Raw genomic sequence first — 57671 nt, forward strand, 5'->3', positions numbered from 1 at the left:
TACGGATGTGATAAAGTTATAATGGCTACAGAGGTTATAAGACTGTAATATAGTTAGATAACTATTAAAGTCATAATAATTATAAGACCCATAACTCTTATAAACTTATAACTCATGATTCTTAACTTTTGACTACTTTTATAGTATGATTACACTAAGATATGCTACAGAAGAGGACTTACCTGTTCTTTTAGAATTTGAACAGGGAGTCGTAACGGCTGAAAGACCATATAATCCTACTTTAATAGAAGGAGAAATTCATTATTATGACCTGAATTCATTATTAACTTCAGAAAATGCAGCGCTTATTGTTGCAGAAACTAATAATGAAGTTATAGCCTCGGGTTATACTCTTATCAAAGATGCCGAAAAAAAATATTATGATTTTTCCAGATATGCCTATTTAGGATTTATGTATGTAAAGCCTGAGTACAGAGGAAAAGGAATTAATAAACTTATTTTGGAAGAACTTATAAACTGGTCAAAAGACAGAGGTATTTCGGAAATCCGATTAGAAGTTTATTATGATAATGAACCAGCAGTAAAAGCTTATGAAAAGGCAGGTTTTGAATCCCATATTCTATTAATGAGAAAGAAGATATAAATTGTTTTGATCTTCCTGAAAATAAACTAATCCATATCTTTGCGGTATGTATTTCCCTTTTCCGCTTCGTAAGATTATTCATGTAGATATGGATGCATTTTATGCTTCCGTGGAGCAGCATGATAACCCTGAATTAAAAGGAAAACCTATTGCTGTAGGTGGAATTCATAGGGGAGTAGTTGCTGCTGCAAGTTATGAAGCCCGACAATATGGTGTACGCTCCGCTATGCCTAGTAAGACTGCACAACAAAAATGTCCCAACTTAATTTTTGTACGACCAAGATTTCCCAGATATAAGGAAATTTCCCAGCAAATCCGTGAGATATTTTACGAATATACAGATCTGGTGGAACCTTTGTCGCTGGATGAAGCATATCTGGATGTTACTGAAAATAAGAAAAGTATTGAGTCTGCAAATCAGATTGCACTGGAAATTCGTAAGAAGATATTTGAGAAAACGGGTTTGACGGCTTCTGCAGGAATATCTGTTAATAAGTTTCTTGCAAAAGTAGCATCAGATATCAATAAGCCTAATGGACAAAAAACGATTCATCCACAGAATGTTCTCAGCTTTTTAGAAGAGCTGCCTATAGAGAAATTTTATGGTATAGGTAAGGTTACTGCTAATAAAATGAACACCCTTAGTATTTATAAGGGAAAAGATCTTAAGAATAAAAGTCTTGAAGAGTTGGTTTTGCTTTTTGGAAAATCCGGAAAACACTATTATAATGTAGTAAGAGGTATTCAATATTCAGAAGTGAAGCCTCACCGAATAGCAAAAAGTGTAGCTGTTGAAGAAACTTTTTGGGAAGACTTGCTGGATGAAGATACCGTTTTTGAAAAAATAGATGAAATTACTGATGAATTGTCACGTCGTCTTGAAAGATCGGGAATTAAAGGGAAGACGCTGACATTAAAAATAAAATACAAAGATTTTACATTATTTACCCGTAGTAAAACTGAAGGTCAGTATCTCGAGAATAAATTTTCATTATCTACACTTGCTAAACAACTTTGGCAGAGCCGGCCGTTTGATAAACCGATACGTCTTCTGGGATTATCCCTGTCCAACCTTAATACTGAAGAAAAGAAGCAGGTTTCTGTCCAGCTTAAAATTCCTTTTCCGGAATTTTTATAACTGTGTTTACATTTTAATTTTTTGTAATTGTAAGATAATCAGTTCTTTTTAATGTACTTTTATTATCCTAAAGGCGCATATTATGAATGGAACGATGCTTCAGTATTTTCACTGGTATACGGACGGAGACTCTTTTCTGTGGATAAATCTTAAAGAAACAACCGATTATTTAAAGCATATAGGGATAACAGCGGTATGGCTTCCTCCTGCATATAAATGTGCAAGTGGGGCCTATTCTGTAGGTTATGATCCATACGATTTATTCGATTTAGGAGAGTTTAATCAGAAAGGAAGTATTGCAACTAAATATGGTACTAAGGAGGATTATTTGGCCGCTATAAACAGCCTTAAAAGTAAAGGTATTCAGATTATTGCAGATATTGTACTGAACCATAAAGCTGGCGGTGACGAGCTGCAAGAATTTCAGGTTGTGGAAGTAAATACCGAAAACCGAAATGAGGTGACATCGGAACCTTTTAATATTAAGTCTTACACGAAGTTTAATTTTCCTGAGAGAAATAAGCAGTATTCGGAATTTATCTGGGATTTTACCTGTTTTTCAGGTGTTGAATATGCTGAAGGAATTGATGGTATGCATGTATATCGGGTGATCAATGATTATGGAGATGGTTGGGATGAATTGCTAAGTGATGAAAAGGGTAACTACGATTATCTGATGAATAATGATATTAATTTCCGAAATCCAAATGTTGTTGGAGAATTAGATTACTGGGGGAAGTGGTATTATGAACAGATTGGATATAATGGTGTTAGACTGGATGCTATAAAACATATTACACCGGCATTTTTTAAAGACTGGCTGTATAAACTTCGTGAAGCCACAGAAGAGAATATATTTGCTGTAGGTGAATACTGGGCTCCGAACGATTTGCCTCTCCTTGAAAAATATATAGAAGTAACGGAGGGCTGTATGAATCTTTTTGATGCTCCATTGCAGCATCAATTTTACCTAGCTTCTAACCAAGGAGCAGATTATGATCTGAGTAAAATTTTTGATGGAACACTGGTTCAGAATCAACCCGATAAAGCTGTTACCCTAGTCGATAATCACGATACCCAGCCGTTACAACAATTGGAAGCTCCGGTTGAACATTGGTTTAAACCCATAGCTTATGCATTAATCTTATTACGAGCAGAAGGATATCCCTGTATATTCTATCCGGACTTATTTGGAGCACATTATGTGGATAAAGATAAAGAAGGTAATGAATGTGAAATTTTTCTTGAGAAAGTAGAAGAGCTGGAAATTTTACTGAGTATTCGCCAGAATAATGTCTACGGTGTGCAACATGACTATTTTGATCATCCGGATTATATAGGCTGGACCTTTGAGGGAAACGAGGACTTACCAGGCTGTGCTGTTGTTATCAGTAATAATGGTCCAGGAGAGAAAATAATGGAAGTTGGTACAAAATATAGTGGAAAATTCTTTTATGATGCCCTGGGAATAGTAAATGATCATATTGAAATTGATAAAAATGGCTGCGGAAAATTTTCAGTATCGAAAAATGGTATTAGCGTATGGATTGTGCTGTAAAAAATGTTATGTACTAAATATATAGCGGGTTTGTATACTTCTGTATACACTAGTTTTTAGTATATTTTCTTCTAAAAAAAATAAATAATCTTCAAAAATTGTTAAAAATTAATCATATATATGTAATTATTATATGAAATAAATAAATACGGTTATATTTGCATCTGTATTTGGCTTTTATGAATAGGGAAATGCAAAAGGACTGGGGGATTTATCGACTAAAAGATGCTGATGACCTGGATGTTAGTATTCATCCATTGGCATACTCCATTCTGTATACTGCAACAGACCATTTAAACATAATTATTAAGGATAAAAGCATAAGCATAGACCCGGAAACTTTCTATTTCCTTCCTCCTAAAAGTTCTTTTTCCGTTATAGAGAAATATAAGAAAGCTGTACTTATCTGGTTTAAGCCGGAAGTCTTTATGGACCGGCTGAAATTTCTGTATTACATTACAAATTGTTTTTTCTTTCAGAATCCTTTAGGTGTTGCGGCTAAAAATAGTTTTATACCATACAAGTTCATTGTTAAAAACTACGCAAGACCACTTCAGACGCCTGGAGCTAATCCTTTGATTAAAAGAAATTTGCTGGCTAATTTTATAGAATTTATTCTCATAAGAGCACAACTGGACTTTGACCCGGGCTTTGAAAGAGGTACTAAAAATGTCTATGATCAGGAAATAGCGAATAAGTTTAGTAAACTTCTTGATGAGCAGGTAACTTTCAATCTTGTGGTAAGCTACTATGCCGATAAACTTAATATTACAAAACGAAGGTTAGACAAGGCAACCCAAATTATTTATGGTTGTTCTGCAAAGAGTCTTGTTACGGGAAGAGCCTTGGATAAGGCGAAAGCAATGTTAAGGTCGACTTCAATACCTGTTAAAAATATCAGCCTGGAATTAGGATTTTCACAAGAGTCAAATTTCAATAATTTCTTTAAACTTCATATCGGAATGACACCTATGCAATACAGAATAAATGCTAATGCAATTATTTTTGGAGAAAATACGGCCCTGAGCTAAGTGTTATATTTTCAGTACATACACTTTTATTAATGCCTCATAAAACTAGAAAATATACTATAACTGCCTAGTAAGTAGGGTTATAGGCAGTGTTAATAAAAATTAATTTTTGTCGTTTTACATAGTTTTTTTGTTGTTTTTCATAACTAATAGATAGGATTTCCACTCTAATTTTGCACCCGCTATCAAAGGTAGCATGAATGCGTTTGCATAAAATGCATTTTTTTTAAAAAGAAGAAGATTTTATTAAAAGTATGAGAAAATTTTATTACCTGTTAGGCCTTACTTTCGGCCTTACATCAATTAACGTGGCTGCGCAGAAAACAGGCGATGCAACGGTTAATGTTAGACTTTATCCAATCCAGACGATTGTGGTAAATGGTTCACAAAAAAATGTAAACCTTGACTACAGAACATCAGACGATTACAAGAAAGGTGTAGCTTTAGATGAAGCAGATCACCTTACGGTATACAGTACCGGTGCATTCGCTGTAAATGTACAGTCAAAAGATGCTCAGTTATCCAGTGTAAACACAAGCATCACAGAAAAAATTAACGCAGCGGATATTAAACTTACGCCGACTGCAGGTACTACTAACCCATTATCAGGTTCAAAACTTAGTACCGTAACATTATCTACAACCCCAACTGAATTAATTTCCAGTAACATTGGTGGTGTTGACAAGACCTTTAACGTAAAATACTCTGCTGCTGGTGCTGACAGCTACCTGAACAAGTATTTTAACGTGGAAAATCCTACGACTTATACGACTGTTGTAACCTACACTATTGTAGCTAAATAACATTATTTTTTTTATAACAATATTTAAGGCACTTAGGATATTAATCCTAGGTTGCCTTTTTACACGATATGAAAAGAATTCTGGCAAGTTTAAGCTTTTTGTTATTTTTCCTGACTGGTATTATTGCAAAAGGACAAGCAGGAATTACTGTAAGTCCTCCGCGCAATTATTTTACCTCTAATGCAGGAGAGAGTAGTACGAAAAAAGTTTTGGTAACCAATCCGAGCAAAACAACCACACTGGAGTTAACAGTCTCTCTGAATGACTGGACATACGACGAGAAAGGGAACAATGTTATATCGGAACCCGGAACTTTAGAAAATTCGGCTGTAAATTGGGTAAGCATAAAACCACAGTCGTACTTTAGTCTGAATCCCGGAGAAACAAAAGAACTGGAAATTACCGTTACACCTCCGGCAGTACGGAAAGATGCATTAGCGGTTCATACCTGTCTTATGTACATTACCCAAACCAATCCCGTTGATGCTATTAATGAAAAAGGAGCCTTGGTAAAAGTAAGTGTAAGAACAGGAATCAAGATCTATCATCGTTATTCTTCTCAGCGTGAACCTAATATGGACTTCACGGATTACAAATATGAAAAGGATAGTAAAAGTCTGGTTTTAGAAATTATAAACCAGGGAAATGTATGGACAGATGGTACCATTCACACAGAGATGATTAATCAGCAAAACGGAGCAAAATATAATCTGGAAGATGAGATTATTTACACACTTCCTTCAGACAAACGTATTGTAACTATCCCGTTGCCGAAAGGGCTGGAGAAAGGAAAGTATATTGTAACCTCTACATTTACTTATGGCGATGATAATGTTATTAAAATGGCGGAGTTAACCTTTATTAATGAATAGACTCTTTATCTGTATATTTTTTCTGCTCAGCTTTACGCAGGTCTCAGCTCAGAGATTGTGGATAACTCCGTTTAATACCGGATATGCTCCGGTAAGAAGCTATAACGGAGCTACAATTAGTAATCTTGTTCAGATTCAGGTTCATGCCAATGGTAGTCAGGGACTTCAGATGCAGAACTGGTCTATGAGTTACAGAGTTGTAGGCGCTATTAGTAATGGAGGTGCAAAATATTTTCCTGTAGAACGACTGAAGTTTCGCTTCAATAGTGTGTCTAGCAATGGTGTGAATGACCAGGGAACTAGTCCTAATGCCGGGAACCTGGGGGTGAATACCAATCCCATTCCTTTCCAGTATACCAACTCGTATTTTGTCAACAATTCACCTTATAACCTTCAGATTGTTAACAGGTATTTTATGATGACGCTTGGATATGATGTTATGATAGACGGGGGAGCGTATTTGGAGGAATATTCTTCATGGAACAATTATACAGTAAACATTATCATAGAGATAAGGAATAGCAAAGGAGAGATTATAGATTCGGAGCCAGTGTCTTTCCAGATGCAGGTACATCCGGACGACTCACCTCCAAAGCCTGCAGAAGAATATGCAATTTTGCTGGATCCTTCTGCTAAAAATGTTCTTTTGGAATTTAAAACTCCCGGCGATTATGCCAACGGAGTATCCAGAACATACAGCAGAGCATTGTCAGTAATCTCTACTACAGGTTATGCAGTACAGGTGAACAGTCTGAATAACGACCTTACAAGTACATCTAACCAGAATCTTCCGGTAAATGCTATAAATCTCAATGTGAAGGACAGCCAGTCGCAGACTGTAATGGGTAGTGTGAAATTATCCAGCAGTAAGCAGAATATTATTACAAGTATGATTCCTGCAAAGACAGAAAAGTATTTTGATCTCACCTATTCTACACAGGCGGGAGACATGAGATTTTTTAATCAAGCTCAGGAACAGTATTCGGGAACCCTTATTTTCAGCCTTATTCCACAGTAAAAATTTTGAACCTTTTCAAAAAATTTATATTAACCATATTTGTGGCGGGGATAACCATGTGTTATGCCCAGAAAAGTGCTGTCAGTATAGAAACGGATCAGAAACTTAGTGTCTTCAATGAAGACATGGTAAGTGTACTGCTTAAAATCAGTAATAATACAGAAATCGAAAGAAATCTGGATGTAGATATACAGACGGTAAAGGGACTAAGAGTTATTAACAATATCTCTTCCATACATTTAAAGGCTAATGAAAAAGCTTTTTTACCTGTAAAAATATTTGTAGAAAAGAACCAACCTGCTGGAACAGCAACTATAAAATATGCTATAACAGAGAGTAGTCTAACTTTAGCAACTGCCGAAACCAGTATGACAGTACAGTCTAAACGCGGATTGAAAATTGTAGCCAACGAGCCTCAGGTACTGATGTATAAAGTGGGAGATTCTATAAAGATTTCCACACAGGTATATAATAGCGGAAACAGAGAGGAAAATGTAGAAGTAATTGCCAGTTTTCCACAAGCTGACGGGCGTGACCTTAGTTTTAGCAAGAAAATAAAACTGGAACCGTTTGTTAATAAAGAAGTCAGTTTCTCTAAAATTGTGGATAAAGATCTCTTGAAAATGGAACTTTTTACTGTAAATGTAGCAGGACTGAATGCGGATAAAGAATTCTTTGGCAATGCTATTATTATCGTACAAAATGCCTTAGGGAACAGGAAATACGTAGACCCAGCTTTTATCAATTTTTACAGACCTGCATATCAGGTCAATCATATCAGTCTTAGCAGCCGGAATGCTTTTCTTAATTATGATTCCTCCTATAATCTAGATCTGCATACCGAATTTTATGCCGGTGGTATAAAAGGTATTGTTAATGTAAACGGAACCTATTGGAGTAATAACAGCACAAAGCCTTTGTTTACCAATACCTGGGTAAGATTGGAAGGGAAAGGTGTAGGTGTGCAATTGGGTAATCTTAATGCAAGCGATCTGGAAATAAACCTTGTAGGGCGTGGGGCTGAAGTTTCTGTTAATCCATTTACCAACAAAAGATCCGTGATCCGTGTTGGAACTGTTGAAAAAAGCTATAACCTGATTGATCCATTGGATCTTAATAATTCTTCGAGAGGATATTCTACTTATGCAAAATCATCCATTAGCCTCAATGAAAAAGAGTCTCTGGATAATTCGGTTATTCTGGATAATGACCCATACCAGCGAAGTTTTATCCTGATGAATGAATACCATTACAATAATAACAAACAGACATATTATGATCTGAGATTGGGATATGGTTACACATCTACAAAAGGTGAAGTGTCTCATACGGCATCTTCTGTAGCTGCGGGACTAAATCTGAATACATCATTTAATAAATATACTTTTAGTTCTAACAATTATTATAGTAGTAGTTACTATCCGGGAATTAGAAAAGGAAATACTGTTTTTGAGGAGCGTTTGTTCAGAAATTTTGATAAATTCAATATCTGGGTAGGGTATAGCCTGAATAATTATAATCCTAAAAGTATTGATCCTCAATACCAATATAATACGGTTGCTAACCGTAGCAAGGTTGAAATGGGAACCAGCTTTACGATTGCCAGAAACACAAAACTTAGTATTATTCCGCAATGGAGCACAGAACGATCCAATGTGTTTGTTAATAGTAGCTTTCAGAGCATAAATGTAGACTTTAATACCGCTTTTATCAATACAGCCCTTAACTATACCAGTCCGGATTATAAAAGCAGCATTAACCTGGTTCTTTCGAATGGCTATTCCAGATATGTTGGATTTACCTCTAATAGTTTTATTTACAGGTTACAGGCTAACTGGTATTATAAAAATTTCATGCTGAGTGCCAATTACCAGAAAGGTAACTTTATGTTATATGAAGGTAATTATAACAATAGCCTTAGCGACAATACGGAGAGGATTTCTGCTATTGCCAATTATAAAATAAGCCTGCTTAACAAACGTCTCAATGTGTTATTTGGTTCCATTTTTAACTCCGATAAATTTATTGGAAAAAGTTTTTCTTTTAATACCAACCTCGATTACCGGATTTTATCCGGAACTAAACTTTTTGCCAGCTATAATCTGAATAAATACCTGAACGGAGTATACAGATCTGCTAATAATTATTATCAGGTAGGTATTATCCAGGATTTGCCGAGTTTTGGAGAAGAAAAAAGTAGTGGTAAAACAGGAAATATAGAATTGTTTTTCTATTATGACCTTAATAATAACGGACAGTATGATCCTTCTGTAGATCTGCCGGCGCAGGATTTGAAAACTAAAATTAACAATACCCTGTTTATTACACCAAAGAACGGAAATATAAAGTACAAGAAAGTACCTTATGGAACCTACATGATAAAAGCAATGGAAGATAAATGGTATGCCGACGATATGAGGGTTACCGTGGACAGGAAAGATGTATTCCTTACAATTCCGCTGCAGAAAACAAGCATGGTAAAAGGAAAAGTGCAGTATCAGGAAACTACTAAAACACAATATGAAGTAATAGAAGTCTTATCAGGACTTCCTGTAGTATTCCAGAATAATCAGTTTAAAAATTTTGTTTTCTACACCAATGAAAGAGGAGAATATTCAGCTTATTTGCCGGTAGGACATTATAAAGTATTTATAGATGGTAATGCACTGCAGAAGAATGTATATGTAGAAGCCAATCAGACGGCAGATATCGCTGAAGGAAATACATCGGAGCTGAAACCTTTTATTCTGAAAGTTAAAGAAAGAAAGGTAGAAGTTAAGCGATTCGGAATTAAGTAATAATTTGCTTTATAGATGAACTAATTTTTGCGAGTGTTTTAGTATACTAATACTGATGTAAGAATCTTGATCATGACATATATTATTATTTTAATACTTACCAACATCAAAATATTTATAGTTGAGATCCGAGCGAGACGCTCGAACCAACGAGAGAATTTACTTTTTACAAATTTTTAGGTTTTGAAACGTATGAGCTGTCAGGCTGAGCGAAGTCGAAGCCTAATTATTCAGGCGTTGCTTCTTAATGCTGGCGCGAGGATCTTGCTCGTGCTATATATGGTAAATTATCAATACAATTATTATTACAAAAACTTGAACTCCGTTTAGTCTAATAAGATATATAAACAAAAAACCGGCTTATGCCGGTTTTGTTACTTTTTATTGAGTGTTTTTCCCAGTACTTTGATGTTTCCATCTATAGGAGCTGTAATTTTCAGGTTCAGAATCTCAGCGATAGCAGGATAGATATTTACATTTACAAATGGTCTTATCTGCTGGTGTTGTTTAAATGCAGGACCCCATGCAAAGTAAGTTGCTTTCATTTCGGGTACTTTATACGGATTATAACCGTGTTTTCCTACCGGAGGATTTTTACCCGGATCTACCATAGCTTTTGTTCCGTTAGGTACCAGTATAATATCACCGATTCTTCTGTTTTTATCATCCGATTTGCTGTAGTGTAATCTTCCCGGGAAGTTCTTTGCCAGATATATTTTATAGCCTTCGTGCTTTTCTTTTCTTAACGCTTTATAAAGAGGCAAGATATCTGCTTCATCTTTTGCAGTAATCCTTACAAAAGTATTGCTGTTCACTACTACAAATTTATTTCTGTCGATAATGGATGGAACTGTAATGTAATCTTTAGGATCTACTTTTATCATTCCATGGTCGGAAACAAATACAAAGTTGATAGGAAGGTTAAGTGGTTTTAATCCATCTACCAACTTCTGAACAGCACCATCTACATAATGTACAGCATCTTCAGTTTGTTTTGCATCGGGGCCGTAATGGTGGCCTTCATGATCTACTTCCGGGAAATATAGAGTAATGAAGTGTGGTCTTTTCTCTTCAGGAAGCTGTAACCAGTTTTTGATAATTTTTACCTTATCATCATCCGAAAATTTCTCGTGATATGGATAGTAATAAGAAGGTCTTGTTCCTCCGGCATCGCTCTCGGAACCTACCCAGAATAAACTGGCTGCGATCATTCCTTGCTTTTCGGCCAATCCCCATAATGGTAATCCTCCATACCAGCTGCCATCTGTAACTGTTTTACTGCCTATTTTATACATTTCCTTTCTGTTAGGATCGTAGAAAATGTTATCCACAAGGCCATGGTGAGAAGGATACAATCCTGTTACAATGCTGTAGTGGTTTGGGAAGGTAATAGAAGGGTAGGACGGATACATTCCGTTTTTTGCCCATATACCGTTTTCTGCCAGGTTTAATAAATTCTTAGTATTATACTTCTGCATATAATCGTATCTGAATCCGTCTGCAGAAATAAGAATTACATAAGGTTTTTGCAGGGTTTCAGGAGCGTTTGTTCTTCCGGATATTACAACCTGTGTTGTATCCACTGCAGGCTTTTGCGAGTAGCCAAAAACAGCTAACATTAAAGAGCCTATAACAAGAAACTTCTTCATTAACATAAAATTTTATCAAAGGTAAAACATATAAAAGCTTTGCCAAAGGCTTGGGGATTAAATTTTCATCAAATAAAAATCCCCGTCGAAATGACGGGGACCTATATATTAAAGTAGTTACTTTAATTAAGCTTGAGGAGTGTTTTGTCCTAATACGAAAGGCTCAACTTCTTTAATTTCTCCGAATTGTTGTTCGTAAGAAGCGATGTTTTGCTGAAGCGCATTAAGAACTCTCTTAGCGTGTAATGGAGCTAAGATAACTCTTGATCTAACTTTAGCTTGCTGTACACCTGGCATTAGTTGGATGAAATCCAAGATAAATTCAGATGGAGAGTGATTAACTAAAGCAAGATTTGCGTAAACACCAGCTGCTACCATTTCATTCAGTTCAATGTTGATGTTTCCGTCTTGTGGATTTTGGTTGTTGTCCATTTTTGTTAATTATTTTTGTTTAAAATTTAAAATTTGAGATTGTGAAAGTATAAAAATAAATTCAAATCTCAAATTTCAAATTATTAATTTTAATTTATATCCTCAAATTCCTTTGTAGAACCTACAATGATATTCTGATATTGCTTAAGACCTGTACCTGCAGGGATTCTGTGACCTACAATTACATTTTCTTTAAGACCATTCAGATCATCTACTTTACCAGACACTGCTGCCTCGTTAAGTACTTTAGTAGTTTCCTGGAAGGAAGCTGCAGACATGAAGGATTTAGTTTGAAGAGCTGCTCTTGTAATACCTTGTAATACAGGCTGTGCTGTAGCTGGTAAAGCTTCTCTTACTTCAACTAATTCCTGATCTTCACGCTTCAACTTAGAGTTCTCGTCTCTTAGTTCTCTTGCAGTAATCATCTGACCAGATTTGAATTCTTTAGAATCTCCTGGGTTAATAACTACTTTAAGACCGAATACTCTTTCGTTTTCTTCGATGAAGTCATTCTTGTGCTCAAGGCTGCCTTCAAGGAATTGAGTATCACCACCATCAACGATTTCTACTTTAGTCATCATCTGACGAACGATGATCTCGAAGTGCTTATCATCAATTTTTACCCCCTGTAGACGGTAAACTTCCTGAATCTCATTTACTAAATATTCCTGTACCGCAGTTGGTCCTTTAATGCTTAGGATGTCATCCGGAGTAACGGATCCATCAGAAAGTGGAGAACCTGCACGTACGAAGTCATTTTCCTGTACAAGGATCTGGTTAGATAATTTTACAAGATATTTCTTGATCTCACCAGTTTTAGCTTCAACAACAAGTTCACGGTTACCTCTCTTGATTTTACCGTAAGATACTACACCGTCGATTTCAGTAACAACCGCTGGGTTAGATGGGTTACGAGCTTCGAATAATTCGGTAACTCTTGGAAGACCCCCGGTGATATCCCCTGCTTTAGCAGATTTTCTTGGGATTTTGATTAAGACTTTACCAGCCTTAATTTTCTCACCATCGTTAACCATTAAGTGGGCACCAACCGGAAGGTTGTAAGATTTCTGCTCAATACCTTTAGCATCTACCACTCTAAGAGTAGGTACTGCTTTTTTGTTTCTGGAATCAGAGATTACTTTTTCCTCGAAACCGGTTTGTTCGTCAATTTCCAATTGGAAAGAAACCCCTTGAATAATATCTTCGTATTCAACCTTACCTGATGTTTCAGCAATGATTACCGCGTTATACGGATCCCACTTACAGATAAGATCTCCTTTACTTACTTTGTCACCAGGTTTTACAGCAAGCTCAGCACCATAAGGTACGTTCGCCGTCATAATTACTGTTCTGGTTTCGTTATCCATTACCAAACGGAATTCAGTAGAACGGGAAACAACGATATCTGTTGTGTTACCATCTTCACCTTCACTCTTAATGGTTCTTACTTCGTCCATTTCTACGATACCATCACGTTTTGCAACGATAGATGGGTTTTCAGAAATGTTACCCGCAGTACCCCCTTGGTGGAAGGTTCTCAATGTTAACTGTGTACCAGGCTCACCAATGGATTGTGCAGCGATAACACCTACAGCTTCACCCATGTGGATCATTTTACCTGTTGCCAGGTTTCTACCATAACACTTCGCACAAATACCTCTCTTAGTTTCACAAGTTAACGGAGAACGAGCTTCTACAGATTCGATACCTGCAGCTTCAATTTTCTTCGCTAATTTCTCATCAATAAGTTGATCAGCTTCTACCAATAATTCATCGGTTTCAGGATCATAGATATTGTGAAGAGAAACTCTACCTAATACTCTTTCAGAGATTTTCTCAACGATTTCGTCATTTTTCTTCAATGGCGTAATCTCCACACCTCTTAATGTACCACAGTCGTCAACAGTAACGATAACGTCCTGAGCAACGTCTACCAAACGACGAGTCAGGTAACCCGCATCGGCAGTTTTAAGAGCGGTATCCGCAAGACCCTTACGTGCACCGTGGGTAGAGATAAAGTACTCCAAGATGGAAAGACCTTCCTTAAAGTTAGCCACAATCGGGTTTTCGATAATCTCCGCCCCAACTGAACCAGCTTTTTGTGGTTTTGCCATTAGACCTCTCATACCGGATAACTGACGAATCTGTTCCTTAGAACCCCTCGCCCCAGAGTCAAGCATCATAAATACTGAGTTGAAACCACCTTGATCAGACTTCATTCTGTCCATAATCATTTCAGTAAGCTTCGCGTTGGTATTTGTCCAAACGTCGATTACCTGGTTGTAACGTTCAGTATCGGTGATAAGACCCATGTTATAGTTAGCCTTAATCTCATCTACATTTTCAACAGCACTAGCAATCATGGTTTTCTTTTCAGCAGGAACCACGATATCTCCAAGGCTAAATGAAAGACCTCCTTTGAATGCGTTGGTGTAACCAAGATCTTTCATATCATCAAGGAACTTTACAGTAGTAGGGAAATCAGTTTCATCCAAAATTCTACCGATAACGTTTCTTAATGACTTCTTAGTCAATAACTCATCAATATAACCTACTTGTTTTGGTACAATCTGGTTGAATAGAATTCTACCAACAGTTGTAGGAGTCAGTCTTGTTACTAATTCACCGTTTTCTTTAACTGGTAAACGGCATTTTACTTTAGCGTTCAACGATACTTGTCCTTCTGCATAAGCAATCTCTACCTCTTCAGGTGAGTAGAATGCTAAGCCTTCTCCTTTTACTTTGTTTGTATCTGTTGAATGCGCTTCTTTGGTCATGAAGTAAAGACCCAATACCATGTCCTGAGAAGGTACCGTAATTGGAGAACCATTCGCAGGGTTTAGGATATTTTGGGAACCTAACATCAATAACTGAGCTTCCAGGATAGCTTCAGGACCTAGTGGTAAGTGTACTGCCATCTGGTCACCATCGAAGTCGGCGTTGAATGCCGTTGTTACTAGCGGGTGAAGTTGGATAGCCTTACCTTCGATCATCTTAGGCTGGAATGCCTGGATACCTAAACGGTGAAGGGTAGGTGCCCTGTTCAGAAGAACCGGGTGTCCTTTCATTACGTTTTCTAAGATATCATAAACAACAGGTTCTTTTCTGTCGATGATTCTCTTAGCAGATTTTACAGTTTTTACAATACCTCTCTCGATTAGTTTTCTAATGATAAATGGTTTGTAAAGTTCAGCTGCCATATCTTTTGGAAGACCACACTCGTGTAGTTGCAAGCTTGGACCTACAACAATTACCGAACGAGCAGAGTAGTCAACCCTTTTACCTAATAAGTTCTGACGGAAACGACCTTGCTTACCTTTCAATGAATCAGAAAGAGATTTCAATGGTCTGTTAGATTCAGACTTAACAGCAGAAGATTTTCTGGTGTTATCGAATAATGAATCTACTGCTTCCTGAAGCATACGCTTCTCGTTTCTTAAGATTACTTCCGGAGCTTTGATCTCTAAAAGTCTCTTCAGACGGTTATTTCTGATGATAACTCTTCTGTAAAGGTCATTTAAGTCGGAAGTAGCGAAACGTCCACCATCCAATGGAACTAGTGGTCTTAATTCTGGTGGTATAACCGGAAGAACACGCATTACCATCCACTCAGGGCGGTTGATCATTCTTGTATTAGCACCTCTCAATGCTTCTACAACAGAAAGTCTCTTTAATGCTTCAGTTCTTCTTTGTTTTGAAGATTCGTTGTGTGCTCTGTGTCTTAGGTCATAAGAAAGCGCATCAAGATCGATTCTTCTCAACATTTCCTCGATAGCTTCAGCCCCCATCTTCGCAACGAATTTGTTAGGATCTGAATCATCCAGGTATTGGTTTTCTTGTGGAAGCGTATCTAAAGTATCAAGATATTCTTCTTCAGTTAAGAATTCCATTTCGTCGAAATCGGAACCATCAGCTTTTCTAGCGATACCTTGTTGGATTACTACATATCTTTCGTAGTAGATAATCATATCCAATTTCTTGGAAGGTAAACCTAGTAAGTAACCAATTTTGTTAGGTAAAGAACGGAAATACCAGATGTGTGCAACAGGAACAACCAAACTGATGTGCCCGATACGCTCACGTCTTACTTTTTTCTCAGTTACTTCAACCCCACAACGGTCGCAAACGATACCCTTGTAACGGATTCTTTTATATTTACCACAAGCACATTCGTAATCCTTTACAGGACCGAATATTTTTTCGCAGAACAAACCATCTCTTTCAGGTTTGTGTGTACGATAGTTAATCGTTTCTGGCTTTAGAACCTCTCCTCTTGATTCCTGAAGAATAGACTCTGGAGAAGCTAAACCAATCGTGATTTTACTAAATCTACTTGTTTTATTTTTTGACATTGTTTTTTTTGATTTAAAGATTAAAAGATTGAAAGATTCAAAAATTAGTTTTGAAATAGCTTTCGCTCTCAAATTTGGAGTTACTTAATTTTTTAAATAATTAAATCTTTTAATTTACTCCTCCAATCTTACATCTAGTCCTAGACCTTGTAACTCGTGAAGTAATACGTTGAAAGATTCAGGGATACCTGGTTCAGGCATCGCTTCTCCTTTCGCGATAGCTTCATAAGTTTTTGCTCTACCGATTACGTCATCAGACTTCACAGTTAAGATTTCTCTCAAGATGTTAGATGCACCAAATGCTTCTAGTGCCCAAACCTCCATCTCTCCGAAACGCTGACCACCGAACTGAGCTTTACCTCCTAACGGCTGCTGCGTAATCAATGAGTATGGTCCGATTGAACGTGCGTGCATTTTATCATCAACCATGTGTCCTAGTTTCAACATGTAGATTACCCCAACTGTCGCAGGCTGTGTAAATCTCTCACCTGTACCACCGTCATATAAGTAGGTATTTCCGTAAGCCGGAAGTTCTGCTTTTTCAGTGTACTCAGTGATCTGATCTAACTCAGCACCATCGAAGATTGGTGTAGCAAACTTCAATCCTAGTTTCTTACCAGCCCATCCTAATACGGTCTCATAAATCTGACCGATGTTCATACGGGAAGGTACCCCTAGTGGGTTAAGAACGATGTCTACAGCTGTACCATCTTCAAGGAAAGGCATGTCTTCTTCACGAACGATTCTGGAAACAATACCCTTGTTACCGTGACGTCCTGCCATTTTATCCCCTACATTCAGTTTACGTTTCTTAGCGATGTAAACTTTTGCTAACTTCATGATACCTGCTGGTAATTCGTCACCGATAGAAATTGCAAATTTCTCACGGTTCTTAACACCCTGAAGGTCGTTGTACTTAATCTTGTAGTTGTGGATTAACTGTTTGATTAATTCATTTTTATCTGCATCAACCGTCCAGTCAGATCCGCTTACGTTTACATAATCTTCAACACTAGAAAGTAACTTTTGAGTAAACTTCACACCTTTACCGATAAGCTCTTCATCAAGGTCATTTTTCACACCCTGAGAAGTTTTACCGCTAACAAGAATGTTAAGTTTTTCAAGAAGTGTATTTCTCAGATCATCGAATTTCTCTTTGTATCTGTTTTCAACTTCTTCAAGCTTAAGCTTCTCTTCAGTTCTTTTCTTTTTGTCTTTAATATTTCTGGAGAATAACTTCTTGTTGATAACTACACCTCTTAATGAAGAGTCAGCTTTCAATGAAGCATCTTTTACATCACCAGCTTTGTCACCAAAGATTGCACGTAAAAGTTTTTCTTCCGGAGTTGGATCAGATTCACCTTTTGGAGTGATTTTTCCGATAAGGATATCACCAGGCTTCACCTCAGCACCGATACGGATCATACCGTTCTCATCAAGATCTTTAGTAGCTTCTTCAGATACGTTTGGAATATCAGCTGTTAATTCTTCCATACCTAATTTGGTATCACGAACTTCTAGTGAATATTCATCTACGTGGATAGAAGTAAACCAGTCTTCACGAACAACTTTCTCGTTGATTACAATTGCATCCTCGAAGTTGTACCCTTTCCAAGGCATGAAGGCTACTACTAAGTTTCTACCTAGTGCTAGTTCTCCTTTTTCAGTTGCATAACCTTCGCAAAGTACTTGTCCTTTTGCTACAGTGTCACCTACTCTTACGATAGGCTTCAATGTAATAGTTGTACTCTGGTTGGTTTTTCTGAACTTAGTTAATTTATAAGACTTAGTCGCAGATTCGAAGTTTACTAAATCTTCATCCTCGCTTCTTTCGTACTTAATTGTAATTTTATCAGCATCTACATACTCTACAACACCAGTTCCTTCAGCATTAATCAAAATTCTGGAGTCAGTAGCTACTTGTTTTTCCAAACCTGTACCTACAATTGGAGCTTGTGGTCTTAATAATGGAACAGCCTGACGCATCATGTTAGATCCCATCAACGCACGGTTCGCATCATCATGCTCCAAGAACGGAATTAATGATGCAGAAATACCAGAAATCTGGTTTGGTGCAACGTCGATAAGGTCTACCTGACCTGGCTCTACTACAGGGTAGTCACCATCCAGACGAGCAATAATTCTGTCTGTTTCGAAGTCTCCACTGTCGCTTAGTTCCACGTTCGCCTGAGCAATTACTTTAGCTTCTTCATCCTCTGCATTTAGGTAGATTGGGTCAGCATTTAAGTCTACTTTACCATTTTCTACTTTTCTATATGGAGTTTCGATGAAACCAAGGTTATTGATCTTAGCATAGATACCTAGAGAAGAAATCAAACCAATGTTTGGTCCTTCCGGAGTTTCGATAGGACAAATTCTACCATAGTGAGTATGGTGAACATCTCGAACCTCGAAACCTGCTCTTTCTCTTGATAAACCACCAGGCCCTAGTGCAGATAATCTTCTCTTGTGAGTGATCTCTGATAATGGGTTGGTTTGGTCCATGAACTGAGAAAGCTGGTTGGTACCAAAGAATGAGTTAATTACTGATGTTAATGTTTTAGCATTAACAAGGTCTATTGGTGTAAAGATTTCGTTATCTCTAACGTTCATTCTTTCCTTAATTGTTCTTGCAATTCTGGAAAGACCTACACCAAACTGTCCTGATAGCTGTTCTCCAACAGTTTTAATTCTTCTGTTAGAAAGGTGGTCGATATCATCAACCTCAGCTTTAGAGTTTACCAATTCGATAAGGTGTCTAACAATAGCGATAATATCTTCTTTTGTTAGAACTTCAGTATCGATTGGGATGTTTAATCCTAATTTTTTGTTCAGACGGTAACGACCTACTTCACCAAGAGAATAACGCTGCTCAGAGAAGAATAATTTCTCGATAATTCCTCTTGCAGTTTCCTCATCTGGTGGATCTGCGTTACGTAACTGTCTGTAGATATATTCTACCGCTTCTTTTTCGGAGTTGGTAGGGTCTTTTTGTAAAGTATTCTGGATAATAGAGAATTCATTTCCATTTTCTTTGTGGATAAGAATTGTTTTTACACCAGATTCAAGGATAAGATCCAAGTGTTCTTTTTCAAGAACAGTCTCTCTGTCCAAGATGATTTCGTTTCTTTCGATAGAAACTACTTCACCTGTATCCTCATCTACGAAGTCTTCGAACCAAGTGTTCAAAACTCTCGCAGCTAATGTTCTTCCTTCTACTTTTTTAAGTGCAGCTTTAGAAACTTTTACTTCTTCAGCAAGGTCGAAAATCTGAAGGATATCCTTGTCAGACTCATAACCGATAGCTCTTAAAAGTGTAGTTAAAGGTAATTTTTTCTTACGATCGATGTAAGCGTACATTACGCTGTTGATATCCGTTGTAAATTCCATCCAAGAACCTTTGAAAGGAATAATTCTGGAATAGTACAACTTGGTACCGTTTGCGTGGTAAGTTTGTCCGAAGAAAACCCCCGGTGAACGGTGTAACTGAGTTACGATAACACGCTCTGCTCCGTTGATGATAAATGAACCACTTGGAGTCATGTATGGTACCGGACCTAAATATACATCTTGTACTACTGTTTGGAAATCTTCATGTTCCGGGTCAGTACAATACAATTTAAGTCTTGCTTTTAATGGTACACTGTAGGTTAGACCTCTTTCTACACACTCGTCGATAGAATAACGAGGTGCATCTACTAAATAGTCAAGGAATTCTAATACAAACTGGTTTCTTGAGTCTGTAATAGGAAAGTTTTCCTGGAAAGTTTTGTAAAGAGTTTCATCCAATCTAGCTTCCGGCAGTGTATCAAGCTGGAAAAACTCCTTGAAAGACTGGATCTGAATGTCCAGAAAATCAGGAGTTATAACTTTCCCTTTGGAAGAGGAGAAGTTAATTCTTTGGTTTTCCCGAGTTTTTGGCGTCTGTGTCTTGCTCATAAAACGTTTTAGAAAAGGGTTAAAAAATATTTTGATTTGTAAAAAATATCAGAAAGAAAGACAAATGGGAAAGATTGAAGATGAAAGACTTTGATTTTTGGGCTCATCAGAATAGCCTGTCGATCTTTTTTCTTGTTCCGGATGTCTATTTTTCTAACTGCAACGCTGGTATATCTTTTCACAGCGTAATGCAAAATACTTTTTTAAGTTTTGAGAAATTAGGATATTGTATATAAACGCAGAAATCCCTCACGCGAAAGCGCAAGAGTTATCAAAAATCTGATTTATAAAAAATAAAATAAGCCCAAAACGAAATGCAAATATACGATATTATTTTAAATAAATAAAAATTTAAATGTCTTTTTTCTGGATTTTATGATTGGAAATTAATACTTTAGCCCTTCAAATAACCATGTAATGAGACATTATTTTTTTTCTAGGGAACTCCTGGCTGGAGTCCTCACATTAGTTACGGTCGTTATTCAGGCTCAGGAACTGCCTTACTGGAAGAATGCCAGTATTGTAAAGGTTAATAAAGAATATCCACGGACACTCTTTATGACTTATGATTCCAAAAGTGAGGCTCTAAATACTAAATTCGAAAATAGTAAATATTATAAATCGCTTAATGGTACCTGGAAGTTCCATTTTGCCGATGCTTATAAGCAATTACCTGAAAATGTTACAGATTCTGCTACCAGCACTTCCGGATGGAAGGATATAAAAGTACCGGGAAACTGGGAGGTTCAGGGATTTGGAACGGCTATTTATGTTAATCATCCTTATGAATTTGTAGAAAGAGATCCTAAGACAAGGTTGCCTAAACAGGCTCCACCTTACATGCCGGAAGAAAACCCTGTAGGAGTTTACCGCAGAGATATTGATATTCCTGCAGAATGGCTGAAAGACAGAACTATTTTTCTGAATATTGGTGGTGCAAAGTCTGGTACTTATGTTTATATCAATGGTAAAGAGGTAGGCTATAGTGAGGATTCTAAAAACCCGGCAGAGTTCAGGATTAATGAATATGTGAAGCCTGGTATTAATAAACTTGCAGTTAAAATATTCAGGTGGAGTACAGGTTCTTATCTGGAAGCGCAGGATTTTTGGCGCATGAGTGGTATAGAAAGAGATGTTTACCTTTGGTCACAGCCTAATGTATCTTTGCGTGATTTCAGAGTGAAATCTACTTTAGATGATTCTTATAAGAATGGGGTCTTTCAGTTGGAAATGTCTGTCGCGAATTACGGAAATGGAGATCTTGTAGAGAAAGCAAACTATACACCGATTAAGCCGGCTAGCCCTGTACTGGGTTATGAGCTGCTTGACGCTAGGGACAAGGTTGTAGCTTCAGCTTCGGCAACAGTAAGTGTAAAAGGAAGAGGGGAGAATGATTATAAATTTCCTGAAATCAAAATACCGGGAGTTTCAACATGGACTTCAGAATCTCCGAATTTGTATAAACTGATAATGACAGTACAGAACCAAGGGAGTACACAAACCGAAGCGATTCCATTTACAGTAGGATTCAGAAAATTTGAAATAAAGGAAGTAGAAAGTAACGGAAGAAAAGATCGCTTGTTTCTGGTGAATGGACAACCTATAAAATTTAAAGGTGTTAATATCCACGAGCATAATACGGCAACCGGACATTATGTGACTGAAGATATTATGCTGAAGGATTTTACATTGATGAAGCAAAATAACCTCAATTCTGTCCGCTTAGCCCATTATCCACAATCCCGAAAGTTTTATGAATTGTGTGATGAATTAGGTCTTTACGTATATGATGAAGCAAATATTGAAAGCCACGGAATGTACTATGGGAAAGAATCACTGGCTAAGCACCCGGAATGGCAGAATGCCCATCTGGACAGAACTATCAATATGTTCGAACGCAATAAAAATCACCCTTCAGTAAGCTTTTGGTCATTAGGAAATGAGGCCGGAAACGGAGTCAACTTCGACGTAACCTACAGATGGCTGAAAGAGCGGGAGAAAGATTTTATGAACCGTCCGGTAAATTATGAAAGAGCAATCTGGGGTTATAACTCGGATATGTATGTGCCACAGTATCCAAGTGCAGCCTGGTTAGAGAAAACCGGGAAAGAAGGATCTGACCGTCCGGTAATTCCTTCAGAATATTCGCATGCAATGGGGAATTCCAGTGGTAATCTGGATCTGCAGTGGCAGGTAATTTATAAATATCCGAATCTTCAGGGTGGTTACATATGGGACTGGGTAGATCAGGGCATTGCACAGAAAGATAAAAACGGGAAAATGTTCTGGGCTTATGGTGGTGATTTCGGAAAGGATATGGCCAGCGATGGAAACTTCCTGATTAATGGTATTGTCAATCCGGACAGAACTCCTCATCCGGCAATGCAGGAAGTGAAGTATGTTCACCAGGACTTTGGTTTTGAAGCAAAGGATCTTTCCAAAGGATTGTTCAGTGTGAAAAACCGTTTCTATTTTACAAATACTCAGGATTATGTCCTGAAATATAATGTTATTGAAAATGGTAAAATTGTAGCTGAAAAAGTGGTTCCGATGAATCTTGGTGCGCAGCAAAGTATGGATATACAGATTCCGGTAAACTTACTGAAACAAGGGAAGGAATATTTTGTAAATTTTGATGTATATACAACAAAAGCAACAACGCTAGTTCCTAATAACTTTAATATTGCGCATGGGCAATTCAGACTGCCTTCTGAAATTGTAAAAGAATCTTATAAGCCGGCGACTGTATCGCAGAATATAAAAACGGATCAAAAAGGAAATATAACGATTGTAACCGCTGGGAAAGCTGTGTTGACTTTTGATAAAGCAAAAGGTATCGTAAGCTCATATAAGGTTAATGGTAAGGAATATTTTCAAGATGGATTCGGAATTCAGCCAAACTTTTGGAGAGGCCCGAATGATAATGATTATGGAAGTTCGATGCCGAAACGTCTTCAAATCTGGAAACAGTCGAGTAAAGATTTTAAAGTAACGGAAGTTAATGCTGTAAAGGAAAATGATCATGCACTGCTAAATGCAACTTATCTGCTGCCTGCCGGTAATCTGTATAAGGTACAGTATAAGATCTATCCGGACGGTGTGATGAATGTAAATGCGGAATTTACCTCAACTTCTATGGAGGCTAATAATGTAGAAGCTTCGGAAGCTACACAGATGGCAACCTTTACTCCGGAAATGAAAAAGGCCAGGGAGATTTCATCTAAACTGGAAGTACCAAGAATTGGAGTGCGTTTCAGATTGCCACTGTCCATGAATAAAGTTCAGTACTATGGAAATGGTCCTGTGGAAAACTATGCAGACCGTCAGTCCGGAGCCAGAATAGGTATTTATAATACAACAGCAGAGGATATGTATTTCCCTTATGTGCGTCCGCAGGAAAACGGTCACAGGACATTTAACCGTTGGTTTTCTCTTACAGATGGCAAGAATACTGGATTGTTGATTATTGCTGATGATACAGTAGGCTTTAATGCTTTAAGAAATTCTGTAGAAGATTTTGATTCCGAAGAAGCAGAAAACAGACCTTACCAATTCAATAACTTTAGTTCGGAAGAGCGTGCCGCTAATTCTGATGAAAAAGCGAAAGATTTGCGTCCGCGTCAGACCCATATAAACGATATTGCACCAAGAAATTTCGTAGAAGTATGTGTGGATATGAAACAGATGGGGGTTGCCGGTTATAATAGCTGGGGTGCTAAACCTCTTCCGGAATACAGTATTCCGTCTGACAAAAATTATAAATGGGGCTTTACAATAGTTCCTGTTAAAAACACTCAGGAGATTGCTGAAAAGGCAAACCTGAAATATTAATTTAAGGTTTTTGAAAGCAGGATAAGTAATTCATTCTGCTGCCTGATAAGTCCGATTAGTTCATTCTGATTTTGGATAATTGCCGAAATAGCCCCTTCTGTTATTCTGATTTCTTTTTCTGAAGTATCAGCTGTACGGAGGGGGCTTTCGTCTATAAGTTCTTCAATATAGATGTTATAAAATTGTGACAGTTTCAGAATATTATCCAAAGAGGGTTTTGTTGCGCCGGACTCCCATTTGTTATAAGCTGTCTGTGATATTTGTAAAGCCTCGGCCAATTCAGCCTGACTTAGCTTTATAGAATTTCTTAATTTTCGCAATTTGGTGTTTAGTTTCATCTTATTTATTTGTTATAAGGCTTGTGTTAATCATATGTTTAAAGAGTTATGTAAAACATTAGTTAATTAAAAATAAAACTAATGTACATTTTTTATTCCAAGAATAATTCACATATTTGGGAAAATGTTATATCTTGATTTAAAGCTATAATAGTATTTGTGTGTATAAATGGAAAAAATAGTACCCTTTTTCTTATTATTTGTTGCCAACTTTTGTTTTGCTCAGAATGCTAAAAAGCAGAGTGAAATGAATGTAAAAAATAAAATGGAAGCAAGACAGCCACAGGACCTTTCTGTTCCGCCGCCTCCGGTAAATAGTTTTCCGGCTCAGTATCCCAAAGGAAACAGAGCTTTTCTTCAGCTTGTGGAAAAAAATATAAATAAAGAATCTCTGAAGGAGCAACCTAAAAAGCTTGAGACTAAAATTATCATTAAAGTTGATGACGAAGGGACGGTACTCAATATCTCCACATACGGCATAAATGAAATATTTAATAAAGAAGTTGAGATAGCCGCAAAGAAGGTATCTACAACAAAATGGACAGCTGCAAAGAACCGTCAGGGTGAAAACGTTATCGATCTTGTTAAACTGCCATTTACAATTGTTAATCAATAAAATACCAAATAAAACATTATGAAAAACCTTAAAAAAATCAAAAGAACAGAGCTTAAAGCTATTATAGGAGGAGGGGAGTATTTACCAGAGGGTTGGGGAGTTTGCTTTGTAGATGGAGAACCTGTTTCTACTCCGTGCAATCAATTATGTCCGGACAGAACACAGCCTTTTTGTGCATGGTAAACCCGGGAGCAAATAATTAATAAAACACCAAATAAAATAAAACATTATGAACAATCTTAAAAAAATTAAAAGAACAGAGCTAAAAGCTATTATCGGAGGAGGAGAGCCTTTACCAGATGGATGGGGAGTTTGTTATATAAAAGGAGAGCAAGTTCCTACTCCTTGCGATCAATTATGTCCGAACAAAATGCAGCCTACTTGTGCATGGATGGATCCGGGAACAAATAATCAATAAAACACCAAATAAAATAAAACATTATGAAAAATCTAAAAAAACTTTCAAGAACAAACCTTAAAGAAATTCATGGCGGAGTCATTATTGGCGGTGGCGGAAGTGGTATAGGTGGTTGCGAAGCTCACTGGGTTCCCGGAGATCAGCAACCAGAGCCTGGTATGCCATATGATTGTGGATGCAGAGGACTGAGATGGTGTCCAGGAATTGGAGCTTGTGTTCACTCAGGTCAGATTCCTAAGTCAAAATGCGAAACTGGTCTGTAGAAAAAAAACCGACTCAATACTCTTGAGTTGGTTTTTATTTTTAGAAGCCAGTTAAATCAAGCTTATCCAATTTAAAGAGAAAAACAATCGATTCACAGAATAAAATAACACCAAATTAAAACATTATGAAAAATCTTAGAAAACTTTCAAGAAACAATCTTAAAGAAATTCATGGCGGAGCTTTTACAGGTCTTTGCCATGGAGAAATTATAACAGTGGATAACGCACCAGGAGAGGGAATGCCTTATGACTGCGGATGCAGTACACTGATCTGGTGTGAAAGTTTGAGCGCTTGCATTCAACGTGGGCAGTTCTCTTCATCGAGCTGTAAGACTAAAGAATTGTAATAAAAATAATGGCCGAAAGAAATATCCGGCCATTTTATTTTTCAAGTTAGGGAGTACTTCCTCACTTCAATAACAGATTGACTTGTAGTGTTTGCTGATTGCGCATTGCCTCAACTTTTACCTGTCCTTTCCATTTAGAAGCCTGATAAACGTTCAACAAATCATTTGCTTTTTTTATTTCGGTACCATCCATCATTCTTATGACATCTTTTTCCTGTAACCCTGCTTTTCTTAGCGGACTATTAGTGTCCAGTTTTATAATGATTCCACCGTCTTCGTCAGGCAGACCATAAGCAGATCTTTCACCAAGTCCTTCTACCGATTTTATCGTGGCATTTAGAAAATCAATGCTTGCTATACTTTTATTATTTTCAATACTGCTTATCAGTTTTGGCAATTCTGGTTTGGCAGCAATTTGCTTTAATCGTGGAATCTGTACACCAAATTGATCCATTGGGAAATTTTTAAAACCCATGCGCAAAGCAGGGGAATTGTTCTGTACTCTGTAATCTCCAATTTGTGGATTGATAAAATCAGGATTTCCTGAGATACTATGTTGGTCAGTATTTCTTTTTTGTGCAGCCTGTAAAGCTTTTGTATCCGGAAAGAGGTTATAGTCTATATTTCTGCCCCAGTCATTCATTCCAATTGGAGCGTAAGGTGTCATTACTATATTACGAGTAAAGTAATCATCGCTGTTTTTAAACCATACATGCGGATGAAAACTATTGTTAATCATAATGTTGTTCTTGGCTTTACGTTTAAAACCTTCGCGGAATTTGAGTCCACCATTCAACATCACATTGTTGTAAATATGGTAATTGGAAGATCCGTCATCCAAATCGACATCCCAACCATGATCACAGCGGAATCTGTTGTTCCGGATAATGGTCGTTTGTTGTGCGTCCAGTAAAATCAATTCAGGGTGGGCATTGGTAATGCTGTCCATATATTTTCTGTCAGGACTCCAGAAGCGATCTCTTCCCCAGGAATTAAAAGCACCATGATCTCCGGTTTCCAATACTGTATTGAAGACATCGTTGAATTCCAGAATATGTCCGCCAAAAGCGCCATCACCAATATTAATACCGGCTCTAGGTGTATTGTATATGCTGTTATGTCTCACTGTAATATTAGCTGCAATGTCAATTTGTATACCTGTAGCCTGTTTTTCAATCTTACCTATATCATGAATAAGGTTATTTTCTGCAATACATTGCTGAGGGTAATGATTGGACTTAGGACCGGGTGTTTTATCCAATTGTCCGTAAGGTACATAATCCTCGTATCGGAAAGAAGGAGAACGTACAGCATCTGTTTCTCCTACAAAGGCAATTCCGCTGGCGCCGGCTCCGCTAATATGGTTACCACTGATGGTGTTGTTTTTATTATAGCCACTTAGCATAATAGCATTACCGCCTACATCTGTGAACTTACAATCGGTTACTTTTATATTCCGGGTATTCTCCATCAATATAACTCCGCCTCTGTAGATGGTCCAGTCGCTTCGCAAAAGAGGCTCTTTGGTATCCATAAAGCTTCGTTCATTATGCAGGAAAACTATGTTCTTTATTTCTATACCCGATAATGGTAAACTTTCCGTGCCTTTTATTTCGATGCTGTTTTTTAATTGGGAAACTGTTATGTTGGTTTGGGAAAGATTTGTTCCTTTAGGCGGGTAATAATAGAGTAATCCTTTTTCTTTATCAGCAAACCATTCACCGGGAGCATTTAGCTCTTCGAAGATATTTTCCACAAAACGGAATTGTTTGTGCAAAGGTGAAGGTCGGTTATTTTGCCAACCACCTTCCAGTTTTAGATTACCTTTTCCATCAACACCGGTTATGCGATAATGAAATCCTCCCCATTCTCCGGAATGTAGCCCGTGCACATAACCTCCTGCAGGATTTTTCCATTGCTGTACACGTTCTGGTGCTATAGCATCTGCTGAGGTTCCATTGAATATCTTGGCATTGGGGTCAAAGTCAGGATAGCGAGCCAGTATTTGTAGTTTTTCATCAGCATAAAGTCTTTCAAAGTTTATGTCTTGTGGAATAGTGGTAACATAAATACCATTTTTATAAGGTTTCCAGTCAGTCTTTAATAATTGTCCGGCACTTATAAAAGCTTGTTCTCCGGGATAAGAACTTATTAAAAGAGACTTTGTTTTTAGTATTTTATTATCCAGTACAATGGACTTCTGAAGATAATAAATACCTTTTCTGAGATAAATGATAAGCGCTTTTCCGTTCGTTTTTTCAACTTCCAGTATAGCGCGTTCCGGAGTTTTGAAAGGCTTGGCTAAAGTTCCGGGGTTATGATCACTTCCGTCGGAAGAAACATACACTTTGGTCTGAGCATGGGGGAATAAAATTCCCAGCAGACAAAATAATAATAAGGTTAGTGTGTTTTTCATGGTTGGTTATATTGTTTTTTTGTAAATATAATTTAAAAAATTAATTTACAGGACTTTATGTTTTTCATTTGGTGTTTTAATACCGATTCGCTAAAAATAATTTCATAGTTTAGTAAAAACTTTTATACCATTATTAACCATGCGAAAATCACCCTCCGATTCCGGTGGCAGAGTATTGCTTTCTGTAACCGCAGAAAAAAGCCTTTTTCTGTTTAGTACCCTCATTTTTATTTTTTTTATAGTCCCGAGTATCAGAGCTCAGTCTCTACCTCAGCATCGGCTTGAGTTTTCAAAACTGGCGAGCCGCTGGGATGAAGGTATTCCTTTAGGTAATGGAATGTTGGGATCTCTGGCCTGGGAGAAAAATGGGAAACTAAGGCTTTCTCTGGACAGAGCAGATTTATGGGATGAGCGAAAGGCATTGGATATTTCCAAGCTAAATTTTAAATGGGTTGAACAGCAGGTTCTGAAGAATGACTATAAACCTGTTCAGAAGATAGGAGACTGGCCTTATGATAATACGCCATATCCCACAAAATTACCTGCTGCAGCTCTACAATTTGACATAAAAACTTTAGGAACAGTAATCTCAAATCAGTTAGAGATCGCAACGGCATTGCATAGCGTGAAATTTAGTTCCGGAGTAGTTTTTCAGAGTTATATACACGCAACGCAGCAAGCAGGATATTTTAGCTTTGATCATATTCCTGACGAAACCTTAATTAAAGACCTGCTGCCAAAACTGGATGTGCATAATTATAATTCAGGTGCTGCAGCCGAGAGTGACAACAGCCATGCGGGTGAAGGTCTTGGGAAGTTAGGCTATTCTAAAGGAAATTTTAAGGAAGAAGAGCATATAATACGCTATCACCAGCCTACTTATAACGGTAGGTTTTTCGAAGTTTTGGTAAAATGGAAAAAAATAGGAAAAGATAAACTGGCAGGGAGTTGGACAATTTCCGATAACCAGCCTGCTATACTTTCTTTACCTCAGCAATCAATAACGAATTCCGGTGAATGGAAAAGCCATGTGAAATGGTGGAAGGATTTCTGGAGTAAATCTTCGGTAAAACTTCCGGATGAATTGATAGAAAAACAATATTATCTGGAATTATATAAACTGGGAAGTGTAAGTCGTAAGGGGGCGCCGGCGATTACATTACAGGCGGTATGGACAGCGGATAACGGAAGTTTGCCACCATGGAAAGGAGATTTTCATAATGACCTGAATACTCAGCTTAGCTATTGGCCTGCTTATACAGGAAATCATTTGCAGGAAGCGGTATCTTTTACAGACTGGTTATGGAAGATACGACCTGCAAATCTACAGTATACCAAACAGTATTTCGGCGTAGACGGGCTGAATGTTCCGGGAGTTGTTACACTAAACGGAGACCCTATGGGTGGATGGATTCAATATTCGCTTTCCCCTACAGTAAGTGCATGGTGCGCCCAGTATTTTTACTGGCAGTGGAAATATTCTATGAACGATCGTTTTCTTCAGCAAAAAGCTTATCCCTATGTTCATGATGCAGCAGTTTATATGGAGAATATTACCCGCCTGAAAGATGGTGTGAGAAAATTACCGCTAAGCTCGAGTCCGGAGTACAATGATAATTCTGTTAATGCATGGTTTAAAGACTGGACCAATTATGATCTTTCACTAGCTCGATTCCTGTTTTCTGCAGCTTCGGAAATTGCGAAAGCTTCCGGTAAAGAGGATGAAGCCTTGCATTGGAAAAAAATATTAGGAGAACTGCCTGATTATAATGTAAATGAAACTGGACTTACAGTAGCTCCCGGACAGAGTATGGAATCTTCTCACAGACATTTCTCTCCTTATATGGCGGTCTATCCTCTAGCATTGCTGGACGTAAATCAACCTAAGGACAAAGAAATTGTGGATAAGTCTATTCAGCATATTGAAAAGCTGGGGACTCGTGCTTGGGTAGGTTATTCTTTTACATGGATGTCTACATTGTATGCACGAGCTTATCAGGCAGAAAAAGCAGTAAAGCAGTTACAGATATTTGCCTCTAACTTTTGCTCACCAAATAGTTTTCACCTGAATGGAGATCAGAAAGGAGGACAATATTCCGGATTTACGTACCGTCCGTTTACATTGGAAGGGAATTTTGCATTTGCCCAGGGAGTACACGAACTATTATTACAGAGCAAGCAGGGATATATAGAAGTTTTCCCGGCAATCCCTAAAGGCTGGAAGAATGTGAGTTTTACTAATCTGCGTGCGGAAGGAGCAGTATTAGTAAGTGGAAAAATAGATAATGAAAAGTTGATTTCTGTGAAGCTATTTTCTGAAAAGGGCGGGGTAGTGAATGTTAAGCTGCCTAAAGGAAATATACAGCTTGCGGAAAGCAAAAATGCAAAAGCAGATATACTGAATACAGACAAAGTGGTTATCAACTTTAAGCCTGGTGGTTGGGTTAATTTGCAGGTCTACAGATAATATTTATAAAAAAAATAAGTCCCGGAATATCCGGGACTTATCATTAATTAAACTGTTCTTACTTCTTTACGGGAGCTTTTTCCTGTTTAGCAGGAGTAGTTGTTTTCTCAGCCTTTTTTTCTTCCTTTTTAGCATGATCATGTCCTTTCGCCTCTTTTTTAGCAGGTTCAGACTTCTTCTGTGCTGGAGTTGTTTGTTGTGCAGTTGCATAACCTAGTCCAAGAACTAGTGATAATGCCATTAACGTGTTTTTCATTGTACTATTGTTTTAATGTTAGTACTGCGAACCTACAAAGAATTTTCATTACCTGTATGCGCTTAACCCGCTGTTTAACTGTAAATTAACACTTTTAAGAATAGTTTAGCGCTTCTTAAAAAATGATAAAGGGCAAAAAATGCTTTCTATAAGGCTTTTTCAGCGGTTGTAACAGGAGTATGAATCCGGGAAAGAATAAGTCTTAGTTCTTCTGTATCTGCTTCTGTTAAAGGTTTTAGCGGACTTCTCAAGGTTCCGCCATCCTCACCTAAAATATGAAGCCCGGCTTTAATAGCTCTTGGTAGACCTTTGGCTACGATAAACTTTAGCAGATCCAATTGCTGATAGAAGAGCTGCTGTGCACTTTTCAGATCATTATTTTGTATTGCATTATACAATTCCACATTCAGTTCAGGGATAAGATTTGGGGCAGCTGTACACCAGCCATTAGCGCCTGCAGAAAATGCAGCCAGAGCCAGAGGATTGGAACCATTGTAAAAAGCAACATTCTCACCCAGTTCTTTTCTTAAATAATGCATACGTTGTACGTCTCCCGTACTTTCTTTGATCATGGTAACGTTTGGAATTTCCAGTAATCGCTTTAATAAGGCAGGAGACATGTCTACACCACTTGTCGCCGGATTATTATAGGCCATAATCGGAATAGATATCTTAGAGGCCACAGCATCGTAATGTTCTACAATTTCGTCATCAGTGAGTTTCCAATAGCTCATAGGGATAATCATTACTGCTGTAGCTCCGGATTTTTCTGCAAACTGCGCATGATATACAGTTTTCTCTGTTGTCAGATTAGATACACCAACCAATGTAGGAACACGTCCGGCAACCTGCTGAATAGTAGCTTCTGTTACGGCTTCTTTCTCTTCATCGGACAGATAAGGTAATACCCCTGTACTTCCTAATGGTGCAATGGCGTGGGATCCTGATGTTACAAGGCGTTCGGTTAATTTTCTGAATAAGGGAATATTTACCTTTTCATTTTCGTCAAACGGAGTTATAGGGTATGCTATAACCCCTTCGAATAAAGTATTTTTCATTTCGTTTTTTTTATGCGGATTATAAATCTCTTCCTTCTTCCTCACGAAGCGCTACGCCAAGATTTTGCAATTGCGGAGCATTTTCACAAGCAATATATTTTGCAGATTCTGTATCACTCGTATTTTGGTGTCTGTGCCAAGCCCATGATGGGATATAAACCGCGTCTCCGGCTTCCCATTCCACACGCTCGTCTTCTATTTCTGTCCATCCTTTTCCTTCTATTACATAAAGCACAGTTTCATAAGTATGACGGTGACGATTGGTCAACTGTCCTGGTAGTAAACCACCAATAGTCATACTAACGTTTTTACTGGGAAGGTCTACAAAAAATACAGGGTGTTTTCTTTCTGTGGAAAACTGATTGTGAACACCTTCATTTTCTACATTCTTGTGGATAACATGCGTTGGCTTTACATAGACTGGTCTTGCAAAGGTCTGGTGAAAGTCTTTGGAGCTGAATTGTTTTGTTTCTTCTGATTTTAACATGATTGATAATATTAATTGTGTTTTTGCATTATTGCTTAACAAAAGTATTGTAGATTTGGACTATTGAAATGATACAGTTTTTATAAAATAAGATAGTCCAGATGTTGAGACCGTGGAAATTAGAAATACAATTAGACCATCAGTCTGATAAGGCGATATATCTTCAGATTGCCGATGCAATAATAGAAGATATACAATCCGGAAGGCTGAAACAGGGAACGGCTTTGCCGGGCAGCCGTAAGCTGGCGCAGGATCTGAAGGTAAATCGGAATACAGTAGTAGAAGCCTTGAATGTTCTGCTGAATGAAGAATGGCTGGTTTCTAAAGAGCGGCGGGGAACCTTTGTGTCGGATATTCTCCCGGTTTTATCTAAGACAGCGAAGCCAAAGCATGATCCTGTAATTAAAAAAAATGAAAAAAGTATATTCAGGATTCATTTTGATGACGGACACCCGGATAGTAAAATTGCTCCCGTTGCAGAATTAGCAAGGGCTTACAGGCAAATTTTTAGCAGAAAGGGAAGGTGGCAGATGATGGGTTACGGAGATGAATTCGGGGATGCCGAATTCCGGAAGGCAATTGTGCAGATGGCTAATCACCAGCGCGGCATGCAGGCTAGTGCGGATGAAGTATGTATTACACGGGGAAGTCAGATGGCGATGTACCTCACTGCACATTCATTATTTGAAAAAGGAGACTATGTAATTGTTGAGGAGCCCGGATATAAGCCGGCATGGAAAGCTTTTGAGAGTGCGGGAGCCAGAATATTGCCTGTTAATGTGGATAAAGATGGACTTATTACCGATGAGGTATCAATGCACCTGCGGTCGGGTAAAAAGATTAGGGCACTTTATACAACTCCACATCACCAATATCCTACAACAGTAACCCTAAGCTTACAAAGAAGACTGGAATTAATACGTCTTTCAAATAAATTTGGATTTAGTATTATCGAGGACGATTACGATAATGAATTCCATTTTGGTTACCGTCCTGTATTACCTTTATCCAGTTATACAGAGCTTAAAAACTATGTGTACATAGGAACAATGAGTAAGGTTGTAGCACCGGCACTAAGAATAGGTTATTTGATCAGTAACAATAAAGTACTCTTGGAGCGGGTGGGAACTCTGAGAAAAATTATAGATGTACAGGGAGATACGATTATGGAGCAAGCTGTATTGCAATTGATTAATGATGGTACAATTAAGCGCCATCTGAAAAAGGCAACCCATTTTTACAAAGCTAAAAGAGATTTCGCAGCCGAATTACTTGGAAAGTATTTGAAGAGTAAAGCAAGCTATCATATTCCGGAAGGCGGGCTTGCATTTTGGATAATACCTAAAAAACAAGTCGACTGGGATACGGTTTCGGAAGTACTGAAAAAGAAAGGCATTCGTATTGTAGCAATGGACCATTATCAGCAGGAACCGCGTGACAGAGGTATACGCCTAAGCTACGGGGCCGTTTCGGAAGAGCAGCTGGAAGAAGGCATTAAAGAGCTGGAAAAGTTCCTCTGAGATATTCCTAAAAGTATTTTATTCAAACTATTTTTATTTATTTGAAATTTATGAGTAAATCGGTTATCAATGATTATTTCCATTCATTGTTCACTATAAAAAAAGAGGTTGTCGAGAAGATAACCGAAACCTTTAATCATTTCGAGCTGGACAAAAATCTAATTTTGCTGGACAAAGACAGCATCAGCACCAAGACTTATTTCCTGGAGAAAGGCTATGTACGCTCTTATATTCTGAATGAGGATAATGAAGAAGTTACCACAAATATATATGAGGCTCCTTGTTTTGTCAACGACTTTTTGTCTTTTTTCAGACAGCAGCCTACAAAAGAAATATACCAGACGGTAACACCATGTACCTTCTGGGAAACGGGATTGGAGAATGTACAGTCTAATTTTCATAATATCCCGGAATTCAGAGAGTTTAGCAGGCTTTTGTTTGTGATTAATTATTATGCTATTAATGACAGGCTTATAGCAATGTCCAGTCAGAAAGCGAAAACCAGGTATATAAATTTATTACAGCAGAAACCTAATATATTTCAGCATGTTCCGTTAAAGATTATTGCTTCTTATCTGGGGATTAAGGATAGTTCGTTAAGCCGGATTCGGCGGGAAAGTTTATAACAAGTAATTTCTTTGCATTTGTCAAGCAATGGAATGGGACTTAATACAGATATTTATCAAAAAAATATGAGTAAGAAAAATATTGTTGTAATAGGCCTGGGAGGTGTTGGAGGCTACTTTGGTTTTAAAATGAACCAGGTAAATGAATCAACGGCAAAACATGAAATAACATTTGTTGCCAGAGGGGCAACTTATGAAATTGTAAAAGAGAAAGGGCTTACATTACTTTCCCCGGAGCATAAAAACGCAATTACAAGGCCAGATGATATAGTGAAGAATATCGCTGATATCAAAAATCCAGATCTGATTTTTATTTGTGTGAAAGAGTATGATCTGGAAAATGTCTGTCAGCAGCTGGTTAAAGTTATAACTCCGGATACTATCTTGTTTCCTATGATGAATGGTGCAGATATATACGACAGGATACGAAAAATTATTCCGGATCACGTTATTTTGCCATCCTGTGTTTACGTAGCCTCGCACATTAAGGAAAAAGGAATTGTAGAACATAAAGGTAAATCCGGGACTCTTATTTTTGGATGTGATCCTCAACATACATCTGCAGATATTGACTGGGTAATCCGGTTATTGGAGGAAAGTAATATTAAATACAGCTTTAAAGATAATCCACTGACAGACATTTGGGAGAAATTTATTTTTATTGCCAGTTTTGGGCTTGTCACAGCTAAACATAATTCCTCAATAAGCTCAGTCTGTACGGATGAAGAACAATATCAGGAAGCTGTAAGGATTATGGAAGAAATAAAACTGATTGCCAAAGCTAAAAATATTTATCTGCCGGAAGATATTATTGCTAAGACAATGGAAAAAGCAGCTGGTTTTCCTCTGGGAACACCAACTTCTCTCCAACTCGATATTCATTCTGATAAAGGGAGCAATGAGCTGGAATTATTTGGCGGAGCAGTTATTAAATATGGTGAAGAACTGGGAATCAATACGCCTGTAACACTAAGAGTATACGAGGAAATAAAAGAAAGAATGATTAAATAGGTTTAACACCTTGCTCTTGCTATATGATAATAAAACAAACCTGCATACCCATATGCAGGTTTGTTTTTGTAATTAATTGAAGAATATGAAAAATTTGACAGAACAAATGCCAGATATTTATAAGTCCCGAAAGCTGCAATATTTACTTAAATTTACCTTTTTAATTTTGTGAGCTTTCTGAATGGATAAGTATACTGCACAGCTAATAGCGCATTTTAAAGAAATTGTTGCTTTGGACGAACACGATATTAAGGCTATTATTCCCAAGCTGGAAATAAAAGAACTGGATAAAAAAGATTACTTGCTTCAGCCCGGACAGGTTTCCAGACATATGCGTTTTATAGCACAGGGAAGCCTGCATTCTTACTATACAGATGATGCGGGTCGTGAGCATACCATGCAACTCGGAATTGAGAATTGGTGGATCAATGACTTGTACAGTTATCTGAGTGAAAGTGCTTCCCGGATGTACATTCAGGCGGTTGAAAATACCACGCTTGTTCAGATTCATAAGAATAATCTGGAGTTATTGTATAAAGAAGTGCCTAAAATATCGGATTTCTGGCGACTGAAAATGCAGGGAGCCTATCTTATTCTGCAGGAAAGAACATTTGAAAACATGCGGTTTGATGCTTATACACGGTATAAGACATTTATAAATAATTATCCGGATATAGAGCAGCGTTTTCCACAATATATGATTGCGTCTTACCTGGGGATTACGATAGAATATTTAAGTGCACTACGTAAAAAACATATTGCAGACCGTTCTTAAGATATCTTAATTTTTATCGTTTTTGTTCAGTCTAGTTTTGCTCCTGTAAATAAAGAGAGCAAAATAATGAAGATTAAAAACATGGCAATAGCACTACTTGCATTGCCTTTATTTCAGACTAAAGCACAACAGTTAGCATATACGCCCGACATTGTTTTGGGGCACCGCTCATATACTTATCTACATAATGTAAGTTATCAGTTCAAGAATAAGTTAAAAATTAATAACCTTACTTTATTCGATACGGAATATACCAAGGATAAGGAAAATATATTCTTTATCAGAAATACAATATCGTATAGCCTGACGAATAAAATTTCATTTCATGCAGGATTCGGGATGAAAAATCCGGGAGCTTTTTTTACAGCCTTTGCTCAGTACCGGATTGCAAAGCCAACTTATTCATTCTCCTATTCTGTGGGAGCTACTTATCAAAAAGGCTTCACCTTGGAACAATCGATATCCGCAGAATATACACCATACCTGAATGATGATTTGCAGGCCTATTTTAATGTTTTAGCTATTGCCAATCTTAACTTTGACGGCTATCAGAGAGGGCTGCAGTTTTTTCGAGTAGGACTGAAGCAAAAAAAGCTGAGTTACGGCGTTGCTATTAACCTGGATCAATGGAATAATACTAAAAAAACGTTGGAGAATATAGGTGTTTTCACAAAATATAATTTTTAGAGAACATGCTTATTAAGTTAAGATTATTAGTTGGAACTTTGTAATTTATTCCTGTTATTCTTGTGTGATTTTATTATATAGTTTTCCCTGTAAGAGCTGGCAGTAATACCGGTACAACGCCTGAAATAGCGACAAAAAAGAGAAGAATCCACAAATTTTAACTGGTTGCTTACCTCTTTAATAGACAGGGGTGTTGTCTTCAGCAATTCTTTAGCATGTTTTATAACCATATAACTTATCCATTGCTTTATAGGTTTTCCGGTTTCTTTTTTTATAATGTTGCTTAGGTATTGGGCAGAAAGATGCAGCTGATCAGAATAAAATAATGCACTTCTCTCCAGATGTCCATGTTTCTCAAGCAAATGGAAAAAGTTTTTTATAATATCCTGACTTCTGGTTTGTAGAAGGCTTTTACTTTTTATTACGGGCAGGTATAGTTTGGAAACCAGCTCGAGTAAAGCATATAGCAGATATTGCACAGATTCTGGTGTGCAAATTTCTTTTGTTTGTGAGTGATAGTTTCTGATAAGTTTTACCGTAGACCAGATCATATTTTTGGATGGTATTTCTGTTTTTATGACAGGATTGAACTTTATTTCTTCACTGGTTAACAAAACTTCCAAGAAACTATAAGTACTGATAAAATCAAGTGATATGAAAAATACAGAGAGGCTTATATCTTCACTTTCCGAAATATGAGCAAGATCTGTATCCGGAGGTATCATTATAATTGAATTTTTTTCTATCAGATATGGTTTTGAGCTGATGTAGAGATTCAGTTCACCTTCCAGAACAAAACAAAGCAGTAATTTGTTGATTTTAGTGGCCTTTTTACTGAGGTCGGCAATATTGCCGGCTTTGTAATTTTCAATATGTAAACCCTCAAATTTTGGTTTAATATCCATTTTGTTTATTGGTGAATCCACTGATTAGATTTGTTTATAGAAATTATGCTTATGTCGTTCGGGTCTGTTGCAGACAAATTTAAGTAGTAAATTTTTCTTTTTAGGGGCATAGCTTAAAATGGAATATAGAATACCAAAAATGGAATATATTTTATCTAAGAGGAGTAGCTAATTTCGCTGGCAGAAGAGTTTTATAAAATATAATATTACTTTAATCATGAATGTTATTGAATCATCCCGGGTAAAAATGCCTGCTTCGTGCTTGCTTTTATTCTTTGCTCATGGTCTTGTTTTTTCTTCCTGGGCCAGCAGAATACCTATTGTAAAAAAAATGCTTGATATAGGAGAAGCAGAGCTGGGGACACTTCTTCTGTTAATGCCCATAGGGCAAATCTCTACGATGATTCTTGTAGGAAAACTTACAAGCCGATATGGCAGCAGCCGGATGATTAAAAATTGTTTCATGCTTTATCCTTTTATTCTGCTGCTAATAAGTTTTGCCGATTCTTATTGGCAATTGATGATTGTTTTGTTTTTCTTCGGTGTCTCCGGAAACCTGTGTAATATAGCAATGAATACACAGGCGATCGAGGTGGAAAAATTAACAGGCAGAATACTGATGGCTTCTTATCATGGTGCATGGTGTTTTGCAGGGCTTGTCGGAGCACTTATGGGGTTACTAATGGTTAATATTGGTGTGAGTACTTTTTATCATTTTACTCTGGTATTTGTTATTGTAGGTGGGTTATGGTGGTATTGTAAAAGACATTTGTCAAATATTCCGACGGCAGTTAGCCAATCTAAACAATCTGTTTATAAGCAGGCAAATCCGACGCTTATCGGATTAGGAATAATTGGCTTTCTGAGTATGGCTATTGAGGGTGCTATGATAGACTGGAGCGGAGTCTATCTTCAGACTATTGTAAAAGCTCCCGAGCACCAGATTATGCTGGGGTATGCAAGCTTTGTTTTTATGATGACACTGGGGCGCTTTACAGGAAATTATGTGCTGGAAAAATATGGAAAAAGAAGAATACTGAGGCTTAGTGGTTTATTGATGAGCGGAGGGCTGCTTCTGAGCATTATTTTTCCTGAATTGTGGATATGTATTATTGCATTTATGATTATTGGTCTGGGAAGTTCCCTCAGTGTTCCTTCTGTTTATAGCACTGTCGGAGCATTGAATTTAAAGAGTCCAGGTATTGCTTTGTCATTTGTTTCCAGTATTGCTTTTTTAGGATTTTTAGCAGGACCTCCGCTTATAGGTTTTATAGCAGAAGCATTTGATCTCAGGTATTCTTATGGACTTTTTGCCTGTTTCGGGATTTTACTCACATTTTTAGCAGGACAAATGAAAGTTTTTGGAACGGTTCGGTCTTAGCTGGAATCTGATGAAATTGAATCATAAGTCTTCAGTTTTTTAGTCTGTTTATGGCTTAATGTGTTTATTGGCAGTTTTTTATATATGTCTGTTTAATTGTATTGCTGTGCATTTATTGATATTATGAATTGTAACTGCACCAGAATTATGTTTTCAGACTGGTCCCGTACGTTTGTGGATAACTATCTAAAGCCAACTGTGAAAAGTTCCTTTTTAGCCAGTATTAATTTTCTGAATTTTGTGAAACTAAATGACACAGAGGCTGGATTACAAATGTATTTGTTCTGTTAATGCAGTTGTAACAGCCCTTATTACCAAAGCATAATTTATTCATCTTTTAAATATTTTTATATGGGAATTTTTGACAAAAAAGTAAGTTATAAGCCTTTTGATTATCCTGAAGTACTTCAGTTTATTGAAGCCATTAATAAATCGTACTGGGTACATTCCGAAGTGGATTTTACGGCAGATATTCAGGATTTTCATTCTCAACTAGAGCCACATGAAAAAAATGCTGTAAAAAATGCACTTTTGGCAATTGCCCAAATCGAAGTTTCGGTGAAGACTTTTTGGGGAAATCTCTACAATCATCTTCCAAAGCCTGAACTAAACGGACTGGGAGCTACTTTTGCAGAATGTGAATTTCGCCATTCCGAAGCTTATTCCCGATTATTGGAAGTGCTGGGGTATAATGATAATTTTTTGGATCTGGTAAGAGTACCGGTAATAAAAAAACGGATAGATTTCTTATCAAGTGTCCTGAAACATGCGAACTCTACTACTCCTAAAGAGTATGTTTCTTCGCTTCTTTTGTTTAGTATCCTTATTGAAAACGTATCGCTCTTCTCACAATTTGCTATTATTTTATCTTTCACTAGATTTAGAGGACACCTGAAAAATGTTTCTAATATTATTGCATGGACATCTGTAGATGAGCAGGTACATGCAAATGCAGGAATATTCCTAATCAATAAAATACGGGAAGAACAGCCAGATTTATTAACAGATTCTGATATTGAGGATATATATTCGCTTGTGGATCATTCTGTAATGTTGGAAGGAGAGATCCTTGACTGGATTTTTGAAGAGGGAGAACTACAGGTATTTACAAAGAAAGATTTATTAAACTTTATGAAATACAGAGTTGATGATAGTCTGAAAAAGATTAATATGGCGCCAAAGTACAATATTACACCAGAGCAATACAAACCAATGATGTGGTTTGAAGAAGAAGTATTTGCGAATGCTATGGACGATTTCTTTGCTAAAAGGCCTGTTGATTATACCAAACATGATAAAAGTATTACTGCAGGGGATTTATTCTGATTTTTTGTAATATAATCAGCATATAAGACAAACCCGGATCTTAAGTCCGGGTCTGTTTATTATTTAATTATCCTAATTTATATACAATAGTAATGCATTTAAAAATAATCTGGATAAAGAATATTATAATAGGTAATTTGCGGCTGGCTTTATGAGTTTTGTGCTACTGAAGATTTTGATGTTCATTCTAGTTTTTCGATCCAGTTATTCAGATCTACATCGGAAGAGATATTATATTTTTTTCGAAATCTGTTTTTTCTGACCTCAACCGCATGAACCGTTACACAGGTATATGTTGCAATATCTTTAGTAGAAAACCCAAAATATAAATAAGCAAAAAATGTTAATTCAGAAGTCTTAATCTTTGGGTTGACCTTTAATATCTTTTCATATACTATTGGGTATACCTCTTTAAAACGACTGATAAATTCAGGAGAGTTTTCTTTAGCCAGATTAATTACTTCAGTAAAAGATTCATTCATTTGGTTCTGAAGTTTTTCTATTTCCTCTTCTTTTTCTTTTATTTTCATTCTTTTATAATGCAGTAATTTGGTCTTTTCATGAAGAGCCTTTACTTCTTTTTTCTTTTGGAATGTATGAATGTAGCCTGTCAATAATAATGTTGTTACTATAATGGTCGCTATTTTAAGATTATTGTTATTCTGAACTTTTTTATTTTCCCTATTCTGCTCTTTTACTATTGCGTTTAATGCTTCCTGAACATTGATCCTGCTTTTGTTTTCATCAATAATTCGTTGTTCTGAAGATATTTTCAGATATAGTTTTTCCTTGCTATGATCGCCAAGAATTCCATATAGTTTAGATATTTTCATATTTATATCTGCTGCATGGTGGCCAAATTTTTTTTTGTTTTCGATAGCTTTCAGATAGAAACTAATGGCTTTTTCATAATTTTTGGTCTCATAATAATAATTACCATACGCTTCCAAAAAAGGGGATATATAACCCAAATTATCAATAATTGATTGGTTATATGCTTTTTGTATATAGTATAATGCTGGCTCGGGATTATTTTGCTTTAGATAAATCCATGATTTATAGAAATAGGCATAAGCTTTATATTTATAAATTCTTTTAGCTTTTGAATATTCTGATATTGGAATATTTTCATAAAGTTCTATTGAGTTTTGTGAAAAAATATGTGCAAGTTTATAATTTGCAGTTTCGGTGTAATAATCTCCAATATACATTTCATTTATTGCATTAAGAATCCTTAGTTCCATACCTCTTTCGGTAGAAATTAATTTTTTTATTTCTATGTTTTCCTTCAATTCCTCATGCAAAATATACATTTTGGAATAGTACACTGACTTTAACTGTTTAAACAGTATTGTTAGCAGTGTACTTTTTTTTACGGATTTTTCATCCATTCCTTTATCTAAAAAGACTTTGCTCTCTTTGTATTTACCGATAAAAATCAGGCATCTGGCAATATAATAATAAGCTTCAGCTTTTTTTTCAGAATTATTAATTTCTTCAGCAATAGCACAAGCTTTTTCTGCATATATTAATGATGCTGGATAATCTGTATGGATATAATCATCAGCTTTTTTTAATAGGTCATTTATTTCTGCTAATTCAATATTATTAGAAGTAAAGAATTGCTCATGAATAGTGAAGAAGTTATAAGATATAGATTGATGAAGAAATTTTTTATATTCGATGTGGAGAGATAATGTATTATCATTTTTTTTGATGACAGGACAAAATAAAAAGTTTATAATAAGGAAATAAAGATATTTCATATAATACTATTTTGTTCAGAAGGTGCAACAATTGCTTTTGCATTTTGAAACATAATTGCTTGTAGTATACAGGTTTAAAGAAGCTAATTTATTATATTTTTGATACGGGTTATAATGATAAAATAACATGTGTTTTTATTGTTATTTATGAATATGACACAATATTTGTTAATAATATTGCAAAAATATTTTCTTTAAAATAAAGTGCTTGTATCAGACTGTAAACCTGTACTTGTGTTTTCAATGCGTGAACAATAAGAAATGTTGATGTTTCTTAGGAACCTTTTTTCTGTTATTGATTTTTGGAATGTAGTTATGTCTATATGATTTTATAGACTCAATGCTGAAGAATACATTGGAGCTGTATAGGCTTTTATATCAGATAGCATTATCTGAACTGAGTTTGCCATTATGCCGGACTTTGTTTCGGAAGTTATAAACCTTATGCCAAGGGAGAAGAAGTCCTGTTTAATAACAGAACGGAATTCTGTTTCTTTTTTCATCGTATAATTATTTGTTTGTCATTCTTTCATAGATCAGCAATAGCTATCCGTTTAGAACTATTATGTAGTTCTAAAAAAATCGATAAATAATTTTTATAGCAGAATGTGTTTTGGAGTAGTTTATGCTTGTCAGTATCGGCATCAATTTAATACCCAGACTTCTATGGTGCAAATATTTATAAATTAGTGGGGAAATAACAAGTTTTACTCCCCTCACAAAACTACCACATAATTGTATTGTATTGGTATTTAATATATTGCTATGTGATAATATAGCAAGAAATGTTTATTAGCAGCTGATTTGAATCCTTCTTTAAATATAAGTTATAATAAAAAACAGACCTACAGGTCTGTTTTTTATTATACCATTATGTTAGTTTCTTACACATCTTATATTGAGAGAATGTTTTTTGTTCATATCGGTTATAAGTCCTTTATTAGGTACGCTTACAGTAACACCCTGTCCTGACTGAGCTGTGAAATTGGCATAACGAACGAAAGCTTTTGCAGTAGCTCCTGTATTGTCTTTTGTCCAGAATCTTGTACTTACAGCATTGTTTTCAATAACATTATCACCAGAATTAATGGTGGCTTTATTCTCCTGAATCCCGGTATTGTTATCTATATACCCCATGAACTGAAATCTGAGTCCATAAAAATATTGTAAGCCTCCAGTATCCGGAGTAAAGCTCATATTAAAATATGATGCAGAAGTATTGCCAGGATCTGGCTGCAACCATCCCTGGGTGGAGATTGGGTCTGCATTGGCAATTTCCTGTGCTTCTGCAACTGTTGGCATGCGCCATAAACCAGAAGGGTATAGCTGCATACAGGGGTCTTTGTCTTCTGTATAACTGGCTGGAGCAGGACCTGTAGAACCATTGCCATCCGGAGCTAATTCATTCCATCTCCAGAAAAGACTGGAATGATTGTTTAAAGTATTATAGGGTGTTATTCTGTAAGCCAGTATATTGTTTGCACCAATTGAAGGAGCGTTGGTCAGAGGGCCTTTTGCCCATATTGTATTACCAAATTTAACACCGCTTTGGAGTAACTTTGCTGTTATTTCATAAGTTGCTCCTCTGGATATATTGAAACTATTATTATTGATACCAAAGTATAAAGGTATTGTATAACCCCAAAGTCCATCATGGGTGTTTATACCAGGCATATGGTCCGGTTTGAAAAGGATGTTACTGATTTTTATAACAAGGCTATTAGCCGGTATGTTTACAACCTCGTCCGAACTATACATATAGACATCTTTCAATGCGTTAGTGAAGTTTGTATCTGCCAGTGGTACTTCATTTACAAGTTGTGCAGTATTAATATATTCACCTTGTAATACATCAAAAGAGCGGGTTGTCAACAAACTTTTAAATGCAGCTCCTGTTCCGTTTCCTACAGATATTTTTCCTGTTCCTTTTGTCATTGACATGGGCATAAACATGCCCTGGCTATTCATTAAAACATGAAAACGAGAAGCCTTATGTTTAAAAATAATTTCCAGATAATTATTACCTGTTTGAGTATTGGCTAATATTCCGGAATCATACAGAATATCTTTATTGATCATATCATTAGCAGAAATTACATTTCCGGCGATGGCAGGTAATGTATTTTCGTTTGTAGAATATGCAATCCAGTGATAATTTTTTCCTGAGTCTACCCGGATAGGAGTAGCCTGGCCAGCTGTGAGAGTATATTCACCATATAATGTACCACGATTACCATTGTTATCATTAAAAAGGCGTACAACAAACTGTTTACCAGAAAGCATAGCCGTGGTTGTTTGGGCAATAGCTCCTGATTTTGATGTCGAGGCACTTGTATTTATTTTATACGATTGCTCAGATTTTTGTTTTTCCATGCTTATCAAGGCATCCATTACATCTCCATACACCATTCTTTCCTTTGCAATAATTTCTGATGATGAACTATTTCTAATTGTCTTCCCTGTTGATGCAATTGATGTATTAATAATGTTTTCATTATCAAATACAGAAGTATTGATGTAAACTGAAACTTTATTCGTATCTTCAGGTACTATCTCACTATTTTCACGAGATGAACATGAAGTAGCTATAAGAAAGATACCTGTATTAAATAATACTAAAGCACTTTTTATAGTAAAAAAAAGTATTTTTCTTTTCATTTTGCTTTTTTTGGTCATTAAATTTCTGTTGTTCCTTCACCTCCGTTTACTATATTCCAATCCTCAATATCCGGTGTATTAGGATTTTGTATATCTCCCGGATTTACGGTTGCAGAACCAGAGGCTATTCCTTCCTCCATTTCGATATACATTACTTCCATTTGCGGCGGGCTGTACTTTTTCCTTTTTTCTTTTTTTTTCATTTTTACATTCATATTTATGTTATTTAATAGGGCTGTGTTAAGGACATTACACGATGCTTCATACTGGAATCCCTCATGGAGATTGCCAAACAGGCAAAGATTGGTTACGAGCTATAAATTTGTGTTTTGAATTTATTTATCTGGATAGATGCGGGTAATCATCAGATTACCCGCAAGAACTGTTAATTTCTAAAACAGAATGACAGAGTATTAAGTACCAACTCCACACTCGTATACTTCATTAACAGCTTTATAATACAAAATGATTTAAATGTTTTTTTAAGTAATAAGCAGGTCAATTATTTTGCATTTTTATTCATGTTATATAAAGGTGTAAGTCTCCTATTAGATGGCTATAGCTGATTTGTTTGTTAAAAAGCGGACAATAATATTATCCGCTTAAACCATGAACAGGTTTTTTAAACAAACAAATGATGATAGTGATTAAAAACGCTTTTTAGCACATTATTATATTCCGGCGGAATATTATTTTCAAGCTTTATCCTGCAATACAGCGTATGCTCCGCCCAATAACTTTCTGGGCTGTACCAGATCCCTGACCAGATCCCCCTCCAAAATAACTGATGGCGTTGTATTGTAAGATTGATATTTTTGAGGTTGCAGAATTAAAAGTGCTGCTTCCCAGGTGCATTGAATTTGCGCGTCCTCTTATGTCGCCTGGTTGAAAAGGAGCAGAGTTACTTCCAACAGTGAGATCAGCATAACCACTTATGGGAATAGTAAGTTTTACATTCTGATTTTTTTTGCTGGTGTAAACTCCGGCAGCAGAATAATTGTTCATTTGTCCAAATGTATTGGAAGTGGTATTTCCTATAATTTTTTGAGAAGTATTATTTAAAAGTATTTTTAACTCTGCTTCAGTAGGAACTTTGTAACCTGGAGAGCATGGATTATTTGGTGAGTTAGCATCCCACGAATTATTAGGTGCAGGGTTGCCATTCCAATTAATATTTTTATAATTGGTTGTTGAAGCTGCATCTGCTATAGATTCTTTGTTTCCAAACTGATAATAACCACCATGAAGACCTTGAATAGAAGGAATTTGATCAGGATTATTTAAGGCTGGATTTCGGTTTATTACGCCAAGATTATAACGTTCCCATTTGTAGCCACCAATTACGGCGTATAAGGCATCAGATTCTCCTTCCGTTTTTGTTACACCGGATGCATTAACATAGCGGTCACTATTAAATTTTAGTTTAAGCGTGTATGCATATCCTGGCATTAAACCAGTCCCTGATCCGTTGACGTTAATAACAACTGGTTGAGCATTGGAATCTTTGCCTATTGTAATACTATTTGCCGGAAGAGTAATTGTCCCTGTATAATTAGACACTGCCCCTGTATTGATGATGAAGGATTGTCCGGTTGTTTTAATTCCCTTCACCGTACTAGTGTCGAGAGAAGAGGTTCCGGTGACAGCACCTATTTTCGTACCATCTTTAAATCTTATACTGCAATCTGTATAAAAATCACTTATGATACCTGTTGCGCCAGTACTACTTTCACTGGCCAATGGATAGCCTCCTTTTACAGTTCCTGTAGCATCACTATTATCAATACTAATCGTGATTTTAGTAAACTTATGCTTTAAATGCACATCCAAAGGGGTATTGCCTTCTGAAAGGAGAACATTTTCATTAATAGCAAACATGAGATCAGAATTTGTTTCACTCCCTGTAAGTCCATTTATGTTAAGTTCTGCCATATTAAGATTTGTTGTGGGGGCGGGTGGGGGCGGCGTTGTTGCTCCCAGAGAATAGGTGACAAAAGTATAGGTCTGATTACCTGTTAAATTAAGATTGCCAAATAATTTCTGATTTGGAGTGGATGCATCGCCGACTTCCTGTCCAAGATAAGTTCCATCTGGTTTATATGCAACCACAACGTACTTGATTGCATTTGTATTAGTTGGTCCTCCCAGTTTTTCGGCGGCAGTATTAAGTTTTGCGCTTGCCTGTGCCAATGGACTGATGGCTAGTGCTTCCAAAGATAGTTCTGCACTGATATCAAAAGGTCCAGAAACGAAATTCTGGTTGATGATATCTGTTTTATTCCCTTGCTTTCCCTTGGTTGAAGCTATTGATTTTATCTCATTTCCTACATTATTGAAATCATCGTTGATGAGGTTGAAATGGATACCATTCGCCGAGGTCTCTTTGTTAGGATTATTATCAGTATCATGGCTTCGGCAAGAACTTGCTATAAACAAAAAGGCGGTTACTGGTAATATATTTAATGCTTTAAAATTTAGAATTCTATTTCTCATCTTTCTTTTGTTTTTAGTTTTGTGGATGTATTAATTCCACCATTCATTACCTGGTTCACCATTGCCGGCACTTCCGCCATCTTCCCATGGATCTGCCTCAATACCGTTGCCTACACCTGGTTGTACTGTGGAACCTGCGGCAATTCCGTATTCCATCTCAATTATCTTTACCTCTAATTCCGGAGAGATGTATTTCCGTTTAGATTCATCATTGTTTTCCATAGATTCATTTGTATTTTTAATTGTTTCATTTGCCTCGGCAAAAGTGATATTTTAAAATACATTTGGACAAAAACCAATCCCCCACAAAACTACCACGATTGTGTATGTTATTGTTTTTCAGGTTGTTGTTTTTGGTTTCGGGAAGATGATAAGAACCCTAAGCGAGTGATTGGTCCTAAATGGTAGTCAGATAATTTATAAAAGTATCAGGCCCGGGCTTTATGTCCGGGCCTGATATTATAGTAAGATGATTGTTACAGGGTAAAGATTAAGTGAAATTTAGATTTTAGATGATTTAATCAACCTGATACTCTAATTTGATGGTGATGCTGGCTTCCTTTTCTTTGGAAGATGTATTGAATGCTCCTCCCCAGGAATAATCTTCTCCAGAATTAGGGGCAGTAATCTGTATAACTCCCATGCTGGCTTTTTTCAGACTGCCGAGGCTGGAACCTGCATTTTCTGCAATCTTCTTAGCCCGCTCTCTGGCATCTTTTGTTGCATCTGCAATCATTTGCTGTTTTACATCTGCAAGTTTTGTATAAAAATACATAGGCTGAGAAGAAGTAAGTTCTATCCCCTTGTTGATAATTTCGGTAACGGTTCTGGAAAGGTTTTCAATCTTGCTCACTTCTTTGGACTCTATAGAAACCGACTGAGTAAGGTTGTAGCCAGCAAATTCTCCCTGTCTGTAGCTCCCGTTGGCGTCTGTAACCTGTGCATATTGTTTTTGGATATCTACAGCAGAGAATACAATTTCTTCAGATTTAACACCCTTCGACTTCAGATAATCCAAAATCATTTGCCGGTCTGTCGCCAGATTATTATAGGCTTCCTGTAGCTGATAGCCGCTTTTGGAAAAAGAAGCACTCCAGGTAATAAGATCGGAAGTAAATTTCTTCGCTCCTAATCCTGTTACAGATATGGTGTTTTGAGATTTATTTCTGTTCTTAATTGCATTTCCCAGAAATGCTGCAGCAATAATAAGACCTAATGCTGCAATGCCTACGGTGATGTAATTTTTCATTAGTTTGGTGTTATATCTGTCTAATTTACAGATTTTTGTTGTAACCCGTTTAAAAAAGTTGCAGCATTATCACTCATGGTATTGCGGATAATACTGTAATTGTTTTCTTTAAGCTCTTTTTCCAGATTGTTCTTTTTCAGTACAAAAACAATAAAGTCAGTTATCTTATCTTTAGGAATACCAATACCTTCAAAGAACTGTGTGCCTATAGTGCTGTAGATAGTTCCAACATTATTTATCATGCGCAGTGCAGGATCATTTTTTATTTTTCTGGGTTTGTTTCTTTTGCCAAAGAGATCAATGACTATACTGGCTCCACTAAGGGGAATTTGATTGTTAAAAGCGGAAGGAATACGAAGGGTGGGGCGGATTTCGTTAGGATCAGGAGCCATATTGAGGGCCATTGTCAGCTTTTTTTTGAGCTCTTCCAGCTCTTTGTCTCTGTACAGTTTTCCTAAATCAGTTTCCAAATGCCCTGTTGGCCTGTACCCAATTTTCACTTCTTCTATAGTTTGAATACGGGGTAGTAAGCTGATGATGAATTTTCCTTTGAAGTCATCAGCTGTCAGTATTTTGCTTTGTCTTTCAAATCTGTTTGCAAGTACCCTTATTTCATCTCCCTGCTTAGCATTGATACTAAAGACACCATAATCATCGGCCAACAGGTTTTGATTGGTTTTCATATTAATAATAAAGGCATTGGGAATTGCATTTCCGTTTTCATCCACAACCTTACCTATCAGAAGATTTTGTGCATGGATACCCCATGGAATAATAAGTATAAAAAAGAGAATTGCTTTCATATTATGGATTGGATTTTGGTTTTCTGAATTCTTCTGTAAAAGGTAAAGCTGCCAATTCCAATTGTTCTTTGGAAGGCTTTCCGCTGATGATTTTTTTGCCTATAAGATATTGAATAAACTCTGTGCGTTTTTCCAAAGGAATTCCGCTTTGTTCCCAGAAGTCATCTCCTGGCAGCATTGCCAGTTTCGTCAGGTATTCCTGCTGATCTTCATATTTATATAAGGCTTTCATTCTCCGGGCGTCTCCGGATACTATTTTGTAAACATTATCCACATTAATAGTACCTCCTAGTAGTGGTAATACTAAATTCCGAAAAACCTCAGGAACTTTTTCTCTTGGCTTTTCAGGTGGCCCGGGAACGCCAATTTTACTTTTCATATTCTCTATCTGTGATTTAGAGAGAATATTTACCCCGGCAATTTCCCGTACAGAGGGATTCATTTTTATGTTTTGCTCCTGTTTCAGAGTAGATTCGGATACAATTATTTCTCTTCGGTTGTATTGATTTGTCAGTATTCTTATTTCATCTCCCGTAGAAGCTTCAATCCTGAACCGGCCTTCTGCATTTGTGTAAACTACTTTTTTGTTCTGTATGTTGAAGATCTGAACACCCGCCAACGGAGACTCTTCTTCATTCAGTATTTTTCCTGAAACAAAGGTTTGTGCTGTAATACAGCTGTAACTGATAAAAAAGAGTATAAAAAGTAGTTTTTGTTTCACGGGCCTTTTTGATCAATAAGTTTTATGAAATCTGGTGCATATCGGGAGAGTGCAAATTCTACAGCTGTAATATTTCGTGCTTTAATAGGAGTAATGAGGTTTTCTTTTCCCATAACGAACTGGACAAATTCTTTTTGTCTGTCTTTAGGTATTTTATTTTCTTCAAAATAATCGTTACCCAGGCTTTCTGTTACCCATGTGAGATTTTCTTCGGCATCTTCGTAGCGATAGAGAGATCGCATACGACGGGCATCTCCCGACAAGTTTTTGTAGAGGTTATTCAGGTTAAGGTTACTCAGAGCATATCTTAAAGACCCTACCTGTTTTGCAGTAGGAGGAGGTACCTCCCTGGGTTTTTTAGGTGGCGGAGGCAGGCCTATATTATTCTGCATTATTGCAACACGCTCCTTCATGGATACTTTGTCAAGCTGTACTCCCGCAATTTCTTTTACAAACGGAGCCAATTGTATGATTTGCTTATTTTTGAAGCTTTCCTCAGTCAGTATCATATTTGTGCGTACAAAATGTGTGGAAACCATGCGTACTTCATCTCCCGGACGGGCGTCGATACTAAAATCTCCGTCGGAATTCGTGACAACAGAAATTCCGGTTCTCATATTGTATACCTGTATTCCACCCTGATTCTGCCCTTCATCATTTATGGTTTTACCAGAAAAGTTCATCTGGCTCTTTCCCCAGATGAATAAGAAAACGGATAGAAACAATAATAACTTTTTCATTTGTTTTTCAATAGCTTTATTTTGTTTCATTTGTTTTTTTAATTGCCTTTATAAAATCATCCTTTTTTTTCTCCATCTGCACTTTTATATTTGTTAAATCCTGATCAGTATATATTCCGTACTTTAATAATTTTGAGATATCAAACCCTACTAATGAGTAAGAAATAAATCTGTCGACTCTGGACCGCGGAATTTCCATGGAGGTAAAATAATCTTCTCCTAAGCTTTCTCTTATCCAGTTCATCAGGTGGTATTTATCTCTTCTGTCCCTTATGTTTCCAACCGGAAAACCTCCTTTTACTATTCCTGTATAGTCGAATGATTCAGGTATTTTTGCTACAGGTTTTGTTATCATCTTATTTTCGCCCAAAGCTATGGATTCTTTTATATGTTCGTCCATCCTTTCTTTTTTCTTATTTCGGGGCAGCCTGTTTATATCTTTCAAAAAATCTCCTGTAGGTTTAAATCCTAATTCTACTTTCTCTATTTCCCGTACTACAGATGTAAGCTTTATTGTTAAGCTTTTGCCAAAATCTTCATGTGAAATAACCCTGAAAGCTCTTTCAAAATGAACAGAAATAAACCTCAACTGATCTCCGGAGCTGGCAATAATACTAAAATTGCCCTGCTCTCCCGATATTATTTCATTTCCTGTAGTTATATTATAAACCCTGATCCCTGAAAGAGTCTTCCCTGTCTCATCATAAATATACCCGCTAATGCGTTGCTGAGCGTGTACAATATTAAAAAATGACAAAAAAATAAAAATAGAGAATAAAGTTAGCCTCACCCGCAATAAGTTTTATCCAAAACTATTCTAAAAAAGGAATTCTAAAAGTATTTTAACCCGAATTAACAGAGTTTGACAGAAATTAAGAAAGCTACAATCATAACAGGAAAAGAATATAGGACATCTGACTGGCAAAATTTAGAGTTGATAAACTAGAGAACAGAACAGTATAATGTGGGTAAACTCTATATTATGGAGTATTTTTCTTATCTTTGCAATCCTTATCACGGGGCTGACTGGTTTCGACAGCAGGACCAATGGGTAAGTAAGCATGCAGAGAACCGTAGCGCGATCTCTTTAATCCCTTGCTACAGAATTTTAACTGGCAACGAAGAGTTCGCTCTTGCAGCTTAATAATCGAAGTTTAGTAGATTCAAGCGTTTCCCGAAGATAGTAAGGAAGCAAGATGTTCCACCATCGCTCTGTTCTGCGGCGTTGGATTCCGGAATATAGTAATGCGGAAATAAGGTACAGGAAGCTTTGGCTTGTACACGAAAATCTCAGAAGATAAGGTAAAAGTTGTGCGTTTTCTCACTGCTTTTTCCCGACAATTAATAGAAAACTAAGCATGTAGAAGGCTTATGTATTGCCTGTTTGGACGAGGGTTCGAATCCCTCCAGCTCCACTTTTTAACAAAAGAGAATATTGTAAAATTCTAAAAATGAATCACTTGCAAATTCTCTTTTTCTTTTTTTATCATATAAATAATACTTGTTGTTAGCTTTACTATTCAACATATTTATAAACATAACATTTATTCACTTCTTGAATATATATATTTTCACTAATTATTTTTAATTTCTCTCGATAACTTCCGTAACCTCCATACATTTTATATAATTGAGTCCTTTCAATTATCATTTTATTATTTTTTATATACATAACTCCATTGAATGAATATTGTTTTCTACCAATGGAATCTTGTTTATTGTAATTGGAAAGCTTATTTGTTAAATACCCTTCAGGCAAAGTAAAAAAGCTCAGTTCTCCATTACCATGAACATACAAATATTGTAAATACTTTCCATTTGTATGAACTTCCAATTTTGGATAAATTAATTCAAAATCTTTTTTTGTTTCATAAGTACCCTCAAGAATATATAGCTTATCAAATCTAATTCCTGGAAAATTACTTTTATCAAATTTAGTGAGATTTTTAGCCATTCTTTTCTGAATATCTATTTCAGAATAACATGAATTCAACAATATTACGAAAGGCAAAAATCTGGTGTACTTAATTAATTTTACCATAATGTGAATTTATCTAATGTTTAATATTGCTAATTTATGCAAGAATTAGATTGAATATATAGCTTCTTTTAATGTGATAAATTTTGCTTTATAGATTGCTATTGAACAATTCTTAACAAATTATATTTCCATTGTCACCTTGTATTATAATGCTAATCAGAAATAATTTTTTTTATTTGTTTAGCCCATTTATTCGAAAAACAAAATCATTTAAATGTTTTTTCAAAATTTTTAACAAATATCTTAATGCTAAGACTAGATTTTTTTTGAAACAACTATGTTTTTGCAAAAAATAAGATAAAGCGGTAAGTTATCCTATTTATAGATATTTTAAAAATGGTGCAAAGTCACATTTTATACTAAAGATTTTAATGAGTTAGGTAATGGTAGCTTAGCTTAAAAAAACAACTGTACAAAAACCAGTTTGACAGTTGGCGGGGTATAGGAAAAAACTAGATGCTCAGACAGGGCAAGTGCCTATAGTGGGTTATGTGTCCGCACGCTAAATTTAGTACTGATTACATACCAATACTATATAATAATTTCTGGAAGTATGTTGGTGGGGGGATATTAGAAAAGGATACTTATATACACACCCAATTTGGCGCAGATTTGTAACAAATATTATATAATAGTAGTTATGAGTTTTTGAAAGTGAGTTGGGTGGGGTAAAATAGACGAGTACATATACTACTGTTGTTCCACGCAGAGATATAAAAAAGGCTCAGATTCTAAATCCAAGCCTTTATATTGTTATTTAAGTTCTTCAGCAATCATTATTTTTTCATTAATAATATTATCCCATTCTTTTTCAGAAGAAATAGGAGGGTTTTCTCTCGGCACAAAGGTAAAATAGAAGTCATAAGAACCTCCCACTATACCTTTGTCAGGTATATATATAAAGCGATCAATACCTCGATAAACACTATAATAATCAACTACTCTCCAATTGTCTAAAGTCCAGAATTGGTAAGCTTTTTGTCCTTTAATATTGAGTTTTTTTGATAAATAATTTCTTGCATATATAGGAAAGGCAAAAGTAATATCCCCATATTTTGGATTTATTGGAATCTCCCAGTCAGGCACTTGTTCTTTATAACTCTTTTCCATCTCCTTTATCGTTACTGTAGGTGAGTTAATATCGATTGTACCATAAGAAGGAATAAAGGGAAATTTATAACTTTTAATATAAAAATATTCTACTAAAGTCATTTTAGGGACATAGTATTCTCCGTTAATTTTTTTTACTAATCCATACATTAACGTTTTCTTCTCCGAAGTGTTATTAATATACCTCTCCATTATGAATTTCTTTAATTGAGATCTTGATAAAATATCTTTTTTAATGGTATTTATATCAATTTTAATCCAGTTATCATTTCCTTTAATATCTGGTAAAGCTGAAATTAATAATATAGCATCGTTGTATACAATATTATAAACTTCTACAGTTTTATCAAGCCCATAAAGTTCTTTTGTATTTAGGGTATACTTATTAATAACATTATTTCCCCAAACATTTTTAAGACTGTCTAGTACAATATAATTTGTGTAATATGTTTTCCTATTATTTTTTTGAGCAAAAATATTATTTGATAAGATCAATAATAAAGCAATTATAAGTTTCATATTATTTCTCATGATTTTGTTCTTTCTACTTATTACATTTTTTTCCTAAAGCAGCTGTAGAGGATTCTCTTTCATGTGCGTTGTAACTTGCATATCCCTTTGGGATAGATTCTTCTGTTATTATCCCCCACATTGCTAGTGCTTCAGCTCTTTCTGGTGGATAATTTGGGTTAAATTTAAGAATTGAGTTCTTTAATCCATTAATAAATGGCCCCATTCTATTATGATTTTGAGCTTGTATAAATTCAAATTTTCTACTAGTTGTTCCATCTTTCATTGTGACGTCATAACTTCTTACTCCAGGATATGATTCATTAAATGCAGAAACCCCTAATCGAGTTTGTTCAAATAATAAATATGCATGAACAACCTCATGATACATGGTAGCTAACATATATTCTTGTGTAGCTTGGGCAAGCATTCCTTTGTCTAGACGTATAGTTGCTTCAAATTTATTTTTATCTCCTATCATATTTGTTCCACCATCAGCATTTACTAAATCTGCTGCAACAAAAGTAACATTAATACCATTGTCTTTTCCAAAAGTATCACTCAATAACTGAGCTATATTATTATCCATATATGGGAGTTCTTGAGCTATTGCAAATGCACAAGGGTATTCTTTTAGTTCCGTAATATCAATTTTATCAACAATTTCTGGAGAAGGCATATCATTTCCACCTCCACCTCCAGGATTATATGCAATACAATTTGCAAATTCTGGACAGCTTCCTCCTTCTTCAGGAGGCCTAACTGTACCTATATCCTCTTTTTTCTTTCTTTTTACCGTAATTACAACCCCTTCAATTTCAGTGTCTGCCATTGGCTTTATTGAAGCACTAAGCTTTATCTGTCTTCTACTCTGATATCGATCCAATGCATCCTGAAAATCATCTTTATAGTCTTTATACAAGCTACTTTCTGAATTATATGTATAATAACTCATATGAGTTTCCTGTTTGGTGAGAACAGCCTCTACTAACCCTATTACTTTATTTCCTCTAACCTTTGGAAAGATTATTGACTTATCTCCATTTTCTTCTGTAATCATTTCTGTGCGAATATTAAATTCCACATAAGTGTCTCCTTTCTCAAGAGTAAGAGCTAAAGGTCTTTTGTTAACGCTAGCAGTTAGATTATTTATTACAATAGTGTTGTTAAGACCTGATATATTGGTATTTTGCACTTTGTCATATCTTTTCATAAGATAAGCAAAACCATCGGTGTAATTAATGGCTTTTCCATCCTTTGGAACAAAGACTGCAAAACGTTTGTCTTCTATTTGTTTTTGTGTAACCGCACCATCTTCAGTACGACAAGATGAAAGTAAGGATAAAGTGAAGATTCCCCATAATGGAGCAAAGAGTATTTTTTTTTCTCATACTTTTTGTGATTTTATGTTTTTAATTGACTAAATATATAATAAAAATTCATATTTATATTACGGTTTGCCATAAATTGATATAAAATCAGTATTATATTCTTATCCTGTTTAGCAAAAAACCTATTATTAACGGTTTAATATTATAGATGTAATAATTTTGTTAAAGGTTGGAATTACAAATGAAAAAAGTATTAACTTTCAGAAATTAGCAAGTCTTAATTATGGAGTTTTCAAATAAAGAACTTATTTATCTAGGGGCATTGCCTGTATTTTTAATACTAGGCCTGGTTTTGTTTTTATACTCATGCTGGCTTATTTTACGAGAAAAGAATGAGAACAATAAACTTATGTTGTTTATTATTTCAATTCTAATTCCTATTGCTGGTCCGATATTTACTATTTATACCCTTAAAAAGGTTAAGCACCTTCAGTAACTACCCTAAATCATACTTAAAATTGGCTTAGGGAGCATAATAACAGTACAGTTTCAGTCAGAATTGTTTATGTGGGAGCGATTTTAAGCCTATAACACACCGCATTACATAAAAGAACTGTAAGAAGAATCAGGGTAAGAAGGTAAGTGAAATCAGTAAACTTTAAATATTTATTGATACTATAATAATTTTTAAAACTTTTAATATTAAACTAATACTATCTTACCTCTCCAACAACTAAAACTGTATTAATCACTAGTTAATGGTTTGCCGAGCTTGTTTCTAATGTCAATATATAGTAAAGTACCTTCGTTTTCACCTACTTTTGTCTGAGATTCCTCTTTACTTATAACTTTCCAGACCCCATTATGTTTTGATAGCTTATATTCATTAAAAGCTCCATTTTTAACCCTTAATATTTCTACATAAGCTTCATTATCTTTATAAGTGATACTGTATAGAAACCAGAAATTATCTTTTTCAGTTTTTAATAACTCGTCCCTTGTAAAATAGTTTTTCTCTTTGAAAACATGCTTTTTATTGAAGAAACTGCTATAATAAAATGGTTCAGGAAGTACATCTTTGGAAACTGTCTGGAGAATATTATCTAAATCATTGTTTTTTGATGAATGATAACTAATAAATACAGTAGATACAAGGCAAACAAACAGTAAAATATACTTTTTCATATAGCTATTGCTTTGATGATGTATTACATAACAAGTTTATCTTCTTTAATATAGTATGTTATTAAATTTTCTTTATTATCTATGTTTTTACTTACTGAAGATACTTTTTTGACCTTAAAATTTTTACTATTTAGAATTTCGA

The 57671-nt window shown here is 36.1% G+C and carries 48 protein-coding genes and 1 other RNA gene (1 of these 49 running past the window's edge); 23 read left to right on the forward strand and 26 right to left on the reverse strand.

Annotated elements, in window-relative coordinates; genetic code table 11:
• Positions 1-145 precede the first annotated feature (145 nt).
• From ATE49_RS07095 to ATE49_RS07130, 8 genes are all read left to right on the forward strand, one after another.
• Positions 146-604, forward strand: coding sequence for a GNAT family N-acetyltransferase (locus tag ATE49_RS07095; RefSeq protein WP_065081611.1), 459 nt, complete (start codon positions 146-148; stop codon positions 602-604).
• A 46-nt stretch (positions 605-650) separates the two neighbouring features.
• Entirely contained in the window at positions 651-1742 is a 1092-nt protein-coding gene (gene dinB / locus ATE49_RS07100; RefSeq protein ID WP_065081612.1) for a DNA polymerase IV, read from the forward strand.
• A gap of 82 nt (positions 1743-1824) precedes the next feature.
• Positions 1825-3300: an alpha-amylase gene (locus tag ATE49_RS07105; protein WP_065081613.1), complete on the forward strand. Its 1476-nt coding sequence runs from the start codon at positions 1825-1827 to the stop codon at positions 3298-3300.
• Positions 3301-3479: 179 nt separating this feature from the next.
• Entirely contained in the window at positions 3480-4331 is an 852-nt protein-coding gene (locus tag ATE49_RS07110; RefSeq protein ID WP_223200208.1) for a helix-turn-helix domain-containing protein, read from the forward strand.
• A 254-nt stretch (positions 4332-4585) separates the two neighbouring features.
• Entirely contained in the window at positions 4586-5134 is a 549-nt protein-coding gene (locus ATE49_RS07115; RefSeq protein WP_009091284.1) for a hypothetical protein, read from the forward strand.
• A gap of 68 nt (positions 5135-5202) precedes the next feature.
• Positions 5203-6006, forward strand: a complete 804-nt coding sequence (locus ATE49_RS07120; protein ID WP_065081614.1) for a fimbrial biogenesis chaperone — start codon at positions 5203-5205, stop codon at positions 6004-6006.
• Positions 5999-7024, forward strand: coding sequence for a hypothetical protein (locus ATE49_RS07125; protein WP_059345962.1), 1026 nt, complete (start codon positions 5999-6001; stop codon positions 7022-7024). The genes ATE49_RS07120 and ATE49_RS07125 overlap by 8 nt, the downstream gene beginning before the upstream one ends.
• Before the next feature lie 41 nt (positions 7025-7065).
• Positions 7066-9822, forward strand: a complete 2757-nt coding sequence (locus ATE49_RS07130) for a COG1470 family protein (protein WP_065081700.1) — start codon at positions 7066-7068, stop codon at positions 9820-9822.
• 374 nt (positions 9823-10196) lie between these two features.
• On the opposite strand, the gene ATE49_RS07135 is transcribed toward ATE49_RS07130, so the two are convergent.
• The 4 genes from ATE49_RS07135 to rpoB form a co-directional block, all read right to left on the reverse strand.
• Complete coding sequence (locus ATE49_RS07135; protein WP_065081615.1) at positions 10197-11471, reverse strand: alkaline phosphatase family protein; 1275 nt, start codon at positions 11469-11471, stop codon at positions 10197-10199.
• Positions 11472-11597: 126 nt separating this feature from the next.
• Entirely contained in the window at positions 11598-11903 is a 306-nt protein-coding gene (locus ATE49_RS07140) for a DUF3467 domain-containing protein (protein WP_009091273.1), read from the reverse strand.
• Positions 11904-11992: 89 nt separating this feature from the next.
• Complete coding sequence (rpoC, locus tag ATE49_RS07145; protein ID WP_059156526.1) at positions 11993-16255, reverse strand: DNA-directed RNA polymerase subunit beta'; 4263 nt, start codon at positions 16253-16255, stop codon at positions 11993-11995.
• Positions 16256-16369: 114 nt separating this feature from the next.
• Positions 16370-20194, reverse strand: coding sequence for a DNA-directed RNA polymerase subunit beta (rpoB, locus tag ATE49_RS07150; protein WP_034870625.1), 3825 nt, complete (start codon positions 20192-20194; stop codon positions 16370-16372).
• A 417-nt stretch (positions 20195-20611) separates the two neighbouring features.
• Between rpoB and ATE49_RS07155 the strand changes: the two genes are divergently transcribed.
• Positions 20612-24025: a glycoside hydrolase family 2 TIM barrel-domain containing protein gene (locus tag ATE49_RS07155; RefSeq protein ID WP_065081616.1), complete on the forward strand. Its 3414-nt coding sequence runs from the start codon at positions 20612-20614 to the stop codon at positions 24023-24025.
• Here ATE49_RS07155 and ATE49_RS07160 read toward each other — a convergent pair.
• On the reverse strand, positions 24022-24363 hold the full coding sequence (locus ATE49_RS07160) for a helix-turn-helix transcriptional regulator (RefSeq protein WP_065081617.1): 342 nt from the start codon (positions 24361-24363) through the stop codon (positions 24022-24024). The genes ATE49_RS07155 and ATE49_RS07160 overlap by 4 nt on opposite strands.
• 169 nt (positions 24364-24532) lie before the next feature.
• On the opposite strand from ATE49_RS07160, the gene ATE49_RS07165 reads away from it, so the two are divergent.
• From ATE49_RS07165 to ATE49_RS19985, 5 genes are all read left to right on the forward strand, one after another.
• Positions 24533-24979 carry a hypothetical protein gene (locus tag ATE49_RS07165; protein ID WP_065081618.1) on the forward strand — a complete coding sequence of 149 codons (447 nt, stop codon included), beginning with the start codon at positions 24533-24535 and terminating at the stop codon, positions 24977-24979.
• Positions 24980-24997: 18 nt separating this feature from the next.
• Positions 24998-25162 carry a bacteriocin-like protein gene (locus ATE49_RS20325; protein WP_166460591.1) on the forward strand — a complete coding sequence of 55 codons (165 nt, stop codon included), beginning with the start codon at positions 24998-25000 and terminating at the stop codon, positions 25160-25162.
• 46 nt (positions 25163-25208) lie between these two features.
• A complete protein-coding gene (locus ATE49_RS07170) occupies positions 25209-25397 on the forward strand; it encodes a bacteriocin-like protein (protein ID WP_065081619.1) in 189 nt (62 codons plus the stop codon).
• A gap of 23 nt (positions 25398-25420) precedes the next feature.
• The gene (locus tag ATE49_RS07175; protein WP_065081620.1) at positions 25421-25660 is read left to right on the forward strand and encodes a bacteriocin-like protein; all 240 of its coding nucleotides are present in this window, start codon (positions 25421-25423) and stop codon (positions 25658-25660) included.
• Positions 25661-25785: 125 nt separating this feature from the next.
• Positions 25786-26007, forward strand: coding sequence for a bacteriocin-like protein (locus tag ATE49_RS19985; protein ID WP_081278426.1), 222 nt, complete (start codon positions 25786-25788; stop codon positions 26005-26007).
• Between the two features lie 61 nt (positions 26008-26068).
• Here the strand turns inward: ATE49_RS19985 and ATE49_RS07180 are convergent, their stop codons facing one another.
• A complete protein-coding gene (locus ATE49_RS07180) occupies positions 26069-28423 on the reverse strand; it encodes a PDZ domain-containing protein (protein ID WP_065081621.1) in 2355 nt (784 codons plus the stop codon).
• Positions 28424-28562: 139 nt separating this feature from the next.
• Here ATE49_RS07180 and ATE49_RS07185 point away from each other — a divergent pair, with 139 nt between their 5' ends.
• On the forward strand, positions 28563-30890 hold the full coding sequence (locus tag ATE49_RS07185; protein WP_065081622.1) for a glycosyl hydrolase family 95 catalytic domain-containing protein: 2328 nt from the start codon (positions 28563-28565) through the stop codon (positions 30888-30890).
• A gap of 58 nt (positions 30891-30948) precedes the next feature.
• Here the strand turns inward: ATE49_RS07185 and ATE49_RS07190 are convergent, their stop codons facing one another.
• The 3 genes from ATE49_RS07190 to ATE49_RS07200 all read right to left on the reverse strand — a co-directional run bounded on the left by ATE49_RS07190 (position 30949) and on the right by ATE49_RS07200 (position 32691).
• Positions 30949-31146, reverse strand: a complete 198-nt coding sequence (locus tag ATE49_RS07190) for a hypothetical protein (protein ID WP_065081623.1) — start codon at positions 31144-31146, stop codon at positions 30949-30951.
• Positions 31147-31292: 146 nt separating this feature from the next.
• Entirely contained in the window at positions 31293-32204 is a 912-nt protein-coding gene (locus ATE49_RS07195) for a dihydrodipicolinate synthase family protein (RefSeq protein ID WP_065081701.1), read from the reverse strand.
• 19 nt (positions 32205-32223) lie between these two features.
• Positions 32224-32691 carry a cupin domain-containing protein gene (locus tag ATE49_RS07200; RefSeq protein ID WP_058877759.1) on the reverse strand — a complete coding sequence of 156 codons (468 nt, stop codon included), beginning with the start codon at positions 32689-32691 and terminating at the stop codon, positions 32224-32226.
• Between the two features lie 101 nt (positions 32692-32792).
• Between ATE49_RS07200 and pdxR the strand changes: the two genes are divergently transcribed.
• The 5 genes from pdxR to ATE49_RS07225 all read left to right on the forward strand — a co-directional run bounded on the left by pdxR (position 32793) and on the right by ATE49_RS07225 (position 37310).
• Positions 32793-34211: a MocR-like pyridoxine biosynthesis transcription factor PdxR gene (pdxR, locus tag ATE49_RS07205; RefSeq protein ID WP_065081624.1), complete on the forward strand. Its 1419-nt coding sequence runs from the start codon at positions 32793-32795 to the stop codon at positions 34209-34211.
• Positions 34212-34261: 50 nt separating this feature from the next.
• Positions 34262-34837: a Crp/Fnr family transcriptional regulator gene (locus tag ATE49_RS07210; protein WP_065081625.1), complete on the forward strand. Its 576-nt coding sequence runs from the start codon at positions 34262-34264 to the stop codon at positions 34835-34837.
• Positions 34838-34903: 66 nt separating this feature from the next.
• Positions 34904-35848 carry a ketopantoate reductase family protein gene (locus tag ATE49_RS07215; protein WP_065081702.1) on the forward strand — a complete coding sequence of 315 codons (945 nt, stop codon included), beginning with the start codon at positions 34904-34906 and terminating at the stop codon, positions 35846-35848.
• Between the two features lie 181 nt (positions 35849-36029).
• Positions 36030-36623, forward strand: a complete 594-nt coding sequence (locus ATE49_RS07220) for a Crp/Fnr family transcriptional regulator (protein ID WP_065081626.1) — start codon at positions 36030-36032, stop codon at positions 36621-36623.
• Positions 36624-36689: 66 nt separating this feature from the next.
• Positions 36690-37310, forward strand: coding sequence for a hypothetical protein (locus tag ATE49_RS07225; RefSeq protein ID WP_065081627.1), 621 nt, complete (start codon positions 36690-36692; stop codon positions 37308-37310).
• A 26-nt stretch (positions 37311-37336) separates the two neighbouring features.
• Here ATE49_RS07225 and ATE49_RS07230 read toward each other — a convergent pair whose 3' ends face one another.
• On the reverse strand, positions 37337-38215 hold the full coding sequence (locus tag ATE49_RS07230; RefSeq protein ID WP_065081628.1) for a helix-turn-helix domain-containing protein: 879 nt from the start codon (positions 38213-38215) through the stop codon (positions 37337-37339).
• A 217-nt stretch (positions 38216-38432) separates the two neighbouring features.
• On the opposite strand from ATE49_RS07230, the gene ATE49_RS07235 reads away from it, so the two are divergent.
• Both ATE49_RS07235 and ATE49_RS07240 read left to right on the forward strand, forming a co-directional pair.
• Positions 38433-39596, forward strand: coding sequence for an MFS transporter (locus ATE49_RS07235; protein WP_065081629.1), 1164 nt, complete (start codon positions 38433-38435; stop codon positions 39594-39596).
• A 351-nt stretch (positions 39597-39947) separates the two neighbouring features.
• Complete coding sequence (locus ATE49_RS07240; RefSeq protein ID WP_065081630.1) at positions 39948-40922, forward strand: ribonucleotide-diphosphate reductase subunit beta; 975 nt, start codon at positions 39948-39950, stop codon at positions 40920-40922.
• 182 nt (positions 40923-41104) lie between these two features.
• On the opposite strand, the gene ATE49_RS07245 is transcribed toward ATE49_RS07240, so the two are convergent.
• The 11 genes from ATE49_RS07245 to ATE49_RS07290 form a co-directional block, all read right to left on the reverse strand.
• Positions 41105-42688: a tetratricopeptide repeat protein gene (locus ATE49_RS07245; RefSeq protein ID WP_065081631.1), complete on the reverse strand. Its 1584-nt coding sequence runs from the start codon at positions 42686-42688 to the stop codon at positions 41105-41107.
• A 329-nt stretch (positions 42689-43017) separates the two neighbouring features.
• A complete protein-coding gene (locus ATE49_RS20150; RefSeq protein WP_155759292.1) occupies positions 43018-43191 on the reverse strand; it encodes a hypothetical protein in 174 nt (57 codons plus the stop codon).
• Positions 43192-43564: 373 nt separating this feature from the next.
• Positions 43565-45346, reverse strand: coding sequence for a hypothetical protein (locus ATE49_RS07250; protein WP_065081703.1), 1782 nt, complete (start codon positions 45344-45346; stop codon positions 43565-43567).
• 17 nt (positions 45347-45363) lie between these two features.
• On the reverse strand, positions 45364-45549 hold the full coding sequence (locus ATE49_RS07255) for a hypothetical protein (protein WP_065081704.1): 186 nt from the start codon (positions 45547-45549) through the stop codon (positions 45364-45366).
• 499 nt (positions 45550-46048) lie between these two features.
• Positions 46049-47839, reverse strand: a complete 1791-nt coding sequence (locus ATE49_RS07260) for a hypothetical protein (RefSeq protein WP_065081632.1) — start codon at positions 47837-47839, stop codon at positions 46049-46051.
• A 30-nt stretch (positions 47840-47869) separates the two neighbouring features.
• A complete protein-coding gene (locus ATE49_RS07265; RefSeq protein ID WP_065081633.1) occupies positions 47870-48061 on the reverse strand; it encodes a hypothetical protein in 192 nt (63 codons plus the stop codon).
• A gap of 295 nt (positions 48062-48356) precedes the next feature.
• Complete coding sequence (locus ATE49_RS07270; RefSeq protein WP_065081634.1) at positions 48357-49088, reverse strand: SIMPL domain-containing protein; 732 nt, start codon at positions 49086-49088, stop codon at positions 48357-48359.
• Positions 49089-49108: 20 nt separating this feature from the next.
• Positions 49109-49891 carry a hypothetical protein gene (locus ATE49_RS07275; protein WP_065081635.1) on the reverse strand — a complete coding sequence of 261 codons (783 nt, stop codon included), beginning with the start codon at positions 49889-49891 and terminating at the stop codon, positions 49109-49111.
• Position 49892: 1 nt separating this feature from the next.
• Positions 49893-50612: a carboxypeptidase-like regulatory domain-containing protein gene (locus tag ATE49_RS07280; protein WP_065081636.1), complete on the reverse strand. Its 720-nt coding sequence runs from the start codon at positions 50610-50612 to the stop codon at positions 49893-49895.
• Positions 50609-51382 (reverse strand): hypothetical protein, encoded by a 774-nt coding sequence (locus tag ATE49_RS07285; RefSeq protein WP_065081637.1) that lies wholly within the window; start codon positions 51380-51382, stop codon positions 50609-50611. Before ATE49_RS07285 ends, ATE49_RS07280 begins: the two co-directional genes overlap by 4 nt.
• Positions 51369-52109 carry a carboxypeptidase regulatory-like domain-containing protein gene (locus ATE49_RS07290; protein ID WP_260255857.1) on the reverse strand — a complete coding sequence of 247 codons (741 nt, stop codon included), beginning with the start codon at positions 52107-52109 and terminating at the stop codon, positions 51369-51371. Before ATE49_RS07290 ends, ATE49_RS07285 begins: the two co-directional genes overlap by 14 nt.
• Before the next feature lie 261 nt (positions 52110-52370).
• Between ATE49_RS07290 and ssrA the strand changes: the two genes are divergently transcribed.
• Positions 52371-52770, forward strand: a transfer-messenger RNA (tmRNA) gene (gene ssrA / locus ATE49_RS07295).
• A gap of 98 nt (positions 52771-52868) precedes the next feature.
• On the opposite strand, the gene ATE49_RS07300 is transcribed toward ssrA, so the two are convergent.
• From ATE49_RS07300 to ATE49_RS07325, 5 genes are all read right to left on the reverse strand, one after another.
• Positions 52869-53393: a hypothetical protein gene (locus ATE49_RS07300; protein WP_065081639.1), complete on the reverse strand. Its 525-nt coding sequence runs from the start codon at positions 53391-53393 to the stop codon at positions 52869-52871.
• Positions 53394-54146: 753 nt separating this feature from the next.
• The gene (locus ATE49_RS07305; protein ID WP_260255858.1) at positions 54147-55034 is read right to left on the reverse strand and encodes a hypothetical protein; all 888 of its coding nucleotides are present in this window, start codon (positions 55032-55034) and stop codon (positions 54147-54149) included.
• Between the two features lie 13 nt (positions 55035-55047).
• Positions 55048-56226 (reverse strand): hypothetical protein, encoded by a 1179-nt coding sequence (locus ATE49_RS20540; protein WP_065081640.1) that lies wholly within the window; start codon positions 56224-56226, stop codon positions 55048-55050.
• Between the two features lie 862 nt (positions 56227-57088).
• Positions 57089-57529: a hypothetical protein gene (locus ATE49_RS07320; protein WP_065081642.1), complete on the reverse strand. Its 441-nt coding sequence runs from the start codon at positions 57527-57529 to the stop codon at positions 57089-57091.
• 23 nt (positions 57530-57552) lie between these two features.
• On the reverse strand, positions 57553-57671 hold the 3' end of the coding sequence (locus ATE49_RS07325; RefSeq protein ID WP_065081643.1) for a hypothetical protein. The gene runs 238 nt beyond the window's last position; the window shows 119 of its 357 coding nt (coding positions 239-357); the start codon falls outside the window, past its right edge; its stop codon occupies positions 57553-57555.

Source organism: Elizabethkingia miricola, assembly GCF_001675285.1.
Taxonomy (GTDB): Bacteria; Bacteroidota; Bacteroidia; order Flavobacteriales; family Weeksellaceae; genus Elizabethkingia; species Elizabethkingia miricola.

Excerpts from the sequence above, each read along its gene's own strand:
- ATE49_RS07095 (WP_065081611.1), top strand. The coding sequence starts at position 146 with ATGATTACACTAAGATATGCTACAGAAGAGGACTTACCTGTTCTTTTA.
- dinB (WP_065081612.1), top strand. The coding sequence starts at position 651 with ATGTATTTCCCTTTTCCGCTTCGTAAGATTATTCATGTAGATATGGAT.
- ATE49_RS07105 (WP_065081613.1), top strand. The coding sequence starts at position 1,825 with ATGAATGGAACGATGCTTCAGTATTTTCACTGGTATACGGACGGAGAC.
- ATE49_RS07110 (WP_223200208.1), top strand. The coding sequence starts at position 3,480 with ATGAATAGGGAAATGCAAAAGGACTGGGGGATTTATCGACTAAAAGAT.
- ATE49_RS07115 (WP_009091284.1), top strand. The coding sequence starts at position 4,586 with ATGAGAAAATTTTATTACCTGTTAGGCCTTACTTTCGGCCTTACATCA.
- ATE49_RS07120 (WP_065081614.1), top strand. The coding sequence starts at position 5,203 with ATGAAAAGAATTCTGGCAAGTTTAAGCTTTTTGTTATTTTTCCTGACT.
- ATE49_RS07125 (WP_059345962.1), top strand. The coding sequence starts at position 5,999 with ATGAATAGACTCTTTATCTGTATATTTTTTCTGCTCAGCTTTACGCAG.
- ATE49_RS07135 (WP_065081615.1), bottom strand. The coding sequence starts at position 11,471 with ATGAAGAAGTTTCTTGTTATAGGCTCTTTAATGTTAGCTGTTTTTGGC.
- ATE49_RS07140 (WP_009091273.1), bottom strand. The coding sequence starts at position 11,903 with ATGGACAACAACCAAAATCCACAAGACGGAAACATCAACATTGAACTG.
- rpoC (WP_059156526.1), bottom strand. The coding sequence starts at position 16,255 with ATGTCAAAAAATAAAACAAGTAGATTTAGTAAAATCACGATTGGTTTA.
- rpoB (WP_034870625.1), bottom strand. The coding sequence starts at position 20,194 with ATGAGCAAGACACAGACGCCAAAAACTCGGGAAAACCAAAGAATTAAC.
- ATE49_RS07155 (WP_065081616.1), top strand. The coding sequence starts at position 20,612 with ATGAGACATTATTTTTTTTCTAGGGAACTCCTGGCTGGAGTCCTCACA.
- ATE49_RS07160 (WP_065081617.1), bottom strand. The coding sequence starts at position 24,363 with ATGAAACTAAACACCAAATTGCGAAAATTAAGAAATTCTATAAAGCTA.
- ATE49_RS07165 (WP_065081618.1), top strand. The coding sequence starts at position 24,533 with ATGGAAAAAATAGTACCCTTTTTCTTATTATTTGTTGCCAACTTTTGT.
- ATE49_RS20325 (WP_166460591.1), top strand. The coding sequence starts at position 24,998 with ATGAAAAACCTTAAAAAAATCAAAAGAACAGAGCTTAAAGCTATTATA.
- ATE49_RS07170 (WP_065081619.1), top strand. The coding sequence starts at position 25,209 with ATGAACAATCTTAAAAAAATTAAAAGAACAGAGCTAAAAGCTATTATC.
- ATE49_RS07175 (WP_065081620.1), top strand. The coding sequence starts at position 25,421 with ATGAAAAATCTAAAAAAACTTTCAAGAACAAACCTTAAAGAAATTCAT.
- ATE49_RS19985 (WP_081278426.1), top strand. The coding sequence starts at position 25,786 with ATGAAAAATCTTAGAAAACTTTCAAGAAACAATCTTAAAGAAATTCAT.
- ATE49_RS07180 (WP_065081621.1), bottom strand. The coding sequence starts at position 28,423 with ATGAAAAACACACTAACCTTATTATTATTTTGTCTGCTGGGAATTTTA.
- ATE49_RS07185 (WP_065081622.1), top strand. The coding sequence starts at position 28,563 with ATGCGAAAATCACCCTCCGATTCCGGTGGCAGAGTATTGCTTTCTGTA.
- ATE49_RS07190 (WP_065081623.1), bottom strand. The coding sequence starts at position 31,146 with ATGAAAAACACGTTAATGGCATTATCACTAGTTCTTGGACTAGGTTAT.
- ATE49_RS07195 (WP_065081701.1), bottom strand. The coding sequence starts at position 32,204 with ATGAAAAATACTTTATTCGAAGGGGTTATAGCATACCCTATAACTCCG.
- ATE49_RS07200 (WP_058877759.1), bottom strand. The coding sequence starts at position 32,691 with ATGTTAAAATCAGAAGAAACAAAACAATTCAGCTCCAAAGACTTTCAC.
- pdxR (WP_065081624.1), top strand. The coding sequence starts at position 32,793 with ATGTTGAGACCGTGGAAATTAGAAATACAATTAGACCATCAGTCTGAT.
- ATE49_RS07210 (WP_065081625.1), top strand. The coding sequence starts at position 34,262 with ATGAGTAAATCGGTTATCAATGATTATTTCCATTCATTGTTCACTATA.
- ATE49_RS07215 (WP_065081702.1), top strand. The coding sequence starts at position 34,904 with ATGAGTAAGAAAAATATTGTTGTAATAGGCCTGGGAGGTGTTGGAGGC.
- ATE49_RS07220 (WP_065081626.1), top strand. The coding sequence starts at position 36,030 with ATGGATAAGTATACTGCACAGCTAATAGCGCATTTTAAAGAAATTGTT.
- ATE49_RS07225 (WP_065081627.1), top strand. The coding sequence starts at position 36,690 with ATGAAGATTAAAAACATGGCAATAGCACTACTTGCATTGCCTTTATTT.
- ATE49_RS07230 (WP_065081628.1), bottom strand. The coding sequence starts at position 38,215 with ATGGATATTAAACCAAAATTTGAGGGTTTACATATTGAAAATTACAAA.
- ATE49_RS07235 (WP_065081629.1), top strand. The coding sequence starts at position 38,433 with ATGAATGTTATTGAATCATCCCGGGTAAAAATGCCTGCTTCGTGCTTG.
- ATE49_RS07240 (WP_065081630.1), top strand. The coding sequence starts at position 39,948 with ATGGGAATTTTTGACAAAAAAGTAAGTTATAAGCCTTTTGATTATCCT.
- ATE49_RS07245 (WP_065081631.1), bottom strand. The coding sequence starts at position 42,688 with ATGAAATATCTTTATTTCCTTATTATAAACTTTTTATTTTGTCCTGTC.
- ATE49_RS20150 (WP_155759292.1), bottom strand. The coding sequence starts at position 43,191 with ATGAAAAAAGAAACAGAATTCCGTTCTGTTATTAAACAGGACTTCTTC.
- ATE49_RS07250 (WP_065081703.1), bottom strand. The coding sequence starts at position 45,346 with ATGAAAAGAAAAATACTTTTTTTTACTATAAAAAGTGCTTTAGTATTA.
- ATE49_RS07255 (WP_065081704.1), bottom strand. The coding sequence starts at position 45,549 with ATGAAAAAAAAAGAAAAAAGGAAAAAGTACAGCCCGCCGCAAATGGAA.
- ATE49_RS07260 (WP_065081632.1), bottom strand. The coding sequence starts at position 47,839 with ATGAGAAATAGAATTCTAAATTTTAAAGCATTAAATATATTACCAGTA.
- ATE49_RS07265 (WP_065081633.1), bottom strand. The coding sequence starts at position 48,061 with ATGGAAAACAATGATGAATCTAAACGGAAATACATCTCTCCGGAATTA.
- ATE49_RS07270 (WP_065081634.1), bottom strand. The coding sequence starts at position 49,088 with ATGAAAAATTACATCACCGTAGGCATTGCAGCATTAGGTCTTATTATT.
- ATE49_RS07275 (WP_065081635.1), bottom strand. The coding sequence starts at position 49,891 with ATGAAAGCAATTCTCTTTTTTATACTTATTATTCCATGGGGTATCCAT.
- ATE49_RS07285 (WP_065081637.1), bottom strand. The coding sequence starts at position 51,382 with ATGAAACAAAATAAAGCTATTGAAAAACAAATGAAAAAGTTATTATTG.
- ATE49_RS07300 (WP_065081639.1), bottom strand. The coding sequence starts at position 53,393 with ATGGTAAAATTAATTAAGTACACCAGATTTTTGCCTTTCGTAATATTG.
- ATE49_RS07305 (WP_260255858.1), bottom strand. The coding sequence starts at position 55,034 with ATGAGAAATAATATGAAACTTATAATTGCTTTATTATTGATCTTATCA.
- ATE49_RS20540 (WP_065081640.1), bottom strand. The coding sequence starts at position 56,226 with ATGAAAAGATATGACAAAGTGCAAAATACCAATATATCAGGTCTTAAC.
- ATE49_RS07320 (WP_065081642.1), bottom strand. The coding sequence starts at position 57,529 with ATGAAAAAGTATATTTTACTGTTTGTTTGCCTTGTATCTACTGTATTT.